Origin of the sequence: Microcoleus sp. Z1_B2 (assembly GCF_036700325.1) — a bacterium.
Lineage (GTDB): Bacteria > Cyanobacteriota > Cyanobacteriia > Cyanobacteriales > Microcoleaceae > Microcoleus.
On the sequence record NZ_JAUBOQ010000021.1, the window covers coordinates 1 to 57,671 of the forward strand.

Here is a 57,671-nt window from a genome sequence, read left to right on the forward strand (position 1 = left end):
ACTGCCGCAAGGATAGATAGTTTTAAGGTATGTCGCAGAACCAAGAATCCCCTCGCCTTCAGGCAGGGGAGTGTCAATAAACATCAAGGGGGTACGATACCCGGATTTGGTATTAATAGCTATCTTGGTTTATGTAAATGCAATAGTCGATCGCATGGGAGCATCTCAGTTTTGTAAAAAGCATTTTTTTTATTGTAGTGCGAGCGGGGACGCTCGCACTGTAAATGCAAAACTGAGATGCTCCCGATCGCATTTACCAGCCTACTTACTTCGCCCGCACCACCAACACCGAACAAGGAGCCTCAGCCACAACCTCCGCACTCACCGAACCCTCCAAAATCCGCTTTAAACCAGTCAAACCCCGACAGCCGATCGCAATTAAATCCGCCTTATAGATATGAGCCAAACGGACAATTTCTTCTGCAGGTTGTCCCGATACAATTTCCAATTCACTCTGGCAAGGCAACTTTTCCTGATAAGATTGCAGCAACTTCTCTACCTCTCGGTAAGCAATCTCATCTCCCTGAGCGTGAGGTCGATCGACAACCGCGTCAAAATCCGACCTACCAGAACTCACAACATGAACTAGAATCACCTTGGCCGTCGATTCTAGCTGAAATTGTCCTACAACTTGCAAAACCCGTTCTGCAAGCTCTGAATTGTCGATCGCTACCAAAACAGTATTCAATACCATGCACCTTTAAATTTCCGATATTTAGACTTTAAATTTTTCGATGATTCTCGCCTACTGTCCACAATTTCGCGCTTCCCACCAACATAATTATTACCTACCCATAAACCCGGTTTCTTAACATAATTGCGTCTTTTCAGCAAGATTCTTGAAGAAACCGGGTTTCTTAAACCCGCAGTGCGTAAGTAAGTAGGTGCAAATAAACTGGGTCGATTGTCACAGAATGTAAAGCTACCATAATCGCAAGAGAATTGCTTCCTTTCATTGCATTTCAATCGCTTTTGACTACCTATGTATTTTGCCGATCGCCCATCTCAAATTTACCATCTAAAACTCACCCTTTCCCTCATTTTCAGTCCGCAGCCGCACCGAATCAGCGTGAGAAGGAAGCCCCTCTGCTTCGGCCAAAACATTAATCGCCCTACTCACCTTCTTAAGTGCAGCCGGCGAATATTGAATCAAACTCGAATGCTTCATAAAAGTTTCGACACCCAGCGGCGACGCATAGCGCGGAGCCCCAGAAGTCGGCAAAGTGTGATTCGGGCCAGCCAAATAATCACCTACAGCTTCCGGCGTCGAGCATCCCAAGAAAATCGCCCCAGCGTGGCGAATTTGGTCGAGCAAAGCCCAAGGATCTGCAACTTGCAATTCCAAGTGTTCGGGCGCAAACTCGTTAGAGAGTTCCGCCGCCGCTTTGAGCGAGTCAACTACCACGACTAAACCATAGTTGACGATCGCCTTTTCTGTTAAAGTTCGGCGCGGGTGATTTGCCAACTGTCTGTCTACCTCAGCCACCACCTTCCTAGCCAGCACCGAATCCGCCGTCAGCAAAATTGCCGACGCCATCGAATCGTGCTCAGCTTGAGCCAACATATCCGCAGCCACGTGTACAGGATTCGCCGAACCATCCGCAATAATCAACACCTCCGACGGGCCAGCCAGAGAATCGATCCCCACAGTCCCGTAAACCAGTTTTTTAGCCAGGGTGACGTAAATATTCCCCGGCCCAGTAATTAAATCCACCTTCGGAATAGTTTCCGTACCGTAGGCTAAAGCTGCGATCGCCTGCGCCCCGCCTACCCGATAAATCTCATCAACTCCCGCTTCCTGAGCCGCTACCAGCACCGCAGGATTCATTTTCTTCTCCTGTCCGGGGGGAGTACACATCACCAGTCTCGGCACCTTGGCGACCTTCGCAGGAACCGCATTCATGATCACCGAGCTTGGATAGGACGCCTGACCGCCAGGAATGTAGATTCCCGCTCGATCGACCGGCGTGTAGCGCTTGCCCAAAACAATCTCGTCATCACCAAACTGCACCCAAGACTTGGGTACGCGCTGTCGGTGAAACGCCTCTACCTGTTTGCAAGCTGTGCGGATTGCATTTAATAATTCTTTAGACACCTGCTGATAAGCAGCATCCAATTCGGCGCCACTCACCCGTAAATCTTCCACATTTAGGGTCATGCGGTCAAATTCAGCAGTGTAGTGCAGCACAGCCTGATCGCCTCTGCGCCTTACAGCTTGCAGCACCTCCCGCACGGTGGCTTCTTTGTGAACGACAAGTTCGTCATGGGTGCGATCGCAGATCCGTCGCAGTTCAGCTTGTGCCTCAACCCACTGAGTAATGATTCGCAGCATGGAGATTAGGAATGCCGTCTATAACTTCACTAACATTTGCTTGACAATTTGGGATTTTTGTGGCTATCTCCTAGAGAAGTAGGTCACCACCAGTCCACAAGCTTAAACCGCGAGAGTCGCGGCATTTTCCAAGGCTTCAGTGCAGCATTTAAATCTCTGTCGAGGATTTTGCAACACTGAGGACAAGTCACAACCTTCTCTCTTGAATTGCCCGCCAGAGAACCGGTTGCGGAGGGAGAGGGTGGGAACGCAGAGGGGAGAGTGTCCGACCCCGATAATATCCGAGAGGGAGAGTGTTCGAGGGGGAGAATTTTGATTCTGCCTTCTACCTTCTACCTTCAGATCCGGCTGTCTTCTACCTTCTACCTTCAGCTTTTTACCTTCTACCTTCGGTAAGTGCTTCTTGCCGAAGCCCAAATAACCCGTATTCTTTCTTATAGCTTAACTTGGATTTTTCAGAGAATTGGATTTTCAGCAAAATAGGTGCTATATTAGTTTTTCCAACACCTGATAATTTTTTTATAAAAAAACGCCAAATTATTGTATACTTGAAAATTGCGCGCAAGAAACCGTGACTTTAACTCGTGACGGTGGAAACACCGCAAAACGCCTCTGTAAAACCCGTGTCATACCTTTGGGTATTGTCAGGGGTAAAGAACAGGCAGTTAACTACCAGCCGGGAAGTCCCTCGGTATATTTAGAGGGGATTAATCAGAGCGCTGCGCCCCGTACCCCGTTGGGAATTACTCCTTGGGATGAAAGGCTCGTCGGGTGTAGGTACCGAAACCGACAATTATTCTTTTATACCCCAAGATGATCGGGAAATACTCTGATACTATATTAGCAAGTGGGGGTGGAACTACCTCACTATAAAAAGCCTTTGAAAAAAAGGAAAAAGAAGCTTGCGCTCTAACTGTACTCAGTTGACCGTCAGGCTTGTTCACATGAGTCAATAAAAAATTATTGCGCGGGCGTCGCCAAAAAGTAGCCACAGACTCAGCTCAATCTGAGCGCATGGAAAGTGGCTGTCTTACTCCGCCATTAAAAATCAAGCTTTTTGCGGATCGATCCCGAAAAGGTTGTCCTTGAAAATCCCCGTGTCTTTAGACTAGGGCGTATCCATGAATACCTACTTCCAGCAACTGAACTATGGCAAATATTAAGTCCGCCGTCAAACGAGTCAAAATCGCCGAACGTAACCGCTTGTACAACAAATCTTACAAGTCAGCGGTCAAAACTTTGATGAAGAAGTATTTCGCTGCGGTAGACAAGTACGCCGCAGCTCCGAGCCCGGAATTAATGCAAGAAGTCCAGCAGCGAATGTCTGAGGCATACAGCAAAATTGACAAAGCTGTCAAAAAAGGTGTACTCCACCGCAACAACGGCGCTCGCAAAAAGTCCCGCTTGGCAAGAACCCTCAAGCCACACGAAGCATCCTCGGTAGCATCTTAAGGAAGCAGAAAGTTCGGCAACGAAGCAGTGTACAAGATTGAAGGGATGGATGTTGAGGGAAGAAGTCAATCGATTTTCGATTTTCGATTTTCGATTTTCGATTGAAGCATTGACTTGCGCGAGATAAATACGTTCGGCAAGTTTCATCGGATACAGGTTTTTTATTTCTGGACGGATGAATCACGTGGCGGGTATCCTGGATGCGGGAATTGTCAAGCGTGAAGCAGGAAGAAGGAAGAAAGAAGACGGAAGATTTTTCCCACACACTCTCTCCCACTCCCACTCCCCGACTCTCTCACTCCCCCCTCGCCCTATCCCACCAAGACTCTCCCGTATCACCTCTAATCTGCTTCCCCCATGCAGCTCATCGACACTCACGTTCATATCAACTTTGAAATCTACAAATCTGAGTTAGAAGCCATTCGAGAACGCTGGCGCGAAGCTGGTGTAGTTCGGCTGGTTCATTCTTGTGTAGAGCCAGAAGAGTTTGCCGGCATTCAAGCAATCGCCAATCAGTTTGCAGAAGTCTCGTTTGCGGTTGGACTTCACCCCCTAGATGCGGACAAGTGGAAAGACGAGACTGCGAGCCAGATTAGGGAATTAGCAAGTTCGGACTCTAGGGTAGTAGCGATCGGCGAAACCGGACTGGACTTTTATAAAGCTGACGATCGAGAACACCAGTTTAAAGTGTTTGAGGCACAGCTTGCAATCGCCCAGGAACTTGACAAACCAGTCATTATCCACTGTCGCGACGCCGCCGCCCCAATGGCCGAAATGCTGAGGAACTTTTGGCAAACACGCGGGCCCGTGCGCGGGGTCATGCACTGCTGGGGAGGCACACCCGAAGAAACCCAGTGGTTTTTAGACCTAGGTTTCTACATTAGTTTTAGCGGAACAGTCACCTTTAAAAAAGCCTTGCAAATACAAGAATCAGCTTGTATGGTAAATAGCGATCGCATCCTAGTCGAGACAGATTGCCCTTTTCTCGCCCCCGTACCCCAGCGGGGAAAACGCAACGAACCAGCCTATGTCTACTACGTAGCCGAGCAAGTTGCTAAATTGAGAGGAGTTTCTCTCTTAACTTTGTCCCAGCAGACAACCGAAAATGCCTGTCAGCTATTCGGCTTTTCTGTTTAGTTATAGCAGAGCACAGAAAGGAGAAAAACAGGTTGATTTAGGAGCCAGCGATCGGGATAATCCCATTTCTATCCTGCCAGAAAAACCGGATTCATCCTTTATTGGAGATTCTTTTGGCGTTGCCTGTTGCGATCGGATTTGCGTCCTATAATAAAAAGAACCGACCGATCGGGCGTTGGCTTAGTATCCGATCCTGCGAGGTCGCCCAGGAACTACCAACACAACGCGAGTACGCTAAACTTCGGGATCGGTCAAAACTTCAGGCAATACCTCAAACTTACACACTCAAACTTACACATCAGAAGAAACTTGGAACCTCAGCAATTTGGCAATAGCTGTCAAGTCAATTTTAGGAGTCAAAAGTGTAGGGAATTCACCCCGGGATACCACGAGATCAGAGCTAAAAGCATCTCGATCGAAACTAAAATCCGCACAAAAATACTGCGAGCCCCAAGCAATAATAACCGTTGCAGCAGTTGGCAGGCGATCGAAAACATCATATAAATTCTCTCACACAATCCATCAAAAAAACGCAACAAGGTAAAAAAAACCCAGCCTTGGCGCCATGTAAAAAGCTAGAGCCACTGCGGAAAAAGGACACCCATGACCACTAAAGATTACACAGAATTCGCCTTCACCTTGCCCGACCTGATCGAAATCCAGCGGGCAAGTTTTCGCTGGTTTCTAGAAGCCGGGCTGATCGAAGAACTCGACAGCTTCTCCCCGATTACAGACTACACGGGCAAGCTGGAACTCCACTTCATGGGCAAAGACTTCAAACTCAAGCGCCCCAAATATGATGTGGACGAAGCCAAGCGCCGGGACAGCACCTACTCGGTGCAAATGTACGTCCCCACCCGCCTGATTAACAAAGAAACAGGGGAAATCAAAGAACAAGAAGTCTTCATCGGCGACTTGCCCCTGATGACCGAGCGCGGCACTTTCATCATCAACGGCGCAGAACGGGTCATCGTCAACCAAATCGTGCGTTCCCCCGGCGTGTACTACAAATCGGAAACCGACAAAAACGGTCGCCGTTCCTACAACGCCTCGCTCATCCCTAACCGGGGCGCGTGGCTCAAGTTCGAGACAGACAAAAACGATTTAGTCTGGGTCAGAATCGACAAAACCCGCAAACTATCGGCTCAGGTGCTGCTCAAAGCCCTCGGACTTACAGACGGCGAAATCTACGACTCCCTGCGGCACCCGGAATACTTCCAAAAGACGATCGAGAAAGAAGGACAATTCGGCGAAGAAGAAGCTTTGATGGAGCTCTACCGCAAACTCCGTCCCGGTGAACCCCCCACCGTAGCGGGCGGCGAACAGCTCCTCAACTCGCGCTTTTTCGACCCCAAACGCTACGATTTGGGCCGAGTCGGCCGTTACAAACTCAACAAAAAATTGCGCTTGACAGTCCCCGATACCACGCGGGTGCTGACATCCCAAGATATTTTGACAGCGATCGACTACTTAATTAACCTCGAATTCGACATCGGCTCCACCGACGACATCGACCACTTAGGCAACCGTCGCGTCCGCAGTGTCGGAGAACTGCTGCAAAACCAAGTCCGAGTCGGCCTCAACCGCTTAGAACGGATCATCCGCGAAAGAATGACAGTCTCGGATGCCGACTCCCTCAGCCCAGCTTCTCTGGTCAACCCCAAACCGCTGGTAGCAGCAATCAAGGAATTCTTCGGTTCCTCCCAGCTATCGCAGTTTATGGATCAAACCAACCCTCTGGCAGAACTGACTCACAAACGTCGGCTTTCCGCCTTGGGCCCAGGAGGTCTGACTCGCGAACGCGCCGGGTTTGCAGTACGTGACATTCACCCGTCCCACTACGGCCGGATTTGCCCGATCGAAACACCAGAAGGCCCCAACGCCGGTCTGATCGGTTCCTTAGCAACCCACGCCCGCGTCAACCCCTACGGCTTCATCGAAACTCCTTTTTATCCAGTAGAAAAAGGACGGGTGCTGCGCGACAAAGCCCCTGTTTACATGACAGCCGACGAAGAAGACGATTTGCGCGTCGCCCCCGGAGACATCAGCCTCGACGAAAACAACAACCTCTTGGGCGAAACCGTAGCCGTCCGCTACCGCCAAGAGTTTACTACCACCACTCCCATGCAGGTGGACTACATGGCGATTTCGCCCGTGCAAATCGTCTCCGTCGCGACATCGCTGATTCCGTTCTTGGAACACGACGACGCCAACCGAGCTCTGATGGGATCGAATATGCAGCGGCAAGCTGTGCCGCTACTGAAACCAGAACGGCCCCTCGTCGGTACGGGCTTGGAAGCTCAGGCGGCGCGAGATTCGGGGATGGTTGTGGTTTCCCGGATCGACGGCGAGGTGATATACATCGACGCTACCCGGATTATTGTCAAACCCCTGGCTGTAGATGCCGAATCGAATTCCAGCGAAGAACATTTCCTGATTAAGGAATACGACGATCTCAAAGTCAAACAGCCCTCGGTTTGGAAGCAAAAATATGCTGGCTGCATCGAACACGAACTGCAAAAATATCAGCGTTCTAACCAGGATACTTGTTTAAACCAGCGTCCGCTGATTTATGAGGGCGATCGCGTCGTAGCAGGTCAAGTGCTCGCCGATGGTTCCTCTACCGAAGGGGCAGAACTCGCTCTGGGCCACAACATCCTCGTAGCTTATATGCCTTGGGAAGGCTACAACTACGAAGACGCGATGCTAATTAGCGAGCGTTTGGTGTACGAAGATGTCTACACTTCGATCCACATTGAAAAATACGAAATCGAAGCCCGTCAAACTAAACTCGGCCCCGAAGAAATCACTCGTGAAATTCCTAACGTCGGCGAAGACGCGCTGCGCCAGCTAGACGAACAAGGAATTATCCGCAAAGGTGCTTGGGTAGAAGCCAGCGACATCCTAGTCGGCAAAGTCACCCCCAAAGGCGAATCCGACCAACCGCCGGAAGAAAAACTGCTGAGGGCAATCTTCGGCGAAAAAGCCCGCGACGTGCGCGACAATTCCCTCCGCGTCCCTAACGGCGAAAAAGGCCGCGTGGTGGACGTGCGGGTGTTTACCCGCGAACAGGGCGATGAACTGCCCCCCGGCGCCAACATGGTCGTCCGCGTCTACGTGGCTCAAAAGCGGAAGATTCAAGTCGGCGACAAAATGGCCGGCCGCCACGGAAATAAGGGTATTGTGTCCCGGATTCTGCCGATGGAGGATATGCCTTATTTGCCCGACGGGACTCCGGTTGACATAGTGCTCAATCCCTTGGGCGTACCGTCGCGGATGAACGTAGGTCAGATTTTTGAGTGCTTGCTGGGATGGGCGGGCGAAAATCTGTCGATGCGGTTCAAGATGGTGCCTTTTGATGAAATGCACGGGGCTGAAAAGTCGCGGGAAACCGTACACGGTAAGCTACAGGAGGCACGGGAAAAAACCGGTAAGCCTTGGGTGTTTAATGAAAAGCACCCCGGCAAGACTATTGTCTACGATGGCAGAACTGGGGAACCGTTCGATCGCCCGATCACAGTCGGCATCGCTTATATGCTGAAGCTGGTTCACTTGGTAGACGATAAGATCCACGCCCGTAGCACAGGCCCTTACTCGCTGGTAACGCAGCAGCCTTTGGGCGGCAAAGCGCAGCAGGGGGGTCAGCGGTTCGGAGAAATGGAAGTCTGGGCTCTGGAAGCGTTCGGCGCCGCTTATACTTTGCAAGAGTTGCTGACTGTCAAGTCGGACGATATGCAGGGGCGGAATGAAGCGCTGAATGCGATCGTCAAAGGCAAAGCTATCCCGCGCCCCGGTACGCCGGAATCTTTCAAGGTGCTGATGCGGGAGTTGCAGTCTTTGTGCTTGGATATTGCTGTGCACAAGGTGAATACGTCCGACGAGGGCAGCGAGCACGTTGAGGTGGATTTGATGGCAGATGCTGGGGGCAAGCGATCGCCCTCCCGGCCTACTTACGAATCGCTTTCTCGTGACGAACTTGACGAGGATTAGGGATTTTAGATTTTAGATTTTAGATTTTAGATTGAAGAATTGTTTGACAGCATTCAATCTTACATCTCACATCTAAAATCGAGAAGTCCCAATTAAAATGCCTCAGCAGTGGTACGAACACTGGTGAGGCGAATCAACGCTCTTAAGAGGAGAGACGCTGACATGACTATTGTAACAGTTGTCCCAGGAATAGAAGGAGAATTTGACCGGGCGACAGGCTGTATTAACTGGCAAGGGAGCAAGTTTGGCAACGGTTACGGGCGCAAGTGGCTCGATGGCAAAACGGTATTAGTCCACCGATTAGTCCTCGAATCAAAAATAGCAGGATTCCTTGGTTCCGGTTATTTTGCTTGCCACACCTGCGACAATCGAAGCTGCATCAACCCAGCACATCTCGTAGCGGGAACTGCGGCTGAAAATACCGGGCAGATGATGGGGCGCGATCGCAAAACTCCCAGACGCAAAAGTATTCCCGGTATTGGCATATTGTCGATCGCACAACTACGGGAAATTCAGACTAAATATTTATCTGGAACCATCAAGAACCACCTAGCAAAAGAGTATGGAGTACAACATGAAACTATTATTAAGATACTTCAGACAAATATTCCCGATAACTTCACTACAGTTTCACCCAATTTTTTAGGAGAAATTCAAGACAGCGGCTGCATCATTTTCTCAGGTGGAAAGGATGGTCAAGGTTATGGCAGATACTGGAAAAATGGGAAATTAAAATCAGTTACCCGTGCTGTTTTAGCCGAGAAATTAGGATATGAACTTCCGACTTCGATGGATGCTTGTCATACCTGCGACAATCCCAGTTGCATCAATCCAGAACACCTTTGGGCTGGTACTCGCACTCAAAATTTGTTAGATGCTTCTAAGAAAGGACGCACTCAAGGCAAAAGTCATCCTCTTTCCAATGCCAAATTAGATTGGGAAAAGGTGCGAGAAATTCGACAAAAGCTAGCAGCAGGAGAGAGGATGAAGGATGTAGCACAGGAATACAGTGTCGGCCGCAAAACCATACACGATATTAAATATCACGTCACTTGGAAAGAAGCAGGTCAACAGGTTCCACTTCCTCGCATGGGTGGACATCTCGATCGCAAATTTACTTTTGCTCAAGCTCTTGAAATCAGAGAACGAATTCAAGCCGGAGAATCCATTGCTAAAATTGCTCAGGAATTTGAGGTGTCCAGAAATGTCATTTCTGATATCAAAAGGAATGTCACATATAGAGGAGAATAAAATTGATTTAAGCCGCAAAACAAGCAAACAAAAAAGATAAATTACCACAAATAATCGACTGTAAATCATCAATTGGAGTCAAAATGGCTAAGATAGAACAACGCTTTGATTACGTCAAGATAGGGTTAGCTTCACCAGAAAGAATTCGACAGTGGGGAGAGAGAACTTTACCCAACGGTCAGATAACCGGCGAGGTGACAAAACCCGAAACAATTAATTATAGGACATTAAAACCTGAAATGGATGGCTTGTTTTGCGAGCGCATTTTTGGGCCTGCCAAAGATTGGGAATGTCATTGTGGGAAGTACAAACGAGTTCGCCATAGAGGCATTGTTTGCGAAAGATGCGGTGTTGAAGTCACTGAATCTCGCGTCCGCCGCCATCGCATGGGCTTTATCAAATTAGCAGCTCCAGTCGCTCACGTTTGGTATCTCAAAGGCATCCCGAGTTACATGGCAATTCTGTTAGATATGCCGCTGCGAGATGTCGAACAAATCGTGTATTTCAATGCCTACGTTGTCCTCAATGCAGGTAATGCAGAGAAGCTGCAATACAAGCAATTGCTTACAGAAGATGCTTGGCTGGAAATAGAAGACGAACTTTACAGCGAAGATTCCACACTCACAGGTGTAGAAGTAGGGATTGGTGCTGAAGCTTTGCAAGTTTTGCTGCAAAATATTCCGCTAGAAAGTGAAGCGGAAAAGTTGCGGGAAGATATTGCTAATGCTAAAGGTCAAAAACGGGCGAAGTTAATTAAACGCTTGCGAGTGATTGACAACTTCATCGCTACGGGTTCTCAACCCGATTGGATGGTGCTCAATGTGATTCCGGTGATTCCCCCGGACTTGCGGCCGATGGTGCAGTTAGACGGCGGGCGTTTTGCAACGAGTGACCTCAACGACCTTTATCGGAGAGTCATCAACCGCAATAACCGCTTGGCGAGACTGCAAGAAATTCTGGCGCCGGAGATTATCATCCGCAACGAAAAGCGGATGCTACAAGAAGCTGTGGATGCGCTGATTGACAACGGTCGCCGGGGCCGGACTGTGGTGGGCGCAAACAACCGCCCGCTGAAGTCGCTGTCGGACATCATTGAAGGGAAACAAGGGCGCTTCCGGCAAAACTTGCTCGGGAAACGAGTTGATTACTCCGGGCGTTCGGTGATTGTGGTGGGGCCGAAACTGAAGATTCATCAGTGCGGTTTGCCGAGGGAAATGGCGATCGAACTTTTCCAGCCTTTCGTCATCCACCGCTTGATCCGCCAAGGATTGGTCAACAACATCAAAGCTGCCAAAAAACTGATCCAGCGCAACGATCCCAGCGTTTGGGACGTGCTTCAGGAGGTGATTGAAGGACACCCGGTCATGCTAAACCGGGCGCCGACCCTCCACCGTTTGGGGATTCAAGCCTTTGAGCCGATTTTGGTGGACGGGAGGGCAATTCAGCTTCACCCGCTAGTCTGTCCGGCTTTTAACGCTGACTTTGACGGCGACCAAATGGCCGTGCACGTGCCTTTGTCTTTGGAATCTCAGGCGGAAGCGCGCTTGCTGATGCTGGCTTCTAACAACATCATGTCGCCGGCAACCGGAAGACCGATCGTTACTCCTTCTCAAGATATGGTGCTCGGTTGCTATTACTTAACAGCCGAAAATCCTGACGCTCAAAAAGGAGCCGGTCACTATTTCTCCAACCTTACCGACGCGGTTGTAGCTTACGAACAAGGAGTCGTTGACTTGCACTCCTATGTGTGGGTGAGGTTTCAAGGCGCTATCGAAAACATAGAACCTGAAGGAGAACCACTGAAGGTAGAACGCTCTACCGACGGTATCGTGACGAAAGAATACAAGTTCCGCCGAGTTCGGGAAGACGGAGACGGCAAGGTGCTCAATCAGTTCATTCGCACTACTCCGGGCCGGATTATTTATCACCAAACTATTGAGTCGGTGATAAATAATTAGGAGGTAATGGGTAAGGGGTGGTGGGTAATTACTAATAAGTAATCGCTAATAAATAATGGTGATTTAAGTTAGGAAATTTACCCATTACTGCTTACTAATTACTAATCAATACGGTTGGGTTAATGTTGGGTGGGTGAAATGTTGGGTGGGTGAAATGTTGGGTGGGTGAAATGTCGGGTTTCGTTCCTCAACCCAACCTACTTACTACTGCCCTCTGCCTCGCAGCAAGAGAGCCTCCTGCGTCAATATTCCAATTACCAATTACTACTACTACTACTACTACTCAGAAAAATGACAGAAAATAAGGAAATTGTTTTTCGCAATCGAGTTGTTGACAAAGGTCAGCTCAAAAAATTAATCTCTTGGTCTTTCATGCACTACGGAACGGCCCGTACAGCGCAAATGGCAGATAAACTCAAAGACTTGGGTTTCCGCTTTGCGACACGGGCCGGAGTTTCGATTAGCGTAGATGACTTGCAGGTGCCACCGTCGAAACGATCGCTCCTAGATGCAGCCGAAGAAGAAATCCGCATCACCGAACAAAAATACACCAGAGGCGAAATCACCGAAGTAGAACGGTTCCAAAAAGTAATCGACACCTGGAACAGCACCTCAGAAGACCTCAAAGACGAAGTAGTCAAAAACTTCCGAGCCACAGACCCCCTAAACTCCGTCTACATGATGGCCTTCTCCGGGGCGCGGGGAAACATTTCTCAAGTGCGGCAGCTAGTCGGAATGCGCGGATTGATGGCAGACCCGCAGGGGGAAATTATTGACTTGCCAATTAAAACCAACTTCCGCGAAGGACTCACCGTCACCGAATACATTATTTCTTCCTACGGCGCGCGCAAAGGCTTGGTAGATACAGCCTTGCGGACAGCAGACTCTGGCTATCTTACTCGCCGTTTGGTGGATGTGTCCCAGGATGTAATTGTGCGCGAAGTAGACTGCGGCACCCAGCGGGGAATTCGAGTCCGGCCGATGACGGACGGAGCAACAGTGCTGATTCCCCTCAAGGACAGGCTGCTAGGGCGCGTGTTGGCGAGGGATGCGGTGCACCCCAAAACGGGGGAAATCGTGACTTACGGCAGCGAAAAAGCCGTCCGAAATCAGCCAATTACCGATGAGTTGGCAACGGAAATTGGTAAAGCTGGGGTGGCAGAAGTGTATTTACGATCGCCCCTGACTTGTGAATCGACTCGATCGGTTTGTCAGCACTGCTACGGCTGGAGTCTGGCCCACTTGAAAATGGTGGACATGGGAGAAGCGATCGGGATTATTGCAGCTCAGTCGATCGGCGAACCGGGAACCCAGCTCACCATGCGTACCTTCCACACCGGCGGCGTATTCACCGGAGAAGTCGCCAAACAAGAACGCGCCCCCTTCCCCGGCGTAGTGAAATTCAAGAACCTGCGTACTCGCTCCTTCCGCACCAGACACGGCGAAGAAGCACTGGTAGCCGAAAACAACGGCAAACTCGTATTTGAAGGCGACGGATTTGAAGAAGGAAAATCCGGTGCCAAAAATCAAAAACTGAAAATCGAATTGGCGATCGTCCAGGGTTCTACTCTGATGGTCAAAGACGGACAGCGCGCCATTCCCGGTCAAGTTTTGGCAGAAGTGCCGATCGTCGGTCGCGCCGCCCGCAAAACTACGGAAAAAGTGACTACAGACGTAGCTTCCGACTTAGCCGGAGAAGCCAAATTTGCTGATTTGGTGCCAGAAGAAAAAACCGACCGCCAAGGGAACACAACCCGCACAGCCAGCAAAGGCGGGCTGATTTGGATTCTCTCAGGAGAAGTCTACAACTTACCCCCCGGCGCCGAACCAGCAGTGAAAAATGGCGATCGCATTCCAGCAGAAAGCGTGATTGCCGAAACTAAACTCGTCTCCGAACACGGTGGCGTAGTCCGCATCGCTGACCCCAGAGAAATCGAAATTATCACCGCCCAAGTCCTGCTCGACCAAGCAGTCGTGCGGGCCGAAAGTGCAGGCGGCCGCGACCACTACACGATCGAAACATCTTCTAAGCAGCGGTTTTCCCTCAAGACAGCCCCAGGAAGCAAAGTCATCAACGGAGAAGTCGTCGCCGAACTGCTCGACGACAGCTACCGCACAGCTACAGGAGGCATCGTCAAGTACGGCGGAGTCGAAGTCCACAAGCGCGGCAAAGCTAAACTTGGCTACGAAGTCGTGAAGGGGGGGACTCTGCTCTGGATACCGGAAGAGTGCCACGAGGTCAATAAGGATATTTCTCTACTGCTGGTGGAAGATGGCCAGTACGTAGAGGCCGGTACAGAAGTCGTTAAGGATATTTTCTGCCAAACCAGCGGGGCAGTGGAAATCACTCAGAAAAATGACATCCTCCGGGAAATTGTGATCAAGCCGGGGACGCTCCATGTAGTTGACCGCCCGCCGCTAACTTTCGGGGAAGGTCAAATCGTCAACGCCGGTCAAGAGATTTCCCCAGGCTTGATTGCCGAAGAGTTGGGCTATGCCGAGTATATCGAAACTCCCGAAGGCCCGGCTTTGCTGCTGCGGCCGGTGGTGGAGTTCCCGGTGCCGGATAAGCCACCAGTGCCTTCTCAGACGGCGCTGAATGAGTCGATCTCTTTGAAAGCAGTGCAGCGACTCCCTTATAAGGATGGGGAGCGCGTCAAATCTGTCGAGGGATTGGAACTGCTGCGGACTCAGCTTATTTTGGAAATTGGTTCGGGAGCTCCGCAACTGGCGGCGGATATCGAGCTGCTGCCGGATGAGGACGATGCTATGGCTTTTGGAGCCGACGGTTCGGGCCCGGCTTGGGGTTCGCCTGAAGACGTTAGTGCGTCGCAAGAGTTGGCCATGGCTGTGGCTGATGGGGGCGATCGAGTTTCCAAGACTTTCCGCTTGCAGCTAGTCATTTTGGAATCGCTAGTAATTCGGCGGGATGTGTCTGCTGATCCGACTCAGGGCAGCACTCACACGCGGCTGTTGGTGGAGGATGGGCAGTCGATCGCGCCCGGGGCAGTAGTCGCCCGCACAGAGATTCTCTGCAAAGAAGCGGGTATCGTGCGGGGCATCCGTGAGGGCCAGGGCGAACCAGTGCGCCGACTGTTGGTGATGCGAGATGCGGATTCTATTTCCATCTCTGTCGCCAGCACGCCGGATGTAAGTCCGGGTCAACTGCTGGTAGCTGGTACCGAAATAGCTCCAGGCGTCGTTCTCGAAGAATCCGGCCAAGTTGTGAAGGTTGTCCCTGCCTCAGAGACAGAACCGGCCAAACTCTTGCTCAGAATAGCTCGTCCTTACCGAGTTTCCGCCGGTGCCGTGCTGCACGTAGACGACGGCGACTTGGTGCAGCGGGGTGACAACTTGGTGATTCTGGTGTTTGAGCGGGCAAAGACTGGGGATATCATCCAAGGTTTGCCACGGATTGAGGAACTTCTGGAAGGACGGAAGCCCAAGGAAGCCTGTATTTTAGCCAAGCGGCCGGGGACGGCTCGCGTGGTTACGGATGACGACGTTGTGGAACTTGCGGTGATTGAGGATGATGGCCGGATTGAGGAGTATCCTTTGTTGCCCGGTCAAAACCCGATCGTTTCCGACGGACAGCGCGTAGGCGTCGCCGAAGCTTTGACCGATGGGCCTGCTAACCCCCACGAAATTCTGGAGGTGTTCTTCCACGTGCTTAAGGAGCGGCAGTCTACTTTTGAGGCGGCTTTGGAGAGTTTCCAACAGGTGCAGACGTTTTTGGTGAATGAGGTGCAGTCGGTTTATCAGTCTCAGGGCGTGGATATTTCCGACAAGCACATCGAGGTAATCGTCCGCCAGATGACCAACAAAGTCAGGATGGAGGATGGTGGCGATACTACCATGCTCCCCGGCGAGTTGGTGGAGTTGCGGCAGGTTGAGCAGGTGAATGAGGCGATGTCAATTACTGGTGGAGCACCGGCGGATTATACTCCGGTGTTGCTGGGGATTACTAAGGCTTCGCTGAATACTGATAGCTTTATTTCCGCTGCTTCGTTCCAGGAGACTACGCGGGTGTTGACTGAGGCTGCGATCGAGGGTAAATCCGACTGGCTGCGGGGCCTGAAGGAAAATGTGATTATCGGCCGCCTGATTCCTGCGGGTACTGGGTTCAATGCCTATGAGGATGCTGGGGTGCAGGATGCGGGTTTTGATGGTGCTGTTTTTGATGACGATATCCACGATTTGCAGGAGGATGTGGTGCTTGACGATCGCACTGCGCGTCGTGCTTATACGATCGAGAGCGGTTATGAGATTGGGCGTCCGTCCGATCTTGAGCCTGATGAGGATTTTGAGGAAGTTGAGGTTGATGAGGACGATTTTGTCGCTGAGACTGAGGATGATGCTTTGGGCTCGGATGTTGATGATGAGGATGATATTGGTTTTGATTTTGATGAGGATGAGGATTAATCGCAGTTTTGAGGCTGCATGAAGTGAGTGAATGGTGTTGCGATCGCTGAGGATAATTTGGTTCCACGGGCGCCGCACACTTCGATTTCATGACTTGAAAAATCTCAAATTATCCTCACTAATTAACAGTCCGAACTCATAGCATTGTGCGATGAGACATCCAAAGGAAGAAGGAAGAAGAAAGATTCAGAGTTTAAACAAACTTTGTAAATAAGAGAGTTTTAATTGTTTGTTGGTTTAAACAAACAATTCTTTCTTCCTTCTTCCTTTTTCCTTTTTCCTTCTTATTCCTTTTTCATGTATGGTTCACTCAATCAGGTAGCAAAGCCTTGATTTGATTCACAAACTCTTGATGGTCTACCACAGGCTTAGAGATGTAACCGTCGGCACCGCTTTGATCTAGAAATGTTTCTTTATCACCAGCCATCGCGTGAGCAGTCACCAAAATAATCGGCAGCGAGGCTGTTTGCGGGTCAGCTTTGAGCAGTTGAGTAATCTTAATGCCGTCAACAGATTTGCCCTGGTACACGCTGCGGGAAAGAGACACATCCATTAAAATCAAATCAGCTTCGCCGTTGGCAGCAATCTGCATCACCTCTTCAACATTTTCCGTGTGTTTCACGGCTAAGCCCCCCCGCTTAGTCAGAATTTTGGAAAAAACCCGAGCATTAACCAAATCGTCCTCTACAATCAGAACGGTTTTCATAAATAAATATGGGAAGTATAGAAACTTTGTGACTTTAGTCCAAAGAGGAACACGACACGGGGACTACATTCCCCGTCAAAAATGCAGAGTTTTTAGCGCCATCAGCCGGGAACCCTGCAAAACCCGTATGTATATCCTTGAGCCACTAGCTGTCAGAGGGTTTACAGATGCCTAGAAGCATCCAGTACCATCATTTAGACTACTATACACAGACAGTTTAGTTCTTTTTTATAACTAGACCTGCTACTGGTGACAGTCTCAAGATTCTCAGGTAGCAGGTTTCTAGTACAATCCTGGACGCATGGACGACGCCTCGCAACCAGGTTTTTGCTAGTTTTGGCGGGCTATAACGAACTATTGCTATGAAAAAACCCGGTTTGTGACTACCCGTGAGTCCTGCACTTATAGTACCCTCTCTTTCGGTCAAGCCTCCAGCTTCTACCATTTTAGATTTTAGATTTTAGATTTTAGATTTTAGATTTTAGATTTTAGATTTTAGATTTTAGATTTTAGATTTTAGATGGGAACTGATTGACTGGATATCAGTTTGGATCACGGATATACAGTTTCACTATTTTTTGAACTGGTATTAGATTCGGGAATGTGTGATAATTATTTTCCTTCTTCCTGATTAGAATCAAGCCATGTTTATTCACATACTCCCGTCGCCACCGCATTCAAAGTAGCGAATCTAGCGGGGATTGTTGGAGATTTTTAATTCTCAGTTTTAACCCCTCAAAACGGCTGAAAATATCGACGCTTCCGTTCATCTAGTGGATGTCAGACTAGGAGATAGCGCCAGGAGAGCTTTTGACTGATGAATTATATTAATATGGCATTTTTGACACTCTCAGCGAGTCACGACCACGCTCTATGGTTGAATAAGCCCAAAAATGGGAGTTCACTCATCAGAAAAAATGGGTAGAAACCCCGTGCTTCTAGCACGGCTTTATATTTTTGATTTACTACCGCCTTGGGATTGGTTAACGGGAGTGTACTTTTGTATTGCACTTTCAACGGGACAATTACCGCTTCCAATCTTCCAATCCTGTACGCATAGTATTTTGCACGGGTTGTACCTCCCATGAATGGGGTAATGTTAGCTTCGACAATGTTTCGAGAGCTTGTTAGACCTGCAACACTGTTCCTGTTACCTTAGAACTGTTTAATTGCTTCGGACAGAGCAGGGGACTAGCTACGCATCCACAGGGTGTCGTGACTCTCAAAACGTAGGCAATTAAGCCTTAGTCTGGTCAGTACGGCTTGCCAGATTTCTCTTGCAAGCCCCGTGTCTTTAGACCGGGGTTACTGACAGTCCAGTCGCCTCTACACGATCGGAACAAGTACCAGTCCCAGAGATATTCCAATTCTGCTTACTTTTCTTTTTTAATACTTTCGGAGTCCATCACGCTTCCAAAATACGGTAGGTAAGCTCGATCGTCTACCATTGCTGCTTGATCCACGCTACGGCTGTACCGAGACGAGCTCAATCTGGGGTTTCTCCTGAAGAGAATATTTCTTCGTGTAGATGGTTATTCCTAATTGCAATTAAATTCTATCATAGATTGACGGGGACTCAAGTCCCTCGTGACCGAAAGCATCGAGGATACCCGCCACGTGATTCATCCGTCCAGAAATAAAAAACCTGTATCCGATCAAGGAGCCCCCGAATTTATCTCGCGCAAGTCAATGCTTCAATTCTTTAATCTAAAATCTAAAATCGCGCAATCGATTGACGCTTTCCTAGGAAGAGCTAAAGCCTCACTAGGTTCTGAGTTTATGGCCTTCCGTGTACTCCTGTGAATCAACCTTCTCACGGCAGAAGGTAAATAGACAGGTAGGCGCAAATGAAGGCAACATAGAGGTTAGGGTAAGAGTGGAGAGTAAGAGGCAAGTGTTGCCCGTCTTCGGGACTCTGATTCTGCTTTCACAAGTTAAGTTTATTTTTATTCTTCAACTGGCCGCTTTGGTCGAACTTTCGGTTCGTCTGGGGCAAAGGCTTTTCAATCGAGACAGGAAACCTCGGCATTATTGACAGAGGCTGTTTTCACTCAGGAATTAACGGACACAAGGACTCATGGCTAAACAACTCAACCTACTTTCCGGGCAAGTAATTTCTACGCCTCTGCACGCCGAGATGCAGCAATCGTACCTCGAATATGCCATGAGTGTGATCGTCGGGCGAGCTTTGCCTGATGTCCGCGACGGTTTAAAACCAGTTCACCGTCGAATTTTATATGCGATGCACGAACTCGGTCTGACGCCAGACCGACCTTACCGTAAGTGTGCCCGGGTAGTTGGAGATGTTTTGGGAAAATATCACCCCCACGGCGACCAATCGGTTTACGACGCTCTGGTACGCATGGTTCAGGAGTTTTCGAGTCGCTATCCTTTACTGGCGGGTCACGGCAATTTCGGTTCGGTGGACAATGATCCGGCGGCTGCTATGCGGTATACGGAAACGAGGCTGGCACCGATCGCCCACGAAGCTATGCTAACCCAAGTCGGCGATGCAACTGTTGATTTTACTGGTAATTTTGACAATTCCCAGCAGGAACCGACGGCGCTGCCTGCTCAGTTGCCGTTTCTGTTACTCAACGGCTGTACGGGCATTGCTGTGGGGATGGCAACTAATATCCCGCCGCACAATTTGGGGGAGGTGGTAGACGGTTTAATTGCTTTGATTGAAAACCCGGAACTATCCGATGAGAAGTTGATAGAACTGATTCCAGGCCCGGATTTTCCAACCGGGGGGGAAATCGTCGCTACAGAGGGCATTGTTGACGCCTACACTAAGGGTCGAGGCAGCATTGCGGTCAGGGGTGTGGCCGGGGTGGAAGAGGTGCCTGGTAATCGCAAGGTGCGTACTAAAACGGCGATCGTGGTGACGGAGTTTCCGTTTCAGGTAAATAAGGCGGCTTGGATTGAAAAGGTGGCGGAGTTGGTTAATGCTGGCCGCCTCGACGGTATTTCTGATTTGCGTGACGAGAGCGATCGCGAAGGGATTCGAGTGGTGATTGAACTCAAGCGGGAATTTACTCCAGAAGCGGTTCTCGCTCGCCTTTACCAACAAACTGACCTGCAAACAAATTTTGGGGCGATTTTGCTGGCAATTGTCAACGGTCAACCGCGACAGTTGACGCTGAGACAATTGTTGCAGGAATTTCTGGATTTCCGGGAAGTGACTCTTACCCGCCGCTACAATTACGAGTTGCAGGCTGCGGAACGCCGGTGTCACATTGTCGAAGGCTTAATGTTGGCTTTGACAAATCTCGATACAGCGATCGACATTCTCAGAAATTCTCCTGACGGCTCTACTGCTAAGCAAACTTTCCAAGTTCGCCTAAATTTGAGCGAAAGTCAAGCTGATGCGATTTTGGCGATGCCGATGCGTAGGCTGACTGGTTTGGAAAGGCAAAATTTGCAGTCTGAGTTTGATGAGTTGATGGCTAATATTCAAGAATTGCAGCGGTTGTTGAGCGACAGGCGCGAGCTTTTGAAGGCTTTAAAGAAGGAATTTCGATCGCTCAAACGCAAGTACGCTGACCCCCGCCGCACTAAATTCGCCAATGGAACTGCACGCGCAGCAAACGCCGAATCACAATTTGCTGGTAAGAAAAATTCTGGGGTGAAGCAGTTGTCGCCGGCAACGATTCAGCCGAACTTATTGCCCGTTCTAGAGCCAGAGGAAACTATTGTTGAATTTTCGCACAAGCAGTACGTGCGACGCTTGCCTGCTGGGGAAAAGCCACGCTCGAAAAGTCGCGAAAAATCGGTTTCAGCTTTAGAAAAAAATGAAGATTTTATTGTGACGGCAAATCTGACGAAAACCGATCGCACTTTGGTCGTCTTAACTCCTAACGGCAAAGCTTACCCGCTGAAAGTGGCGGATATTCCTAGTAGTAGCGCCAAAGACCGGGGAAGGCCGATCGTTAGTTTGTTGTCGCCGAGTGCTACTAAAGACAGTGCCGATCGCGCTTTGTCGGAAATCACAGTTGCACACTTTATTTTGCCGGAAAATTCGGAGGCGGCGGATTTAGTAACTCTGACTCAGCAAGGAAAAATTAAGCGCTTGGCGATGCAGGAATTTGCTGATTTGACTAATCGTGGCGTTACTGTTGTTAAACTCAAGGAGGACGATCGGCTGCGCTGTGCGAGTCTGGCTAAAGTCGGCGAGCAAGTGGCGATCGCAACTTCAGGAGGCCGAGTCCTCCGGTTTGAGATTGATGATGAACAACTGCCGCCAATGGGCCGCGCGGCCCAGGGTTCTCAAGTAACCAGGTTGCGGAAGCAGGAACAGTTGGTGGGCTGCATCACTCTCGACCCGAACGACAGTCTGGTGCTATTTTCCGAGTTGGGTTGGGCAAAACGAATGCCGGCAGGTTCTGTCAGACTTACTAACCGGGGCGAAATTGGCACTCAAGCTTTTCGCTTCTCAGAGCCTAAAGATGCTTTAGTTGGCTTGCTGCAGGCTGTTCCGGGTACGGATGTCAAACTTTTTACTAATTCTGGCCGCCTGCTGCGATCGACTATTGATGCTATAGCTTTTTGGGGGAAAGATGCTGCGGGCGATCGAGTTTTTGACCTGAATCCAGGTGAAAAAATTATCAAAGTTATCAGCAGTCAGTAGTCATTAGTCATGGGTCATTGGTAATGGGGAATTATTCTTCTTGCAGGACTTCTTAAGCCTTGTTCCCAGGCTATGCCTGGGAATACATACTCGGAGGCTCTGCCTCCAATTCCCCAATCTAAAATCTAAAATCTAAAATCTAAAATTGTTTAATGGCGCAAGTTGTATTAGAAAATATCTACAAAAGCTTTCCTCTCCGCCAAGGAGAACAGGAAAAAGAAGCAAACACCGTCGCAGAAAGTGTCTCGCATCTAGCCGAGCGCCCTGCGTCTAACAGCGTTTTGCGGCGCATTAACCTGACGGTCGAAGACGGGGAGTTCATGGTGCTGGTGGGCCCTTCTGGCTGCGGAAAAAGCACTTTGCTGCGATCGATCGCCGGTTTGGAAGTTTTGACGGCCGGCAATATTTGGGTTGGCGATCGACTCCTTAACGATTTGCCTCCTAAAGACCGAGATATCGCTATGGTATTTCAAAATTATGCTCTCTATCCTCACTTAACAGTTTACGATAATCTCGCCTTTGGATTGCGCCGCTCGGAAAGGGAGAAGGAAGAAGGAAGTTCGGCAACGGATTCTGTAACGGATGTAACGGATGTAACTGATAGAAGGAAGAAGGAACAAGGAACAAGGGAAAAGGGAGCAGCTAGAAGGAAGCAGCTAGAAGGGAGCAGAGAGAAGGGAGAAGAGACAGAAAAAGAAAAAGGAAGCAGGGAGAAGGCAGAAAAAATCAGGAATCAGGTAAAAGAGCTTATTAATTATTTAGCTTCTAATACTTTAAACAACGAGCGAATATATGCTTTATGGGAGGATTTTTTGGTAGGAGCTACTCGCAAGTTGCCTCCAGGTTTGCGCTATTTGTCGGAACGGGAAAAGGCTGTAGGGAAACGAGTGCGGGAGGTAGCTGAATTATTGCAAATAGAATCTCTTTTAAATCGCTTGCCGAAACAACTTTCGGGAGGGCAAAAGCAGCGGGTAGCTTTGGGTAGGGCGATGGCTAGGAATCCTGAAGTTTTTTTGATGGACGAACCGCTATCGAATCTGGATGCAAAATTGAGGGCCCAAACGAGATCGCAAATTGTGCAGTTGCAGCGACAGTTGGGAACTACAACTATTTATGTAACTCACGACCAAACTGAGGCGATGACTATGGGCGATCGCATTGCTATTATGAAGGTCGGCCAGATTCAGCAAGTAGCTCAACCTCTAGAGCTTTACAACAAGCCGGCTAATCTGTTTGTGGCTGAGTTTATCGGTTCTCCGCCGATGAATTTTTTGTCTGTGGAATTTAGTGCTCCGCTGTTGATTTCTCACCCGCAATTTCGCTTTACTTTACCCGATATTTGGGCAAAAAGTCTACAACAATATGACGGGCGAAGGCTGATTTTGGGCATTCGGCCGGAACATCTGAGCATTAACCCTCCGGCTACCAAAAATCTTTCGGTACAAGTGGAAATTGTAGAGGCTTTGGGACACGAAACTTATTTGGGGGTTTGTTTGACGGATGCTCCGGCGGTGAGGATGCAAGTGCGGGTTCCTCCTGAGCGATCGATCCGAGTTGGCGAAGAGCTTTGGTTGGCTATCGCCCATGACAAGATTCACTTGTTCGACCCTGATACCGAGTTGGCTATTTTTCCTAGTTAGGCAAAATCCTCAAGGTCGATCGACCGTTGTGACCGATATCACCAATCACAAGCTTGCATTTTTATCAAGGAATGTTATATTTATTTACATAAGCCTTACAAAAGTTAACGAAGGGAGTTCGCACTATGCAAGAACAAAAACGCAATGCTTGGAACTGGGGCTTCACCGAAGGCGCCGAAAATTGGAACGGTCGTTTGGCGATGATTGGTTTCTCTGTCGCTGTCATCATCGAATTGGTTTCCGGTCAAGGTCTGCTTCACTTTTGGGGCGTGATGTAATTTTCTAGTTAAGACTTTTTTGACAATGCAAAGCTTGGGAGTTCCGTTACGGACTCCCAAAATTTTGACAGCGCGATTTGGGCCACAAATAGGCAATTGCTCCCGGCAGTTAGCAGCACAAAATTTAACAGCTATAGCTCAAACCGGGTCGGGGGGTTCCCCCCCCCAAAAGAGTGATAATCACTCTTTCGGGTGATGCTAGCAAATTACTCTAGCGGATATATTCTTTCAAGATGCTGTTCCGGTTGGGATGGCGCAACTTCCGCAAAGCTTTAGCCTCGATTTGGCGAATCCGCTCGCGGGTGACGTTAAAGATTTGACCAATTTCCTCCAAGGTCTTCATCCGTCCGTCATCTAAGCCGTAACGCAGCCGCAGTACATCCCGTTCGCGGGGGCTGAGAGTATCCAAAACGCTTTCCAAGTCTTCCCTGAGCAGGTTTTTGGAGACTTGATCTTCTGGTGTTTCCCCGTCAGATTCAATAAAGTCTCCCAGACGTGAGTCTTCCTCTTTGCCGATCGGAGTTTCTAGAGAGATTGGCAATTGTGCGGACTTAGCAATGAACCGCAACTTCTCGATCGTCATTTCCATGCGGGTAGCAATTTCTTCTTCCGTAGGCTTGCGACCCATTTCCTGAGACAGGAGTTTAGTAGTTTTCTTGATCCGCGAAATGGTTTCGTAAAGGTGAACAGGTAGGCGGATAGTGCGCGATTGGTCGGCAATTGCTCGGGTGATAGCCTGACGTATCCACCAAGTTGCGTAGGTAGAAAACTTGTAGCCTTTTTCGTGATCGAATTTTTCAGCGGCCCGGATCAGACCCAAAGAGCCTTCCTGAATCAAATCTTGGAAAGACAAACCGCGATTCATGTATTTTTTGGCGATCGACACCACCAAACGCAGGTTTGATTGCACCATTTTTTCCTTGGCCCGACGGCCGACGTGAAGTCGGTGACGGAATGCAGGAAGTGCCATATCTACAGCATTCGCCCATTCGCTGTCTTTGGGTTCGCGGTTATACTCTTCGAGCAGTTGTTCTCGAACTCGCTCTAATTCCAGCAAATCTGCAATCTTGCGCGCTAGTTCAATCTCTTCGTCAGCTCGCAGCAGTCGAATCCGACCGATTTCTTGCAGGTAAAGACGAATAGAGTCTTCAGTATAATGCTTTTTCTTTGCCTGTGCCCGACGGCGGGCTTTGGCGCCTTTGCCAGCTTTAGTGTCGTCCTCAGATTGAGAGTCTAAGAATTCTTCTCGATCATCTTCTTCGTCGATAAAGAGTTCCAACTCGCTCTCAGGTAGAACGCTTTCGGCGCCCCGAAGCAACTCGAGTGTTTCCATTTCCGGTGTAATTGTGGTTGCGAGTACGGTGTTAGCCTGGATCATGCCGTCTTCCTCATGCTCCTGAATTAAAGAATAAATAACAGTGGAATAGTGTCTGTTTGTAGTTTAGACAAGTTAGCCAGTATTGACATTCCCGCAGGAAAAAATAGTGGGATTTTCGGTTTGCTAGCTGAATCTGTTACCGAAACTGCACCTGTTTTATGAGTCACGGTTCGAGTTCTGGTTTGAAGCAGGCAGCGCATTCAATCGATCGCAAATTTTAACATCGCGACCTTGAATTGAGCTAGCGGCTTTTTCTTTCGGAACGAGTTACCACATCACCTGCGATACCTTGCCCACAGAAGCAAACCATGAAGTGCGATCGATCGCACTTCCAAAAATACTGGCTTTTTTACTCGGTACTTCGAGCTTTTACCCGTACAAGTTTTCCCGCACGGAACCCTCTAACTTTTGTATTGGAGGTATCGAACTTTTGATTCGCCTTGCTTTCACTCTGGTTGTCAGACATGACAGTTGCACGGCAAATTTTCGCCACCTTGGATGTCGGTCTGCTGCCTCAAATGCAACAGCAGAGGGTTGAAGCACCAAAAGGGGAGAATCGGATCTTGCCAAGACCTTCCCGATTGTAGCCTTTCTCACAAAAAATGGAAGTTGTTTTCCATTGTTTGTCAAGAACTAGGAAAACTCTGTCAGCTTAGCTTGACAATACTAACTCATGTCCAGCTCTGCTAAATCCTGAGAACGGCCCGCAAAAACTTTGGCACGATCGAACGGCGCTGTTTTCTGCGTATATCTGGGTGAACGGCTGCGGCGTAGTTGGCCAGACAGTTAGCAGACAATTTTTGAGTTGCCCAAATTGGAACCAATACCATCCGTGTAGATACACCCATCATTACCCTGTTTCCCTGAATTGAATCATACGCAATCTGCGATTGAATAAAGCTCGTAGCTTTAGTTTTAAGCCGGCCACTCTGGATTAGAGACCGACTCTGACCCCCTATGAAGCGTTGCGGGTTGAGTAGTGCAACAGGGGCTTTCATTGTTAAGTTAGCTCAAATCTCAGAAATTGGCTTTAATTTTGACGTTAAATCACATTAAGTTCTTAACGTCACATTCTTATTTAAGCAGTTCGACACGAGTTTGTCGCGTCCGTGGCAAAAACCACCCGGATAAATTCTACTGAGAGTTAACCCGCCGCGCAACTCTCGGCTGTGGACTTCTCTAAAATTTTTGGCTTTCGGTTCGCACTTACGCGATCGCACTGTCTCACAAACAATACAATTCGACATCTCCCGGAAGTATAACTTCACGATTCCTTTAAATACATTGTGACAGTGTGAAGATTCAATAAACTCCTTCCATCAATTTTAGGTAGGATTCCCGAATTGTCTTGATAATTTCAAGCAGACGGAAAAAAATCCCCAGCGGACGTTGATGCAACTACCTGCAGATGATAACTCCGCCAGGGAAGGAAAATTTACCCAGTTAGCGATGTGCTTGCTATTGTTGGAGAAGGCATAAGCTGCAGGATGCGCTTAAAGAAATGGAACGGTAGGACGTTGGTGCGATGCTCAAAGTTTTGTTATTATTTACAGCGTGTCATCAGAAAGCGCTGATCTAGGTTTGATCTCTAAATCATTCCTGGCTCCTAGCTCAGCAATGACGAGAGCGAAAATTGTCTATAAAGTTGATTATACCTGCTTACTATTGATGATTTCTAATAAACCTTGATAAAAGACTTTGAAGCTTTTAGAGAGATTTGATTCAGGATTCATATATTTAGAAATTTCGCTAGAGGCTTTATATTTTTCTAGTCCTCCCTGATGGTATCCAGCGTTCCGTAATACTCTTTCTAAAGCCTCCCAGGTGCCTCCTTTGATAGCATCAGGCTCTCGATATTTTTTTTGAGTAGCTAAATTGGGAGAGGCTTTAGGGTAAGCTTGGCGAATTGCTTCAACATCGCCGAAAAACCACGCTTCTAATTCTTCAACTACAATTCGATTTAAGACTTGGAATGATTTATCTTTTTGACAGGAAGATTTAGTGATTAATCCCGATGATATTGCCATTATTTCTAGTTGTTGTTTTAATTTGAGACAATCTTCTCGATCTTCATCTATTAAAATAACAATTTTCCAATCAGGCGGAAGCCATGCTTGATAACCTTTCAAACGGTTAGGCAATTTAGCCAGTAAATCTGTTTTCCCTCGAAAAGCATGAATTTTATAGGTAACAGTCGATGGCAATATTTTGGGTAAAATCTGGGTTAAAGCTGATTCTAGTGATGCTTCTTCCACTAAAAACTCAAGATGCAAAATCCTCACCTACTCTTAATTTTAAAGTTAAAATCTTTGCGGTGCACCCGCATTTTTAAGCGGATTTCCCACATCAAAGAAATCTTCCATCCACAGCGAACCCAGTAAGGCACCGTGTTCCATAAATTGTTTTACTCCCTGCATATCTGCGGTTCTTTTTGCTTGAGTAAAACCTTTCTCATCTCGATATAATACCCATAATTCCTCTGGTTTCAAACTATCCACAAAAAAGGGAGAATGCGTTGTCACCATTAATTGAGTATTCGCAGAAGCAGAACGACATTCTTCTGCAAGCTGAGGTAATAATCTCGGATGTAAATGATTTTCTGGTTCTTCTATCCCCACTAACTGCGGGGGATTAGGGTCAAATAATACTATCAAATAAGCTAAGAGCTTTAAGGTACCATCGGAGGCAAATTTTGCCAGAATTGGATGAGAAAAAGGAGCATCTTTAATTTCCAACAAAAGTCTGCCATCCTGCATGATTGATGCTTCGACTTTTTCGAGGCGTGGAATACGAACGGAAAGGGTTTTTAATATTTCTTCTAACCGTTGGGGATGTTGTTCCTTGAGGTATTGGATAACATTTGGTAAATTATCCCCCGTGGCGGACAATCTTTCCTGTGCACCTGCTTCGGTAAGGCTGCGGGTATGATCTGCGGTTAAATATGATAAATACCAGCCTGTAATAAAACGTCTTAATGCACTAACACGGGGATGTTTGGCAAATTGTCCTAATGTATTTACTGCTAAAAATTCAGAGGATTCTAGTTTTTCGGTTATCCTTTCACCTTCTTCATCAGGACTTTCACCACTAATGACTTGTCCTTCCCCTTTTTTGAAGTCTAAAAAACGAAAGGGTTTTCCTTTTCCCGATTGTCCGCGTCGCCAATGCAACCATTCTTCAGCAATGAAGGGACGATTATTTTCTTCATCTATAGCGAGATGATAGGTAATTAAAGGCGATGCGGATGTCTCTCGATATTTTAATTCAATGATAATGCAGCCTTCGCTGTCTCTGGTGCGTAATTCTCGAAATCTGCCCCGTCTATCCCAGGCTTTTCTTAGGCTTTCGGTAAAACATTCGGATAGGAAAGCGAAAACATCGAAAATAGTTGACTTTCCGCTACCGTTTGGGCCTAAGAAGACTGTTAAGGGGGTGAGATTTTTGAGTTCGAGATTGTTCAAAGCACGGTAATTTTGGACTTTGAGATATTCAATACGGGGAATATTTTTCATCATTTCACCTCCTCAATTATAATCTGGGTTTTTTTCCTCCTAATTTCTCCTTTAACGAACCGCGAAGACGCGTTAGGCGAAGCCGCGCGTAAGCGCTAGGGCGCGAAGGAAGAAAAGAGAAGAAGAAAAAACTCAAGTCCTGACTGTGAACTTAATTTAAGCGCGAGACTGATTACTGCTGATTCCGCAGGCGAGGGTTAACAAACTCGTTTAATCCTTCCCCCACCAAAGATAGTCCCACTACCATTAAAGTCATCGCCAAACCGGGAAACAAAGCTGTCCACCAAATACCAGTAGGTAGCGCATCTAAAGCTAAACGCAAGTCGTGTCCCCATTCGGGAGTTGCTTCGGGAAGTCCTAATCCGAGAAATCCCAAACCTCCTAATGTTAAAATTGCATCGGCCGCGTTGAGCGCAAACAGCACCGGTACGCTCTGAATCACATTCAGAAACAGGTAGCGCGAAAGCACTGTCCAAGTGTCAGCACCCATTGCTCGCGCGGCTTCGACAAATAATTCGGTTTTGACGCTGACGGTGTGATTCCTCACGACGCGGTAGTATTGAGGGATGTAGGAAATGCTCAGGGCGATCGCAGCATTCAAAACTCCTTTTCCCACTACAAACGCTAGCGTCAGAGAAAGTAGCAGCCCCGGCAAAGTATAAATTGTATCCATTAAAAATAACAACACTCGATCGAGCTTGCCACCCAAATAACCGCTAACCAAACCCAGCGGCACACCGATAAACAAACTCAAAGCAGTGGCTAAAATTACCACTTGCCAAGCCGCGCGAGAAGCAAACAGCGTGCGCGAAAACACATCGTAGCCACTGCGGCTAGTACCAAACCAATAATTCGCCGACGGCGGTTCGTGGATGGGGTTACTCAAAGCCTCGGTAGGATTTTGCAGCCATCCCCAAGCTTGCATAGCTGGAGACAAGGTTGCTACCAATATAAACACGGCAGTTATTGTCAAACCTGCCCACATCATTTTCATGGACAGGCTTGACGGTGAGGCACTGTTGAGAAATCGCGGCAGTCGGAGGCGGCTTTGAGCCATAATGACGATCGACCTATATAAGACTTTTCGATTTTAGTAGCACTCAGGCGCAAAAACCCGGAACAGTCAATCGATTTTCGATTTTCGATTTTCGATTTTCGATTGAGCCCACGGATAAATGCTCTTTCTTGAGGATTTTCGATTTTCGATTTGGGATTGATTCCACGGATAAATCACGTGGCGAGTACCACCTTTGAAATTCCTGGTCAAAAATCCTCTTTCTCATTCGCCAAACACTCGCGACAAACCGGGTTTTTTCGCGCGATGGGGCTACAAAAAAATCGGTTTCTCCCCTGCACGAGACTGGCGCGCAGGGGAGAAACCGGGTTTTTGGCAGGTGGGACACAAGTTGAGTTTAGGAAAAATCTCTCTTGGCACACCTCCAATCTAAAATCGATCGAATTCCTACAAATTACTGGCAATTAACTCGCGGTACTGGCTTTTCGGCTTAACTCCTTTGAGCTCAGCCACCAAATCTTTGTCTTTGAAATACTGAATCGTCGGCGTACCCATCACGCCAGCATTTTCAGCAATTTCAGGATCTTCTTCGATGTCAATTTCCACGTAGTGGATTTTGCCATCGAACTCATCTACTACTTTGCTCAAAATCGGCTTGAGGCTGTGGCAAGGCCCACAACTCGGAGAGGCATATTTGACCACAATCAGTCGATCGCTATCGTGGAACAACTTCCGCAAAGCATAACCTCCTTCGTGGCGCGTCTCTTGGATATCAAAGTTCTCGCTGGTTTTGCGTACTTTTGGAGTTTCTGGCGCTGCTAGGGGTTGCTCGGATTCCTCAGTTTGATGGAATTCCTGCGTTAAACCGTTAACTGACAGCCAACGTTCTGCCAGCATCGCACCCATACAGCCGCTGCCGGCTGCGGTGATTGCTTGGCGAAACTCGTGGTCTTGCACGTCGCCGACGGCGTAAACTCCCTCGACGCTGGTTTCTACCGAACCGTGTTTGGTGGCGATATAGCCTACTTCGTCGAGTTCTAGCTGACCTTGGAACAGTTGAGTGTTGGGAGTGTGACCGATCGCGTAAAACAATCCTTTCACCAGCAAATCGCTTTCGGCGCCGGTCACGATATTTCTAATTCTCACCCCGTCCATTTTGCCCCCTGGCTCTCCCAAGATATCCACTGCTTCGGTGTTCCAGTGCACGGTAATTTTGGGATTGCTCAGCACTCGGTCTTGCATGGCTTTGCTGGCGCGCATTCGATCGCGCCGCACCAGCATATGTACATGAGAGCCGTATTTTGTCAAATAAATAGATTCTTCCGCTGCGGTGTCGCCCGCGCCGATGACAGCTAAGTCTACTCCTTTAAAAATTGGGGTAGCGCCGTCGCAAATCGCACAGGCCGAAATGCCGTGACTCCAAAATATGTGTTCGCTAGGCAGCCCCAGCCTTTTCGCCGTCGCGCCTGTAGCGATTACTATCGTGTGGGTTTTGATTTCTCTGTCTTCCGATCGCACTGTAAACGGACGCTTGGTCAAATCCACCGAAATTACATCTTCTGTGTATAATTCGGCACCCCAGCGCACTGCTTGAGCTTTCATCCGATCCATCAGTTGCGGCCCGGTGATGCCTTCGGGAAAGCCGGGAAAGTTTTCGACTTCTGTGGTGGTCATCAGTTGACCGCCGGGGATGCCTCCCATTTGGTAGCCTTCAAAGACTACGGGTTTCAGGTTTGCTCTCCCGGCGTAGATGGCTGCTGTGTAGCCTGCTGGGCCTGAGCCGATAATTACTAGGTTTTCTACGGTTTCGTTGGTCATAGCTATTTAATTAAACTCATAACGACTTCGTTTTACTGATTCTAGCAGAGTTCGATCGAGTTTGGTGGGATGCCATTGTGCGATCGAGCATCTGTATCTATATCTTGAGGGTCGATCGGTCTTCGGGGCAACTCCAGCTACTTTGATAAGCAAAAACAATCTAAAAGTCGATTTAGTTTTAAATGTTCGATCTATTTTAAGGGCTGAAATCTTAAGAAAATCTAAAGACGACCAAAATTATTGACTTCATTCTCAATTATTTTACCTATTTACTTGTTTTGAGGCTTGTGGTACGATTTTCATAATCCAGGGGCATTATGACTAATTTTACTTTTTGACGCTGCAAGCTTTTAAAATCGTAAAATTAACGAATTCGCAAATGTAATAAGTACAATTATTTATGCAAAATCCGCATTTGATGGTTTAAGAATTGTAACGCAGATTTTGCCATTTTTGACAAAATACAGTATTTGTGGTATGCAAGGTGCGATCGGGGGAAATTAGAAGGAAATTTTTAACCGCTTCGGAAGCACAGGCGGGACGCCCGTGCCACGATAAACATAGAATTTTATAATTGTGTCTGAATGGATAAAATCAAGATATTGTTTGTGTGCAGTCAGAATAAGTGGAGAAGTTTGACTGCCGAGAAGATATACCAGAAGGTTAGTGGCTACAGCGTGCGATCGGCGGGAACGGAAAAAGGTGCAAGAATTAGAGTAACTGAGGGTTTGCTGGGCTGGGCGGATTTGATATTTGTGATGGAGAAGAAGCATGGCGATCGACTTCGCAGCAAATTTCCCGAAAGTCTCGAAGGCAAGAAAGTTATTTGCCTGCAAATCCCGGACAATTACGAATATATGGAACCGGAATTAGTCGAGCTTTTGCAGGCGAAACTCAATCCCTATATGGAAATTCCAGAGAACGAGATAAATTTTATGCAGCGAGTTTTGGAACCGGAAGTGATGGATTCCTTGGAAGAGGCGATCGAATACGATTCGATGGACTTTACTGAGGTTAATGCTGCTTTTGCTCAGAGTGCTGCGGCCTTGGGGCCGGTTTTTGGAAACGTTTTGGATGCGGGGACGGGTACGGCGAGAATTCCGATCGCACTTTCTCAACTCCGGCCAGCATGGAAATTGACTTGCATTGATTTGTCGCCAAATATGCTGAAAGTTGGGGCCCAAAATGTGGAAAAGGCGGGGGTGCGATCGCAAATTAGTCTCGAATTAATCGATGCTAAGGCCATGCCGTATCCAGACAGTTATTTTGACATGGTGATTTCCAACAGCATTATCCACCATTTGCCCGATCCGCTGCCGTTTTTGCAGGAAGTCAAGCGGGTGTTGAAGCCGCAGGGAGCAATTTTTTTGCGGGATTTGCTGCGGCCGGAAAAAGCGGAAATTAGGGATAATTTAGTCAATCTGTATGCGGGAGATTGCAACGCGCATCAGAAACAGTTATTCAGCGATTCGTTGCAAGCAGCATTTACGCTGGATGAAGTTGAGGAGATGATCCAAAATGCCGGGTTGGATGGGTTGAGGATTTATGAATCTTCAGACAGACACTGGACGGCAGAACGTGCTTGGTGCGAGTCTTTGTAGGCACGGGGCGATCGTCCGATATATCTCCTATTCATAAAATTCTTAGACTCGTGAGTGCCAAGTTTTCGGCTCTCGCTTGCTGTGAAATATCGCGAGAACTACAATTTGCTCCGGTTCAACACGGTAGTAAATTAAGTAGGGAAACTTTCGCACGACTATCCGCCTCATTTCTGGAAAAACAATTGGGTAGGCTTCTGGCGTCGCGCTAATGAGATCGAGTGATTCTTCTACACGATTGAGAAACTCTACTCCAAGTCCTGCACTTTGTTGCTCGTACCAATCAACAGCCTCATCAAACTCTTCCTGTGCAGCCGGACTTAGGACAATAGAAAGGCTCACTGTTGCAACCTCGCCATTGTTCTAGCTTTGACTTGTTGCCAAGAAATAACGGCACTGGGGTTTGTTTCGTGGTCTAGCAGGCGACGAGATAGTTCTATCCTTTGAGATTCGGTTAATTCAAGATGTTCGGGATCTGCACTTATGCTGTCCCATATCGCTTGCACTAAGCGAATTCTGTCATTAACGCTCAAACTAATAATTTCTGCAAGAGTACCAGTGAGATCCATAGCTGAAAAATGCGTTAAAGCTAAATACTTGTGCAAATTTTATCACAAAGATTGCTGGAAAGGAGCGCTCGCGCCTTTTTAGCTATGAGCCGTACCGTTGCGCGATCGGCTTCTTATTTAATTACTTTTTTCAGACCGGAAAAAATAGTATGGTTGAACCGCGAAGACGCGTTCGGCGAAGCCGTTCCCGAAAGGTAGGATACGAAGAAAGAATCAGGAAGAAAAAGCCAGAATCAGCGTTAGGGTAATGGAATTATGCGGCGCATGAGGTTTCCGCTAATGTCTTCATCCAACCACTCAAGTGCATCGGGTTCCCAGTAGGCAGTTGCTAGCGGCAACCAACCAAAAAAAGAGCCAAGTCCACCGCAAATGGAGCATCCGCCGTCTCCGCCTCGGACTGTATGTTTGTCGCTAATTACCTCGCCATCGTAAGGATTTTGAGCGATGTGGAGTCCGAAAAGGTTGGGCTGCAAGTGGAGTTTCCAGTCGGCTGCCTTGTCAGTTGGGTAGCAATCGCTAGGATTTAAGTCTCCCCAGCGAAATAGAGTGGTACTTCCGGCACCGCAGGCATACTCCCATTCGTCGAAAGTTAGCAAGCGGAGTCCTTCAGTCGCCAATTCAGTCGCGAGGTCTTCTGGCGTTTTGCTCGTAATTTCCCAAGCAGCAACCGCACCATCCTCAGCGCGATCGAATCCGTATCTCTCGTTACATATCATCCTCTGCCTGTCTGGAAACTCTTTTAATAAATTCTGGATTTTAAGTGACTCCGAACTAATTGCCTCAAGACCGATTTTTGTCGGTTGAATTTCTACAAGCATCGGCGAAAATGTCACCTTTCGAGGAGGTGTAGTGACGCTTTGGACGTAAGAGTATATATCTCGATCGATCTCATACACCTCGGCAGTATATTGAAATGATTCAATTTGCTCGTCTGTCGGGCGAAAGTTGCCGGCTTCGCATCCAATTTGGACTTCGCCTCCTGGCATCAGAGAAAATAAAGCTCCTCCATACTCAAAAATGGCAATAGAGAGTTCGGAGCCCCCATCAGGGTAAAATCGCAAACCTTTAAAAATTACTGACTGTGGCAGATGTGCTGCTAATTCCTGTGAGTAGCGATTTTTTTGTTCTTCGCTCAATTTTTGCCATTCCTGCAATTCCATAAGCCAAAAGTTCCTGAACTCAACCTCTTCTACTTATCTAATTTTATAGCATCTAAAATCACTCGATCGCGCCCTCGGTCTTTAGCTTGATAAAGCGAACGGTCTGCCGCTGCAATCAGGTTTTCGTGGGAAGTTTCGGGCCGAGGCAACGTACTCGCTACCCCCAAACTCAGCGTCACGAAAGAACACACCGCTGAATTAAGGTGTTCGATTTCTAGTTCTTTTACCCAAACTCGAATTTGCTCTGCAATCCAAACAGCTATTTCTGACGAAGTGCGGGGTAAAATTACCGCAAATTCTTCACCTCCGTAACGAGCTACCAGAGTCTCCCCCGAAACTGCGCCTGCTGAGTAATGTACAGCCTCAACAATAGTTTTGGCTACCTGCTGCAAGCAAGCATCTCCCGCCTGATGTCCATAAGTATCGTTGTATGTCTTAAAAAAGTCAACATCGCATAAAATCAAAGATATTTCTGCCGCAGCTTCTCCCAATTCTTGCCATTCTTTTTGTAAGTATTCGTTAAAACAGTGGCGGTTGGCAATCTGAGTTAAGCCATCTAAGTTAGCAAGGCGATACAATTCTGAATTAGCTGCTTTTAATTGAGAATTAGCTGCTTCTAGCTCGGATTGCGTGACTGATAAATTGTAATAAAGTTCGCTCATAGACCAAGTAGCTTCTTGGTGAATTTGGGATAAAGCTACCCAGAGTTGATGCACGTCTAAAAGTCGGTAAACTTGAGGTTCTAACTGCACAACAATCGGCTCGTAAAGCAGTTCCGGCGGTCGCTGCACGGATCGCTGAGCTGCCATGACAATTAAGGCTACTCCTGGTAAAATCAAACTATCGGTTTGAGCTATTTGATACAAGGCTATAATCGGTCTGCAAGCAAATATATCTACTCCGTAAGGGCGGCTCATGCGTTCCATAAATCGCCGACGCGATATCATCCCTAAAAATTCTCCATTTACGGTTAAGATAACTCCCGGAAGCAGCGGGTGAGATTGAAAAAACCGGGCTACTTCTTTGGCTAGATATGAGGAGTCAACCTGAAAATTGAATAGAGCCAGATCCTTAAGAGTAGACTCTAAAGATAAATTTTTGGGTGAGTTTTCTGGCGAGTTGGACGGCTCAATAAATTCAACAGACACAGCACAGATCCGAATAAATAAATAATAAAGAAGCTACAAAGCTAGTGTCAGATATTAACTTATACTAACATTTATTTATGAACAGTCACTGTATTCTTGACTACACTGTTTATTTCAAGGGATAAGCTGCTGCGTTAGCTTCTGCCTTGCCTGCATTGCATTACATTGATTCATCCTCACTCAATTAGAAAGCTATTGAGTTATTATTCATTTTTTTAATGTTGGCTTTTTGCGTCGTAATAAAAATATTTCAGCGCCATTCCTTAACTCATTCAATGCGATCGCACACTCAAGAAACCTGGTTTTTATTTAAACCTGGGTCAAAGCTGTAACGATGTTTAAATAAAAAGACGTGGTTTCTGTCGCTGTTCTCAACTGAAAACTCAAAACTCAAAACTGAAAACTCAAAACTCAAAACTTCCTCACCACCCCCAAGTTCCCGGCCCTCCCTTAAACGGGCCGACAATATCTTTGGTAATCCAGCCGCCGTAAAAATCCCCTGGTTGAGATTGCACTAATTCCCCGTCCACATAACAGGCATCCATCTTGCTCGGATAAAAAGCCACATAATCTTTAATAGCTGCAAAAACCTGATTAGGATTGGGATAAAACCAAGCAGCATTTACTACTTCTTTCGACTCTACCGTCACAGTGTAATAACCGGCTTGTCCCTTCCACTCGCACCAAGAACCTCGTAAAGTTTTGTGCAAATATTCCATTTTGATGTCATCGGGGCAGATATAGTAGGCAGGAGGGTGGCTTGTCTCCAATACCCGCTGAGGACGGCGCGTGTCGGCGATCGTCACTCCATTAAAAATTATCTGTACGTGTTTGGTCGATTCCTCAAGCCGAGGGGGACGCGGGTAATCCCAAACAGACTCTTGACCAGGGCCGGGCTCTATTCGATCGAAGTTCATTCGCACCATCTCCCCTGTAAAAAAACAATTAGCGACTTAGCATTACAATTTTAATGTACCCTTAATCGAGTCGCTGCTTCAGAGCAAACCAGCTTTTCTCAACTCTTCGTCATATGAGTATTCGCGGTATAGATGTTTCCGACTACCAGCCCAATGTCAATTGGCCAGCAGTTGCCCGGGATGGTATCACCTTCAGTTTTGTCAAATCGACCGAAGGTGCAACGTTCGTTGCCCAAACTTTCGCTCGCAATTGGGCGGCGATGAAAGCGGCGGGGATTCAACGCGGTGCTTACCACTTTTTTCAACCTGCAAGCAGCATTCAAGGACAAATAGATTTGTTCTTGAAAACTGTAAAACTCGAACCGGGGGATTTGCCACCAGTCTTGGATATCGAAACTACAGGCGGTTTGACTGCGACTCAATTGTGCGATCGAGCCGCAATTTGGCTAGAAGCAGTCGAAAAAGCCACCTTGATGCGGCCGATTATCTACACGTACCCCGGTTTCTGGGACAACTTGGGGACAAAACGGTTTGCCGATTATCCACTGTGGATTGCTCACTATACCACTGCTGAAGAACCTTGGGTTCCCGGCGGCTGGAAAACTTGGACTTTTTGGCAATACAGCGACAGCGGCAGCGTGTCGGGCGTATCGGGCAATGTAGACACCAATATTTATGAAAGCGTCCGAGAAGGCACCGTAAGTTATAAAGTTGCAGACATCCAAAGGGAATTAAGAATTAAAGGTTTCTATCAAGGCGCGATGGACGGTAAATTTGGAGCTACCACCACAGCGGCGCTCATCTCATTTCAGAAATCTCAAGGTCTCAATCCAGACGGTATTGCCAGCCTCAAAACCTGGGCCGCTTTGATGCGAAAATCTCCCAAAGTAATTGTCCCTCCTCCAGCCCCAACACCCACTCCGCCGCCGACACCCACTCCGACTCCCACTCCCATCTCAGACGTGCGGCTGACTCAGGTATTCTCGTCTTATCAAGCTAAGGCTAGCCAAGATACTGCCTTAATTTGGCTGCAAAGTCAAGTTTCTACCTCTGTTTTAGGGGAATTTGCTCAAAAATGGCGGGCAACTACCTTACCTCAAGACAGTAATTTGCGATTGATAGATGTGGGCAAATTTTATCGCGGTTTGGCACAACAAGACCAAGCTTTAGATTGGCTGCAAAAACAACTTTCTCCGGCTATTATTACTGAGTTTGCACAAAAATGGCGATCTCAACCTACGGGCACTAATTCTCCGATTCGGCTGATAGATGCGTGCAAATTTTATCGGGCCGCACCCCAGCAAAACCAGGCTTTAGATTGGCTGGAAGGGCGAATTTCGCCGGCCATTTTATCGGATTTTTTTCGCAGGTGGCAGAATGCGAGTCGATTATAGATTATAGATTTTAGATTGACTCTACAGATGAATCTTGTGATGTAAAATTTTAGATGGGAACTCTACTCTAAAGATGAGTGTGGGAACGATAGATTAGATTATAGATTTTAGATTGACTCTACAGATGAATCTTGGGATTTTAGAGTTTTTTAGATGGAAACTCTACTCTAAAGATGAGTCTGGGGGCGATCGATTTGAGATGTGAGCTTTTTAATTGGAGATTGACCGAAAGCATCCAGGATACAAGCCCCCGGATTTATTCCGAAAGCAGACTCAGGACCGGTGAAATAAAAAACCTGTAAGCTGTCGCGCATTTAAATTGTAGATTGAGGGCGGGCGGGACGCTAGGGCCCCTACTCCCCACAAGACTTTAAAAATTTTTGACATACCATTTAAATGCCGCAACAGCTTATCCGATGAAACTTGCCCCCCGAATTTATCCGTGGGGTCAATACTTCAATTCTAAAATCTAAAATCTAAAATCTAAAATCGATTGACTCCCCATCAAAATTCGTCAAATCCTCTCCCTCTGTGCCCGCATCCCCATCGGCATCGGAGTCTCGAACATAACAGACAATCTCTGGCTTAAGCTGTCGCGCATTTAAATTGTATATTCAGGGCGGGCGGGACGCTAGGGCCCCTACTCCCCACAAGACTTTAATTTTTTTTGACATACCCTTTAAATGCCGCAACAGCTTAGCTACAGCTTACTCGCATCTTTGACGCCAAGAGAATTATCTGATAAAGTTATAGCGACTATCAAGGTTTTTTAATCTTATTGGGAAAAATCCAGGGCCGTGCCGAGTTTGTAAGCTGCGCCGAAAATAGCGCCTGCACTCAAATTACCCGCGATCGAACATTTAAAACTGAGCGGGCTGCCTGTAACAATTATATCTATGGAAATCCCCTTTAACATCACCCAGTTGATGGTCATGACCGTCATCTGTGGCATCAGCGCTCAAGTTATCGCCGCTTATCTGAAAGTTCCGGCGATCGTCTTTTTGCTGTTGTTTGGCATTTTAGCCGGCCCAGACTGCTTGGGAGTGCTGCACCCGAATCTGCTGGGAAGCGGTTTGGAAGTTATGGTATCCCTTTGCGTAGCTTTAATTCTGTTTGAAGGCGGCTTGAATTTGGAATTGCGAGATTTAGGCAAACTTTCCGGCAGCATCCGCAATTTAGTTACCGTAGGCACTTTAATTACGCTCATAGGCGGCGGAATGGCCGCACACTGGTTGGGAGAATTTCCCTGGCCGATCGCATTTTTGTATGCTTCTCTAGTAGTCGTCACAGGCCCGACAGTAATCGGCCCTTTGCTCAAACAAGTATCCGTTGACAAAAAAGTTGCCGCCTTGCTAGAAGCAGAAGGCGTTTTAATCGATCCTGTCGGGGCAATTCTGGCAGTATTGGTGCTGAATATTATTTTGAACGGCAATGCTGATTTGCTGGTTTTGTTCCGAGATTTAATCGTGCGACTCTTCGTTGGCGCACTCGTCGGAGTTGCGGGAGGTTGGCTGCTGGGATTCATTCTCAAGCGATCGCAATTTCTCTCAGAAGACCTCAAAAACTTAGTAGTATTAGCTGGTTTGTGGGGATTTTTCGGCTTAGCAGAAGAAATCCGCAGCGAATCGGGACTGATGGCAACAGTGGTATCCGGCATCGTCCTCAGAGCCGCTGCTGTGCCGGAAGAAAGGCTGCTGAGGAGGTTTAAAGGTCAACTCACAGTCCTGGCTATTTCCATGCTGTTCGTGCTGCTGGCGGCCGATTTATCCCTCGCTAGTGTGGTCGCCCTCGGTTGGGGAAGTTTGTTTACAGTTTTAGCTTTAATGTGGGTAGTGCGCCCGATCAACGTTTGGCTGTGTACTTGGAACAGCGGACTGAATTGGCGGCAGAAATTATTTGTTTGTTGGGTAGCGCCGAGGGGAATTGTCTCAGCGTCGATCGCATCTTTATTTGCAATTTTGCTCACCCAGCGGGGAATCAACGGCGGCGACTCGATTAAAGCCTTAGTTTTCCTAACAATTATTATGACAGTTTTCGTCCAGGGACTAACAGCCGGACGGATGGCTCAACTTTTGGGAATTACCTCAAAATCCGCAACCGGTGCAGCAATTGTCGGGTCAAATCCTTTGAGCAGATTAATTGCTCGCTTGTTTCAAGAACGCGGAGAATCGGTGGCAATTATCGACACCAACCCGGAAGCTTGTGCACAAGCAGAACGAGAGGGTTTGCGGGTGTTTTTGAGCAGTGCTCTGGATCACAGCGTGTTAGAAGAAGCCGGACTGGAATCGATGGGAACTTTTTTGGCAATGACTAACAACGGCGAGGTAAACTTAGTGTTAGCTCAGCGAGCTGCTGAAGAGTTTGCACCCCCAAGGGTTTTGGCAATATTCCCCAAAGATCCGCAAGCAAATACGCCTGCTAATCAGAGTAAAATCAATCAAGCTTTTGTCTCCGATTTGTCGCTGAAGGATTGGAACGAATATTTGAGCGACGGCGAAGTGAAATTGGGGGAAACTGAGTTAAAAACAGAGGGATTGCAGTTTCAGATTGCTCACTTACAAGCTTTAGTTAAAGCCGGGGAGTTAGCGCCGCTGCTGCTGGAAAGGCAGGGATACTTGCAAGTAGTGTCGGCAACTCAGATTTGGCAAGCGGGCGATCGAATTATTTATTTGCTGTACGATCCGACACCGAAATTGTTGAAAAGATTGTCTGGTGCGTCGCAGTCTCGCTTGACTTTGGAAAAGCATCAGGTAGTTGAGGAAGTGCCGATTCCTTCTCCGGTTTTAGAGGAGGTTTTGGAGTCAGCAAAAATAGCCCCGGAGGATGAAATTTTGCAGCCACCAGTTTCGCGGTAAGGGTTAGTATCCCCGATCGTACTCTGTAATCTGCTTGTCGCGATCGTCCTTACTCTGCCTCCCCAATCAAAGTAAATGCCGCCCAATCTCGCGGCTGGGGATGAGTTTTCATCGTAGTTAACATTGCTTGCCGCAATGCCTGTGCTTTGTCGGGATTATTTTGCAAATTTTGATAAAACGACTGCATCAATTCCGATGTCGGCGCATCAGGAACCGCCCATAAAGAAACAATCACACTTGGCACTCCTGCCGAAATCAAAGCGCGCGACAAACCAATTACTCCATCCCCGGTAATCCTCCCTTCTCCGGTGTTGCAAGCACTCAAAACGACTAAGCTTGCTTGCAGTTTCATGTCAAAAATCTCTTCTGCGGTCAATAAGCCGTCATCGCTACCAGAAGGAGCCATAGCGATCGCACTTCCCAATCCGCGCACATCATCCAGCAATCCATGCGTTGCCAAGTGAATAATCGATGCTTGGGGCATTTTTTGAACGATCGCAGATTTTGTCCCTTGAGCACCTAAGATCGCTTGAGTGTTGAGCAGAGGCGCGATCGCTCTAGCTTCAGCTTCAGCCCCAGGTAGAGGAGACAATTGCTGTTTGGGTTCTCCCACAGAGAGAGACACACTCGGCATCGTGGGATTGCCCAAGACTAGAGCCCTGCCACTGTTGGATTGCTTCTGTACTAACTTTTGCCGTTGCTGTCGGGTTAAATCTAATACTTGAATCGAGGGGGCGGTGAGAATCGTGTGTTTTTCGATTAAGTAAGTGCCGTTTGCATCTTGGAGGGCGGGGAAGGGTACTTGAAAGAGCGATCGTTGAGGAATGAAAATGACGCGGGCATTGGGGTCTTTGGGTAGAAGCGTTTGAATTGGGTCAATCAGCAGTTGATGCAGTGTCGGTAAGTTGGGTTGGGGTTGGGTGGAGCCAAAACTGCTGCGACTGCGGACAGCCAGGAATTCTTGATTGCCAACGATTAAGCTTCTGAGGGAGGCGTTGTGTTTTTGCCAGAGGGGTTTAAGGTCTACCTCGCGGAACGTGATTTCGCCTGTGGGTTGAATCACCCAAATGTAAATCGCGGATTCACGCCCTTCTAGTCTGCCCTGAATCTGGAAGGCGTCGTAGATGATGGAATACTGCACCAAAGTGGCGTTCTGTGCTTTGGCGATTTGGCGGATTTGATCCCGGTTGGGAGCAGCGACGATGACCGAATTGGCATCACCAGAGGATAAGCGTTCTGTCAGGAGATCGACAAAGGCACGAGCACGTCCTCGTTCGGCAATTTCTAAGGCGGCGATCGGGTTATTCTGAGCCACCCTGACTTGTTGTAAAGCCCAATAGGTGCGAGCTTGTCCTTCAAAGATGGAGACTTTATTCGCGTCGTTGGAGCCGAGCATTTGCCGCATCGATTCCCAAACTTGAATGGCATTGACGAGCGTTTTTTCAGCTTCTGTGGGGTTGCCAGCTTTCAAGAACGCCAATCCAAGATTGTTGAGCGCCTTACCTTCCCCGTTGCGGTCTTTAATTTCGCGGGCGATGGCTAAACTCTGCTGTGCATAATCAATGGCTGTGACATAGTTGCCCAGATAGCTGTAAACGATTCCCAAATTGCCCAGTGCATTCCCTTCCCCGTTGCGGTCTTTAATTTCACGGGCGATGGCTAACTGTTGTTGCAAATACTCAATGGCTTTGGCATAGTCGCCCAGATAGAGGTAAGCATTTCCCAAATTGCCCAGTTCTGCACCTTCCCCTTGGCGGTCTTTAATTTCGCGGGCGATGACTAAACTCTGCTGTGAATACTCAATGCCTTTGGCATAGTTGCCCAAAGAGCTGTAAGCGATTCCCAAATTGCCTAGTGCATTCCCTTCACTGTGGTGGTCTTTAATTTCGCGGGCGATGACTAAAGTCTGCTGTGTATACTCAATGGCTTTCGCATAGTTGCCCAGATCGAGGTAAGCAATTCCCAAATTGCCGAGTGCAACACCCTCCCCTTGGCGGTTTTTAATTTCGCGGGCGATCGCTAAATGTTGCTGCCCATAATCAATGGCTTTGGCATAGTTGCCCAGAGAGTCGTAAACACGTCCCAAATGGCCCAGTGCTACACCCTCCTCTTGGCGGTCTTTAATTTCGCGGGCAATCGCTAAACTCTGCTGTGAATACTCAATGGCTTGGGTATACTTGCCCAGATAGTAGTAAGCGTATCCCAAACGACCTAGTGCCTTTGCCTCCCCTTGGCGGTTTTTCATTTCGCGGGCGATCGCTAAACTCTGCTGTGAATACTCAATGGCTTTGGCATAGTTGCTCAGATAGAGGTAAGCACCTCCCAAATTGCCCAGTGCCACACCTTCCCCTTGGCGGTGTTTAATTTCGCGTGCGATGGCTAAATATTGCTGTAAATACTCAATGGCTTTGGCATAGTCGCCCAGAGAGTCGTAAGCATGTCCCAAATGGCCTAGTGCTACAGCTTCACTCGTGCTGTCTTTTATTTCGCGGGCGATCGCTAACTGTTGCTGTGAATACTCAATGACTTTGGGATAGTTGCCCAGAGCGAGGTAAGCAAGTCCCAAATTGCCCAGTGCTATACCCTCCACTTGGCGGTTTTTAATTTCGCGGGCAAGCCCTAAATATTGCTGTGAATACTCAATGGCTTTGGCCGAGTCGCCCAGATTGAGGTAAGCAACTCCCACATTGAACAGTGCTGCACCTTCCCCTACGCGGTTTTTGAGGGCGCGATAAATTTGCAGTGCCTGTTGCCAGGAATTCAGCGCTGCTTGGAATTGGCTAGTGCGACGCTGTTGAATCCCCTGCTGTATTAGCCGATCGGCCTCTAGTTGACGAGCATCCGTAGTTTGAGCGATCGCTCCGAAGAGAGAGTCAGGAGTATTTAATAGGGACATAGTGGCAAGCAGGAACAGGGAAATGGAACCTAGGAAAACATTAGTGAGCCTAGAGTGGGTTGATTTGAGTCGCTTAAATGGGGAATACAGCATAGGATTCTAGAGTTGGAATTTAGAGAATTAGCCCGATCGCTCTTTCTGCTGTCGTCGTGCGATCGCCTCAATCTGCCACAGGCGATCGACCTTCCTAGAAGTTTACTCTGCCTCCCCAATCTCGCCGCCGGGATGAGGACTCAAATCTGAATTAGACGACAATTTTAGCGATCGGGCGATCGGTTTGAATCAAACCATTATCCACTGGCATAGTCAAATCCAACCTCAAAACCTGGCGTGTTTGGAGCGTTCATATCCAGAGCCGTCTGCTAAATATGCTCTATTAATGTCCGCTGGACTTAAGTGAGGATTTGCAATGCTATCCTGTTAACCCATTTCTATTAGCTGTTGTCGTCAAAATGTGCTCAACTTGAGCCGGAGTTAAAGTCGGATTGGCACTCAAAACTAAAGCCGCTACACCCGCTACCTGTGGCGTTGCAAAAGACGTACCAGTTCTGAGTTCATAATCCTCATCAGGAGTAGTAGAAACTATCTCTACTCCCGGAGCAACTAAGTAATCTAAAGGTCTGGAACCCGCCCGGTTAGAGCTATCAGCCATGCGGCCTCTTACATCAATGCTGCCCACTGCAATTCCCAAGCTATCGGCATTACGAGCTGGATAAGCTGGTTGGATGTCACCCGTATTTCCGGCTGCTATCACCACAACAGAGCCTTTGTTATTTGCATACTGAATTGCGTTATTTACTACGTTGGAAGGGACAAACTCATTTCCCAAGCTGAGGTTAATTACATTGGCTCCATTATCAGCAGCATAGCGGATTCCAGCAGCAATATTATTCACCGAGCCCCTACCAAAGGCGGGCAACACTCTGACAGGCATAATCTTAGCATTGGGCGCAACTCCTGTGATGCCAAAATCATTTCGTTCCGCCGCGATCGCACCTGCTATGTGAGTCCCGTGACCGTTGAAACTCATATCCATTGGGTTGTTGTCGCTTCCCACAAAATCCCAACCCCGAATATCATCAATATATCCGTTGCCATCGTCATCAATGCCGTTTCCAGCAATTTCACCAGGGTTCCGCCAAATATTGTCATCCAAGTCAGGATGGGTGTAGTCAACACCACTATCCACAACAGCTACAACAATCCCATTTCCTGTAATGTTCTGATTCCAAACTTCCGGTGCATTTATGACATCTAGCGCCCAATTATTCCCGCCCAAATTGGGGAGAGCAGGGAAAGGATTTGAACTGTTCAAGGTGCTGGAAACTGCTGCATTTGCATTCACCAAACCGTAGCCGTAATTACTATTAAAAGGGCCGCTAGGTGTGGGAATATTTAGTTCAGGAATAGAGGTGGCAGAAAGATTCAGGTTGTAATTAGTAGAGTTGCTTAAGAAGCTATAAACTTGGACATAGTATGTCCCTGCCTCCAGATTGGATACATTAATGACATCGGGGACAGTGCCACTCTCAAGAGAGTAGTCAATAATTTCCCCTAAATCAACTCTACCGTTGCCGTTTCTATCTTGAATTAACCGTACATCAGCATCCGCTCTCAAACCGTCTAGACGCAGGCTAAAATTGCTCCTAGTGTTGAGCTCGAATCGGTAGAAATCGTCCCGATCGCCTAGGCCCACAAAATCAGTTAAACTGATGCTACCATTCTGAACGCCAACAACATTACGAGCTGTCAAAAGAGTGTTACCTGGATCGGCGAAATTCAACTGGGAAGCAGAAATCATTCCTGTTAGCGGATCTGCGTTTGCGATCGCCGATTCTGACTGCGGTTTGAGTTGAGCATCGGCGACATCGCCAGTAACTCGATCGCTCGCAGGGAAACTGAAGCCTTCGCCTGCATTAGCTACAATAAAATCTGCTATCTGTGTCTGTTGGTCGAAGCTGGATGCTGTGGGATTAGTCAAGCTAGATTCAGCACTATAACCAGGAATATTCAATGGATCGATCGCTGAGTTGAGCAAGTCGCTGTTAGCCGGAAATGTTGATGGGGCGAGATCCTTTGGCTGTTGATTGAAATAAAGGCGATCGTTAGGATTGGTTGTGGTGATGTCTAACATAATTTTAAAACCCCGATATTTTGATTCATTCTTGAGTTAAATCTTAAGCCGCCCAGATGGGAAAATCATTCGTTCTACCCACAGACTTGATTAAGTATGAGTGCAAAATAGATTGCGGGAAAGTGCAAAGTATGTGAATATGTAGAGTAGATGGTTCACTTCCATCAGTTTTGAGATTGAGACGCGATCGCGAATAAAGATTCATTCCACAGTCCTTAGCGGGAATTAATTCCCTGTCTCATAGTGCAAGTCCTCTCAAAGAGGACTGAAGAAGATAACTCATTAGTCCTATTTCAGATATAAATGAATTCAACTATCAAATAGAAAGATCGATCTTCCTGAAAGCGAGCTAACAGTTCCGGTATGCGATCGGGCATATCTTCATCTTCCGCAAGATACAGCATATTCCAGGTTTGTGAAGTACACCTCAGAAACCGGGTTTCTTTACAGTTCTAGCCTTTAAACTGATTCTGTTCAAGAAACCCGGTTTCTCTGTACTACACATATATGGAATATGCTGTAAGTATCGCTAAACTCGGTACTTACCAAATGTTCGGTAATTCGGTAACACATTCGCAGTTTGCTGTCCAGCATCGGATCTGGCGGTACGGGGGGTTGACTTTTTTGTACAGATTCCGACTGCACGCTTTGCTGTGCCACTCTAATCGCGGACTCCCACAAATTTTTGTTGCGGACTCTTTCGTCCGGGTCGATAATTCCTGCATCTTTCAATACCTCTGTCAGCAATTTCCACAAATGATAAGCAACGTATCGCGCTAAGTAGCATATTTCATAGTTCCGCGCGATCGCATAATTATTCTTGATTTCTTGGTATGTCAAACCATCTAACACTCCTTGAATAATTGCTCGCTGTAAGCCGTTCAATGGTTCGCCTCTCTTTTTCTGTACCAGGTTATCTAGAATGTTTGTAGCTGATTCTGCATTCATAAAGTTACGCAGTAAGTTGACAGTTGACAGTTGACTTAAATTTTAAGCAACCCAGATGGGAAAATCATTCGTTCTACCCACAGACTTGATTAAGTATGAGGTGCAAAATAGATTGCGGGAAAGTGCAAAGTATGTGAATATGCAGAGTAGATGGTTCACTGCCATCGGTTTTGAGATTGAAGCGCGATCGCGAATAAAGATTCATTCCACAGTCCGCCAGGGAATGAATTCCCTGTCTCATAGTGCAAGTCCTCTCAAAGAGGACTGAAGAATATAACTCATCAGTCATCTTTCAGACAGGATTTACGCACTCAGACCAAAGAAACCGGGTTTTTTACCGAATCTGCGGGTCACAACGCGTCTTCTCGAAAAAACCCGGTTTCTGGGCCCCATGCGTAAGTCCTAGAGATATAAATGTCGCTTTTAGGCGAAGTCTAGACCCCCCTAAATACCCCTGGTTGTTGGGGAGTAGGGGTTGACTTTGAATGTTCTTGTTCCCCCTTCTTAGGTCGGGGAACTTTGACAACTTCTTGTCCCCCCCTTCTTAAGGGGGGCTAGGGGGGATCGGGATTTAATAGTTAAACAGCAGTCCCCGATCGCGATAAAAATATCGATATCCAATCCACTATTAATAAAAACTTACTCTGCCTCCCCAATTAAAGTAAATGCCGCCCAATTTCGCGGCTGGGGATGAGTTTTCATTGTGGCTAACATTGCTTGCCGCAAGGCCTGTGCTTTGTCGGGATTATTTTGCAAATTTTGATAAAACGACTGCATCAATTCCGATGTCGGCGCATCAGGAACCGCCCATAAAGAAACAATCACACTCGGCACTCCTGCCGAAATCAAAGCGCGCGACAAACCAATTACTCCATCCCCGGTAATTCTGCCGAATCCAGTGTTGCAAGCACTCAAAACGACTAAGCTTGCTTGCAGTTTCATGTCGAAAATCTCTTCTGCGGTCAATAAGCCGTCATCGCTACCAGAAGGAGCCATAGCGATCGCACTTCCCAATCCATTTACATCATCGAGCAATCCATGCGTTGCTAAGTGAATAATCGATGCTTGGGGCATTTTTTGGACGATCGCAGCTTTTGTCCCTTGTGCGCCTGTGATGGCTTGAGTATTGAGCAGAGGCGCGATCGCGATCGCTTCAGCTTCGGCTCCAGGTAGAGGAGACAATTGCTGTTTGGGCTCTCCGGGAGACAAAGATACCTGTGGCATCGTGGGATTACCGAGCACCAGAGCATTTCCGCGACCGTTGGCTGGCTGATTGCCTAACTTCTGTCGTTGTTGTCGGGTTAAATCCAATACTTGAATCGAGGGGGCGGTGAGAATGGTGTGTTTTTCGATTAAGTAAGTACCGTTGGCATCTTGCAGGGCGGGAAAAGGCACCTGGAACAGGGAACCTTGGGGAATGAAGATGACGTGGGCATTGGGATCTTTTGGGAGGAGGCTGGCAATGGGCTCGATTAGCAGTTGATGCAGCGTCGGTAAGTTGGGTTGGGGTTGGGCAGAACCAAAACTGCTGCGACTGCGGACAGCGAGAAATTCTTGATTGCCAATAATTAAGCTGGCTAGAGAGGCGTTGTGTTTTTGCCACAGGGGTTGGAGGTCAACTTCGCGGAACGTGATTTCGCCCGTCGGTTGAATCACCCAAATGTAAATCGCGGATTCACGCCCTAGTTGTTTGCCCTCAATCTGGAAGGTGTCGTAGATGATGGAATACTGCACCAAAGTGGCGTTCTGTGCTTTCGCGATTTGGCGGATTTGATCCTGGTTGGGAGCAGTGGCGATGACCGAATTGGCATCACCAGTTGATAAGCGTTGTGTCAGTAGATCGACAAAGGCACGGGCACGTCCCCGTTCGGCAATTTCTAAAGCGGCGATCGGGTTATTCTGAGCCACCCGAACTTTTTCTAACATCCTATAAGTGCTAGCTTGTCCTTCAAAGATGGAGACTTTATTCGCATCGTTGGAGCCTAGCATTTGACGCATCGATTCCCAAACTTGAATGGCATTGACGAGCATTTTTTCAGCTTCTGTTGGGTTGCCAGCTTTTAAGAACGTCGCTCCAAGGTTGTCGAGCGCCGTACCTTCTCCAAGGCGGTCTTTAAGGTCGCGGGCGATGGCTAAGCGCTGCCGTGTATACTCAATGGCTTGGGGATAGTTGCCTAGAGAGCGGTAAGCAAATCCTAAATTGCCCAGTGCCCTACCCTCTCCAAGGCGGTCTTTAGTTTCGCGGGCGATGGCTAAGCACTGCTGTGCATACTTGAGGGCTTGGGCATAGTTGCCCAGAGAGCGGTAAGCGATTCCCAAATTGCCCATTGCTGCACCTTCCCCTCGGCGGTCTTTAATGGAGCGGGCGATGGCTAAACTCTGCTCCATATACTCGATGGCTGTGACATAGTTGCCCAGAGAGAGGTAAGCGGCTCCCAAATTGCCCAGTGCAGCACCTTCCCCTTGGCGGTCTTTAATGGAGCGGGCGATAGCTAAATGTTGCTGTGTATACTCAATGGCTTGGGGATAGTTGCCCAGAGAGCTGTAAGCGATTCCCAAATTCCTCAGTGCAGCACCTTCTCCAAGGCGGTCTTTAAGGTCGCGGGCGATGGCTAACCACTGCTGTGAATACTCAATTGCTTTAGCATAGTTGCCCAGAAAGCGGTAAGCAACTCCCAAATTGCCCAGTGCTGAACCTTCCCCGTAGCGGTCTTTAATGGAGCGGGCGATAGCTAAAGTCTGCTGTGAATACTCAATGGCTTTGGCATAGTTGCCCAGAGAGAGGTAAGCTGCTCCCAAATTGCCCAGTGCCCTACCTTCCCCGTAGCGGTGTTTAATTTCACGGGCGATGGCTAACCACTGCTGCAAATACTCAATGGCTTTGGCATAGTCGCCCAGATAGTGGTAAGAGGTTCCCAAAATACGCAGTGCATTACCCTCCCTTTGGCGGTCTTTAAGGTCGCGGGCGATGGCTAACCACTGCTGTGAATACTCAATGGCTTTGGCCGAGTTGTTCAGAGAGTGGTAAGCGAGTCCCAAATTGCCCAGTGCATTCGCTTCCCCAAGACGGTCTTTAAGTTCGCGGGAGATCGCTAAATTCTGCTCCATATACTCGATGGCTTTGGCATTGTTGCCCAGAAAGCGGTAAGCGACTCCCAAATTGCCCAGTGCTGCACTTTCCCCGTAGCGGTTTTTGATGGCGCGATAAATTTGCAGTGCCTGCTGGAACGAATTCAACGCTGCTGGGAATTGGCTAGTCTCAAGCTGTTGAATTCCTTGCTCCACAAGCCGATCGCCCTCTGCTTCACTAACCTCGATCGCCCCAGCAACAACCGGGAGTTGAGATTGCTGAGGAATGTAAAAGGCAACCAACAAAAAGCAAAAGGCGAGGGGAAAAAGGAAGCCCGATCGCACTTTAAGATCGCTGGATTTAAGCAGTTTTAGCGAGAAAGATTTCATAGGATTTAGTCTGTGGATTGCGAGGGTTAGCGCCGTCATTGTCGCTGTTGTTCGATCGCCCTAATTTGTCGCAATCGATCGCTCCAATCTTTCAAAGGTTCGGCTTCCGAACTAGCAAGAGAATCTAGCAATTCCAGCACAGCCGCTTGGTTTTGAGAAGTCTCAGAGGCTTTCCGCGCTTCCGCGATCGCGTCATACCACAGCCCAGACTCCGCATACAGGTCGATCCGCTGTTGGGGAGTTTGCGCCGCTGCAAGTTGAGTCTGCAACGATGCAGCAGGCGCAACGACTTGGATTTCTGCCGCCGCCACGACATTCCTCGAAGGAACATTCGGATCGCACACCAACACCACTTGCCACTGATAGGATTGCCCGATCGACAGTTGGGGCCCATTTGAAGGCAAAGCAACGGACATTATTCCCGGCTGACTCTGGATCTCGGTTCTGTAAAGCAGTTGTCCCGATCGAGCAAACAGCCTCAATTGCAACGGACGAGAAGTGCGATCGGGTACAAACCAGGTAAAAGTCGGATGCCCAGAAATCGTCTGTCCCACATGGCTAAACGGCACTAAGGCAGTCAATCTCGCCGATGAATTAGCTTCGCAACTGCCCCCGCGAGTGGTATTCGTCCCCGTTTCTTTCGGTTTAGAAGGGTTTTCAGGAGGAGTGTATTGTGCCAGCGCTACAGGAGCGATCCAGAACGAAACACTCAGCATTAAACTCGCAAGGCCCGCAGAGTAAACGGTTCGACGCTTCAACTCGTGAGTCATCATCGCAATCCCCTCTGTAACTATTTCTACAGTAATCAACAATACACAAACACAATAGAGGACTACCCGCAAGCGTCCTTTGCGGGAAGGTGCAAAGATATTGGTGTCAGCAAGCCGTAGGGGCGGGTTCGCCAAGGGCCTTAAAGCTTGCAGACCGGTTAAATAAACCCGCCCTGCCCCATGAAAAATCCCCTTGCTGACATTGGTACAAGATGTCAGTTAGATATGACATCTTGCAGCACGATCGATTTGGGGGTTATTCGGAGTCGGGCGGGTTTATTTAACCTAGGATCGCGAATTAAATAACTTACAATTTTAATTGTTATTGTGGGATGGGCTCTTATAGCCCGTCCACTCATGACGGGCTATAAGAGCCCATCCCACTTTCAAGAGTGGAAGTTATTTAATTCTCATTCCCTATTTGCTACGTTTTTGACTGTTGGCGAACCCGTTCCTTGTATCTTAAAAGAGGTAGATTGCGATTTACTGTTGGGTGGGGGCGGGTTTATTTAGATTGTGGGTACTTGTTAGATATTGTTGGTGAACCCGCCCCTACGGCTAATTGAGAATGCTGCAATATCTCATCTCAATTAGCTCGGATTTGACAAGGGTGAACCCAACCAATTACCAGAACCACCGCCGTTTTGCTGACCAGGTTAACTCGCACACTGTCCCCTTCGGTTGATTCGGGTAGCGCCGAAATGCTCCGCCTAACTGTTTGGCTAAGTTCTTTGCAAGCTGGGTTCCTAATCCTGAAGGTTGAAGTTTAGGGTTTGGATCTTCGGTTATCTCCCTGTCTCGATCCATTTGGGCCAAGCTAAGCGTTTCTGACTGAGACGGTTTTCCCCTACCATTATCCGCCACCCGAATCACCTGCCGATCGCCTTCTTGAGTGCAAATTACGGTCAAGCGAGTGGCTTCGATCGCGTGTTTGCCGACATTGCAGAGCGCTTCTTCCAGAAAGCGGCAGAGTGCTCGCTTGTGTTCCAACCGCAGATGCGAGGTGTTCAAGGGATCGAACTGCACAATTTTGAATTTGAGCGTTTTGAGGTAAGGCAGTTCTTGTTCTAGCGTGTTGCAATAGACTTTGTAGAGCAATTCATGCAATGGAGCCTGCAGGGCTAATTCGATCGCACTTCCCATTCGCAAATGCGGTTCATCTGCGATCGCATCTCGTTGCACCGATCCGTAAACTGCCCGCAATTCTTGATTCAATCGTTGCAACTCCGGTAGAAATAACGGCGGTGTGGCTTGTTCTTGAGCAGTCCTCAAAATCCCAACCAATGTTTGTAACGGGCCGCTATGAATTGCATTAAAGGTCTGCTCGATCGCAAATTGACGTTCCTCCAAGCGCAGTCGGAGTTCCTGTTCGTGGCGATAAAATAACGCTGCCGTCAACCCAACCCCATTCAACACGAGTACGAGCAATACAGGTACGATTGGCACCCACCATCCCAAAAGAATGAACCAGTAACAGAGCGCGATCGGGGTAATACTAGCGATTAAGAGCCCGATCACAATTTTCCAGGGCGATCGCAGAAATTGTCCCAAACTCATCCCCAAGAGTCCCCAGACCGCAATCCAGAGCGTTTCCCAGCCCTCCCCCCAAACCTGAAGCAACGGTCGCCGATCGAGCACCGCGCTAATCATCTGGCTGGTTTCGTGGGCCTGCATTTCGACTCCGTAAATCCGTCCGGGATTGATACCTGCGATCGCACCTGAACTTGCCAAATCCTTCGCGCTAAAAGACATCATCCCAATCAGCACAATTTTGCCTCGAATCCAATCCGGGTTGACCTGTCCCGATTTGATTTGCGAGAGAGAAAGCAGGCGAAACGGCATTGTCCCGCTGCGAACATTCAGCAAAATTTGGTTCCCGCCTGCATCCGCCCCCACATATCCGCCAGAGTTTGACTGCACTCTGGTCAATTCAATGCTGCCAAAGCGCTTCGCCTCCCGATCGCGAATTCCATTACCTAACTTAATTCCTCGGGTTGCTAAATAGAGTTGTGCCAGCCGGATTGCGAAGGAAAAACGGTATTCCTGTCGATCGTTGTTAGTGCCCAATAAACTGCGACGCTGGTAGCCATCCGCATCGAGTACGAAATCTGCAAAGCCAACCTGTTCGGGTGGTAGCGCGGGCGGAGGTGCGACGGTAAAGCCACTGCGATCGGGCAGTGCAATCTCCACTCCGATCGTATTCTTGCTGCTGCGAAACACCGATGTCAGTTCAGCATTACCCGGTTCAACCGGAATATCGCGGACAATATCCAGCCCGATCGCGATCGGTTGATAGACCTGCAAGCGTTTGAGTAAATCGGCAATGTCGCGATCGGGAATCGGATAAGTTCTAGCGCGTTGAATATCCTCCTCAGTGATGCCGACAATTACAATCCGTTCATCCATTGGCTCAGGAGGACGCAGCCGCAGAAATCGATCGAACGCAACCAACTCCCAAAACTGAAGCGCACCGCTCAATCTAGCCATCATCACAGCGACAATCACCATCAACCCTGGAAGCGAGCCGCGCCGCCAAGTCGAGATATCTGCTTTCACTGCTTGTTCTCGATCGGGCTTCAATAATAGACATCTCCAATAATTCTTGTGGAACAGGCATCTTGCCTGTTCTGGACTTGGTATTCGGTCGAGGCCTAATCAATCAATCCTTGTTCCCTAGCTCGCACTTCCGTTTGAATCCGCAGATTTTTGTCATTTTCGGTATGCACATCTAGCACATCTCGAATCTTACTCCAGTAACACTGCACAGTGCGTTCAGAAACATTCATCCGTTTGGCGATCGCAGTATCCTGCAAGCTCTCGTGAAAAGCAAATTGCAACACCTGCATCCAGGCGGGTTTGAGTTGGAGCCCATTGCGGATCTCTCTGGGTGTAGAAATCCGCTCGTGCAGCGCCCAATCAACCATTGCTAGCAAGTCTTTGATCGGGTGGCTCTTATCGACAACTGTGAAGCCGCCCATGTGATTGTCGATCGACGGTTTCAGCCAAACTAAAGTCCGAACATGGGCACTCTGCACCACAATATTCAGACTCGGATACTTATCCATCAACGTTTTGAGAAGTTGAAGCCCTGAATTCGCTTGCGCCGTTTCGCCGATCGTCTCTGGCATCACCAGATCCACAATCACCAAATCCGGGGTTCTCTGCGCTATTTGCTCAATGGCAGCCTGAGCCGTCGAAGCCGTCAGAATCTCTGCCTCTGGATATTCTTGCTTCAGAATGTTAAGCGTGCCACCTAACACCATCGCATGGTCATCCACAACTAAAAAGGTTCGTTTTTCAGATTGAGCTAGAGTTTTGGGCATAGTGCATAAAATAAAAATAGTAAGGGATGCGGGAAAATCAGCATCTTGAGTTTAGGTAATCCGTCATCTTCTTACAATAGAGGAATTACCGGGTTTCCGTCCTGCATCTGTCCGCCAAATGTAGTTGTGGATGTCGGCAACGAGAATTGCGCTAAAGCGCAGTTCTGATGATTGTGTTGCAAAATCCGCACTTCATCGGAATTATTGATCTCTCTCTTCTCGAACTCTGCGTTCTGGAGCGTCCTCTGTGGTTAAATCATTCCCATGCCACCGGAAACGATCTTACGCACAGATAGCTCGATCGGAGATTTGATTATATTTCTATTATAATCCTGGTATCCTAGTAAGAATAAGGATAATTTCATGCCAGCAGAAGGTTCGTATCAAGCAAACACGTACAATCTGGAAATTGACGCAGAAATTCAACGGTTAAAAGCTCAAGTTCTCCTCAGTTGGGAAAAGGAAGCGCGCAATTTAAAGTGGTTCGGTTTAGCCGACGGGATGAATGTTTTAGAAGCAGGTAGCGGGCCTGGATTTTTCACCGAAAAACTGTTAGAATTGCTGCCAAACAGTTCGGTAACAGCGGTAGAAATTGACCCGGTACTGCACGAAAAAGCAGTAGCATATTTGCAGGATAAAGGGGGCGATCGAGTAAATCGCATCCAAGCATCGGTTGCGGATACTGGTTTGGCGGCTAACACTTTCGATTTTGCGATCGCCCGTTTGCTGTTCGTTCACCTCCCAGAGCCCGTCGCAGCAGCTAAAGAAATATTCCGCATCTTGAAGCCTGGGGGAAAACTGGTGATTATTGATAGCGACGCGGATCTGTTTTGGCTGACAAATCCACCGTTGTCAGTCGAGATTGTCAGGGAGAAATTCAAGCAGGTAATCGCATCGCGGGGCGGCAATTTATGCGTCGGGCGAAATCTGTGCCGCATTCTCAAAGAAGCTGGGTTTGTTAGCGTTGATTTAGAAGCCGTTGTCAGCCACAGCGATATAATAGGAATTGAAGCGTTCCAACCTTTACTTGACTCCGGGCCCATTTTGCAAATGGTCAAACAAGGGTTGATTTCAGAGTCGGAAATAGAAAGCTATCTGGTTTCGCGGGATGAGTTTGTAGCTGCGGGCGATCGATCTATGATGAGTTTTTGGTTGATGGCTTGCGGGGAAAAAACTCAATAAAATTAAGACACATATTTCACACAATATTAATGTCCCGTCGCAGCACAATCTCTAGCACTCTCGCTACATTCCCAGCTAACAAATCAAATCCGCGCTTCAGCGTCGGGCGTAAAATCGAGTCAATAGTCAACAATCACAGACGGTGCCACTATAATTTATCTAATTCATCTGCGTTAAGCTGTTCTCCATTTAAATTGTGTGTCAAAAATCACTCAAATTATTGTGGGATGGGCACGCGAACCCGTCCCGAATATGCAATTTAAACGCGCAACAGTTTAATCTGTGTTTATCTGCCCTCATCTGCGGTGAAAAAAAGAGAAATTTTTAACCGCAGATGACAATGGATTGACGCAGATTCACGCAGATTAAGAGAAGAGAGATAGGAATAATTCCGATTCTAAAAGATTTAATATCAAAGTTATAAATTTTCATATTTCTGAGCTTAGTAACTTTACACATACCAGTCTAACAAATCCTTGGAGCCGATCGCGCAAAGGTTTTTTGTGAGAGCCAATGGTTGACTGTCACATTTTAGCTTAACCAATCAAGTCGTTAGGGAAGCTCTCGTAGACGATCGCACTTTTTACCAACTCCTCAGCATTCAACCCACTTGCCGAATTCCATTAAGAAACTCTGTCCTAGCCTCAATCCTTGAAGGCATTAAAACGCAGCGTACCAGCAATTCTAAATCCAATTCCGGCAGCAACTCACTTCTTGAAACTTGCTCATAATTATCATCCCGCAACCCATACACAGCCAACTGATTATTTTCCCAAAACCAGACTTCCGGAATGCGAAGTCGCAGATACTTAGCGAGTTTATTTGTGCTACCGCTAGTAATCGTTACTTCCACGGCTAAATCGGGATGCTCTTTTCTTGAACCTATATAATAAGACTCGTCTGGTTCAAAGGATACATCTCTTGCCCGGTCTCTGCGAGTTGCGCTTCCTACAGGAATATATTCAATTCCCCTTTCACAAAAGTAGAGTTGTAGCAAAAAATTAAGAAGACAACTGATTGTCTCATGTGCTTCACCCAGTGTCATAAACTCGATCCACCCATCAAGATAAGTTATCCGCAAACCAGAAGAATCTGCCATTAAAGATTCGAGCGCCTCAAATTGCTCCCAAGTATAATAACCAGGGAGAACCAATCGCTGTTCCGCAAGCGTAACTATTTCTTCTAAAACTTTTGCTGTCATGATTGTATAGTTGGAAGTTAGGAAAAAGTAGAAATTCTCCCGGCTAAAAACTGGGAGATTCTCGCATTATAACTTAACCAATCAGGTCGATCGCACTTTTTACCAACTCCTCAGCATTCAACCCACTTGCCGAATTCCATTAATAAACTCTGTCCTTGCCTCAATTATTGAAGGCATTAAAACGCAGCGTACCAACAATGCTAAATCCAACTCCGGCAAAAACTCACTTCTTGAAACTTGCTCGTAATCATCCTCGCGCAGCCGATAGACAGCAAGCCGATTATTTTCCCAAAACCAAACTTCAGCAATGCGAAGTCGCAGATATTTAGCGAGTTTATTTGTGCTACCGCTAGTAATCGTTACTTCCACGGCTAAATCGGGATGCTCTTTTCTTGAACCTATATAATAAGACTCGTCTGGTTCAAATGATACATCTCTTGCCCGGTCTCTGCGAGTTGCACTCCCTACAGGAAAGAATTCAATTCCGAGTTCAAAAAAGTATGCTTCCAGTAATATAGCGATCGCTTTTTTAAAGCTTTCATGTGCTTCGCCCACTGTCATAAACTCGATCCACCCATCAAGATAAGTTATCCGCAAA

Annotated in this window: 42 protein-coding genes (1 of these 42 running past the window's edge); 18 read left to right on the top strand and 24 right to left on the bottom strand. The window is 47.8% G+C overall.

What is annotated here, in order from left to right:
- Positions 1–265 precede the first annotated feature (265 nt).
- The gene (locus tag QT984_RS14125; protein ID WP_333054823.1) at positions 266–694 is read right to left on the bottom strand and encodes a universal stress protein; all 429 of its coding nucleotides are present in this window, start codon (positions 692–694) and stop codon (positions 266–268) included.
- A 324-nt stretch (positions 695–1,018) separates the two neighbouring features.
- On the bottom strand, positions 1,019–2,332 hold the full coding sequence (gene hisD / locus QT984_RS14130) for a histidinol dehydrogenase (RefSeq protein WP_333054821.1): 1,314 nt from the start codon (positions 2,330–2,332) through the stop codon (positions 1,019–1,021).
- A 1,149-nt stretch (positions 2,333–3,481) separates the two neighbouring features.
- Between hisD and rpsT the strand changes: the two genes are divergently transcribed.
- The 7 genes from rpsT to QT984_RS14165 all read left to right on the top strand — a co-directional run bounded on the left by rpsT (position 3,482) and on the right by QT984_RS14165 (position 16,542).
- Positions 3,482–3,784, top strand: a complete 303-nt coding sequence (gene rpsT, locus QT984_RS14135; protein WP_333041544.1) for a 30S ribosomal protein S20 — start codon at positions 3,482–3,484, stop codon at positions 3,782–3,784.
- A 357-nt stretch (positions 3,785–4,141) separates the two neighbouring features.
- Positions 4,142–4,921: a TatD family hydrolase gene (locus tag QT984_RS14140; RefSeq protein ID WP_333054820.1), complete on the top strand. Its 780-nt coding sequence runs from the start codon at positions 4,142–4,144 to the stop codon at positions 4,919–4,921.
- The gene (locus QT984_RS14145) at positions 4,890–5,072 is read left to right on the top strand and encodes a hypothetical protein (RefSeq protein ID WP_333054818.1); all 183 of its coding nucleotides are present in this window, start codon (positions 4,890–4,892) and stop codon (positions 5,070–5,072) included. Before QT984_RS14140 ends, QT984_RS14145 begins: the two co-directional genes overlap by 32 nt.
- Before the next feature lie 452 nt (positions 5,073–5,524).
- Entirely contained in the window at positions 5,525–8,911 is a 3,387-nt protein-coding gene (gene rpoB / locus QT984_RS14150) for a DNA-directed RNA polymerase subunit beta (protein WP_333054817.1), read from the top strand.
- A 162-nt stretch (positions 8,912–9,073) separates the two neighbouring features.
- Positions 9,074–10,162, top strand: coding sequence for an HNH endonuclease (locus QT984_RS14155; RefSeq protein ID WP_333054816.1), 1,089 nt, complete (start codon positions 9,074–9,076; stop codon positions 10,160–10,162).
- A gap of 83 nt (positions 10,163–10,245) precedes the next feature.
- Positions 10,246–12,120 carry a DNA-directed RNA polymerase subunit gamma gene (locus QT984_RS14160; protein ID WP_333054814.1) on the top strand — a complete coding sequence of 625 codons (1,875 nt, stop codon included), beginning with the start codon at positions 10,246–10,248 and terminating at the stop codon, positions 12,118–12,120.
- 291 nt (positions 12,121–12,411) lie between these two features.
- The gene (locus QT984_RS14165; RefSeq protein WP_333054813.1) at positions 12,412–16,542 is read left to right on the top strand and encodes a DNA-directed RNA polymerase subunit beta''; all 4,131 of its coding nucleotides are present in this window, start codon (positions 12,412–12,414) and stop codon (positions 16,540–16,542) included.
- 310 nt (positions 16,543–16,852) lie between these two features.
- On the opposite strand, the gene QT984_RS14170 is transcribed toward QT984_RS14165, so the two are convergent.
- A complete protein-coding gene (locus tag QT984_RS14170; RefSeq protein ID WP_006632892.1) occupies positions 16,853–17,248 on the bottom strand; it encodes a response regulator in 396 nt (131 codons plus the stop codon).
- A 2,077-nt stretch (positions 17,249–19,325) separates the two neighbouring features.
- On the opposite strand from QT984_RS14170, the gene QT984_RS14175 reads away from it, so the two are divergent.
- The 3 genes from QT984_RS14175 (at position 19,326) to QT984_RS14185 (ending at position 23,796) form a co-directional block, all read left to right on the top strand.
- Entirely contained in the window at positions 19,326–21,878 is a 2,553-nt protein-coding gene (locus QT984_RS14175) for a DNA topoisomerase (ATP-hydrolyzing) (protein WP_333054812.1), read from the top strand.
- A gap of 152 nt (positions 21,879–22,030) precedes the next feature.
- The gene (locus QT984_RS14180; protein ID WP_333208267.1) at positions 22,031–23,518 is read left to right on the top strand and encodes an ATP-binding cassette domain-containing protein; all 1,488 of its coding nucleotides are present in this window, start codon (positions 22,031–22,033) and stop codon (positions 23,516–23,518) included.
- 125 nt (positions 23,519–23,643) lie between these two features.
- Positions 23,644–23,796, top strand: coding sequence for a chlorophyll A-B binding protein (locus tag QT984_RS14185; protein ID WP_333054810.1), 153 nt, complete (start codon positions 23,644–23,646; stop codon positions 23,794–23,796).
- A gap of 211 nt (positions 23,797–24,007) precedes the next feature.
- Here QT984_RS14185 and rpoD read toward each other — a convergent pair whose 3' ends face one another.
- Positions 24,008–25,174 (bottom strand): RNA polymerase sigma factor RpoD, encoded by a 1,167-nt coding sequence (rpoD, locus tag QT984_RS14190; RefSeq protein WP_333054809.1) that lies wholly within the window; start codon positions 25,172–25,174, stop codon positions 24,008–24,010.
- Positions 25,175–25,463: 289 nt separating this feature from the next.
- Here rpoD and QT984_RS14195 point away from each other — a divergent pair, with 289 nt between their 5' ends.
- A complete protein-coding gene (locus tag QT984_RS14195) occupies positions 25,464–25,712 on the top strand; it encodes a hypothetical protein (protein WP_333054807.1) in 249 nt (82 codons plus the stop codon).
- A 148-nt stretch (positions 25,713–25,860) separates the two neighbouring features.
- On the opposite strand, the gene QT984_RS14200 is transcribed toward QT984_RS14195, so the two are convergent.
- The 5 genes from QT984_RS14200 to trxB form a co-directional block, all read right to left on the bottom strand.
- Complete coding sequence (locus QT984_RS14200) at positions 25,861–26,025, bottom strand: hypothetical protein (RefSeq protein ID WP_333054806.1); 165 nt, start codon at positions 26,023–26,025, stop codon at positions 25,861–25,863.
- Positions 26,026–26,823: 798 nt separating this feature from the next.
- Positions 26,824–27,429, bottom strand: coding sequence for a DUF4276 family protein (locus QT984_RS14205; protein WP_333054805.1), 606 nt, complete (start codon positions 27,427–27,429; stop codon positions 26,824–26,826).
- Positions 27,430–27,474: 45 nt separating this feature from the next.
- A complete protein-coding gene (locus tag QT984_RS14210) occupies positions 27,475–28,689 on the bottom strand; it encodes an AAA family ATPase (protein ID WP_333054803.1) in 1,215 nt (404 codons plus the stop codon).
- Between the two features lie 169 nt (positions 28,690–28,858).
- Positions 28,859–29,743: an ABC transporter permease gene (locus QT984_RS14215; RefSeq protein ID WP_333054802.1), complete on the bottom strand. Its 885-nt coding sequence runs from the start codon at positions 29,741–29,743 to the stop codon at positions 28,859–28,861.
- Positions 29,744–30,148: 405 nt separating this feature from the next.
- Positions 30,149–31,519: a thioredoxin-disulfide reductase gene (trxB, locus tag QT984_RS14220; RefSeq protein WP_333374243.1), complete on the bottom strand. Its 1,371-nt coding sequence runs from the start codon at positions 31,517–31,519 to the stop codon at positions 30,149–30,151.
- Positions 31,520–32,103: 584 nt separating this feature from the next.
- Here trxB and QT984_RS14225 point away from each other — a divergent pair.
- Positions 32,104–33,120 carry a methyltransferase domain-containing protein gene (locus QT984_RS14225; RefSeq protein WP_333374245.1) on the top strand — a complete coding sequence of 339 codons (1,017 nt, stop codon included), beginning with the start codon at positions 32,104–32,106 and terminating at the stop codon, positions 33,118–33,120.
- Positions 33,121–33,162: 42 nt separating this feature from the next.
- On the opposite strand, the gene QT984_RS14230 is transcribed toward QT984_RS14225, so the two are convergent.
- Both QT984_RS14230 and QT984_RS14235 read right to left on the bottom strand, forming a co-directional pair.
- Positions 33,163–33,459, bottom strand: a complete 297-nt coding sequence (locus QT984_RS14230; protein WP_333234124.1) for a type II toxin-antitoxin system RelE/ParE family toxin — start codon at positions 33,457–33,459, stop codon at positions 33,163–33,165.
- Positions 33,456–33,686 carry an addiction module protein gene (locus tag QT984_RS14235; protein ID WP_333234125.1) on the bottom strand — a complete coding sequence of 77 codons (231 nt, stop codon included), beginning with the start codon at positions 33,684–33,686 and terminating at the stop codon, positions 33,456–33,458. The genes QT984_RS14230 and QT984_RS14235 overlap by 4 nt, the downstream gene beginning before the upstream one ends.
- Before the next feature lie 30 nt (positions 33,687–33,716).
- On the opposite strand from QT984_RS14235, the gene QT984_RS14240 reads away from it, so the two are divergent.
- Positions 33,717–33,884 (top strand): hypothetical protein, encoded by a 168-nt coding sequence (locus QT984_RS14240; protein ID WP_333180976.1) that lies wholly within the window; start codon positions 33,717–33,719, stop codon positions 33,882–33,884.
- A 41-nt stretch (positions 33,885–33,925) separates the two neighbouring features.
- Here the strand turns inward: QT984_RS14240 and QT984_RS14245 are convergent, their stop codons facing one another.
- The 3 genes from QT984_RS14245 to QT984_RS14255 all read right to left on the bottom strand — a co-directional run bounded on the left by QT984_RS14245 (position 33,926) and on the right by QT984_RS14255 (position 36,911).
- On the bottom strand, positions 33,926–34,846 hold the full coding sequence (locus QT984_RS14245) for a hypothetical protein (protein WP_333104996.1): 921 nt from the start codon (positions 34,844–34,846) through the stop codon (positions 33,926–33,928).
- Between the two features lie 29 nt (positions 34,847–34,875).
- Positions 34,876–35,994 (bottom strand): diguanylate cyclase, encoded by a 1,119-nt coding sequence (locus QT984_RS14250; RefSeq protein ID WP_333374248.1) that lies wholly within the window; start codon positions 35,992–35,994, stop codon positions 34,876–34,878.
- Between the two features lie 422 nt (positions 35,995–36,416).
- Positions 36,417–36,911 carry a DUF427 domain-containing protein gene (locus QT984_RS14255; RefSeq protein ID WP_333203908.1) on the bottom strand — a complete coding sequence of 165 codons (495 nt, stop codon included), beginning with the start codon at positions 36,909–36,911 and terminating at the stop codon, positions 36,417–36,419.
- Between the two features lie 113 nt (positions 36,912–37,024).
- On the opposite strand from QT984_RS14255, the gene QT984_RS14260 reads away from it, so the two are divergent.
- A complete protein-coding gene (locus tag QT984_RS14260) occupies positions 37,025–38,305 on the top strand; it encodes a GH25 family lysozyme (protein ID WP_333054789.1) in 1,281 nt (426 codons plus the stop codon).
- Positions 38,306–39,080: 775 nt separating this feature from the next.
- Here QT984_RS14260 and QT984_RS14265 read toward each other — a convergent pair.
- Positions 39,081–39,239 (bottom strand): hypothetical protein, encoded by a 159-nt coding sequence (locus QT984_RS14265; RefSeq protein ID WP_333234130.1) that lies wholly within the window; start codon positions 39,237–39,239, stop codon positions 39,081–39,083.
- On the opposite strand from QT984_RS14265, the gene QT984_RS14270 reads away from it, so the two are divergent.
- Positions 39,202–41,160, top strand: a complete 1,959-nt coding sequence (locus QT984_RS14270) for a cation:proton antiporter domain-containing protein (protein ID WP_333054787.1) — start codon at positions 39,202–39,204, stop codon at positions 41,158–41,160. The genes QT984_RS14265 and QT984_RS14270 overlap by 38 nt on opposite strands.
- 49 nt (positions 41,161–41,209) lie before the next feature.
- Here QT984_RS14270 and QT984_RS14275 read toward each other — a convergent pair whose 3' ends face one another.
- Positions 41,210–44,056: a CHAT domain-containing tetratricopeptide repeat protein gene (locus tag QT984_RS14275; RefSeq protein ID WP_333054786.1), complete on the bottom strand. Its 2,847-nt coding sequence runs from the start codon at positions 44,054–44,056 to the stop codon at positions 41,210–41,212.
- 105 nt (positions 44,057–44,161) lie between these two features.
- Between QT984_RS14275 and QT984_RS14280 the strand changes: the two genes are divergently transcribed.
- Positions 44,162–44,299 (top strand): hypothetical protein, encoded by a 138-nt coding sequence (locus QT984_RS14280; protein WP_333054785.1) that lies wholly within the window; start codon positions 44,162–44,164, stop codon positions 44,297–44,299.
- A gap of 169 nt (positions 44,300–44,468) precedes the next feature.
- Here QT984_RS14280 and QT984_RS14285 read toward each other — a convergent pair whose 3' ends face one another.
- Both QT984_RS14285 and QT984_RS14290 read right to left on the bottom strand, forming a co-directional pair.
- On the bottom strand, positions 44,469–46,190 hold the full coding sequence (locus QT984_RS14285; protein WP_333208257.1) for a S8 family serine peptidase: 1,722 nt from the start codon (positions 46,188–46,190) through the stop codon (positions 44,469–44,471).
- Positions 46,191–46,664: 474 nt separating this feature from the next.
- Positions 46,665–47,138, bottom strand: coding sequence for a hypothetical protein (locus QT984_RS14290; protein WP_333208256.1), 474 nt, complete (start codon positions 47,136–47,138; stop codon positions 46,665–46,667).
- A gap of 55 nt (positions 47,139–47,193) precedes the next feature.
- Here QT984_RS14290 and QT984_RS14295 point away from each other — a divergent pair, with 55 nt between their 5' ends.
- On the top strand, positions 47,194–47,406 hold the full coding sequence (locus QT984_RS14295; protein ID WP_333208255.1) for a hypothetical protein: 213 nt from the start codon (positions 47,194–47,196) through the stop codon (positions 47,404–47,406).
- Between the two features lie 371 nt (positions 47,407–47,777).
- On the opposite strand, the gene QT984_RS14300 is transcribed toward QT984_RS14295, so the two are convergent.
- The 4 genes from QT984_RS14300 to QT984_RS14315 all read right to left on the bottom strand — a co-directional run bounded on the left by QT984_RS14300 (position 47,778) and on the right by QT984_RS14315 (position 54,690).
- A complete protein-coding gene (locus QT984_RS14300) occupies positions 47,778–50,597 on the bottom strand; it encodes a CHAT domain-containing tetratricopeptide repeat protein (protein ID WP_333374250.1) in 2,820 nt (939 codons plus the stop codon).
- Between the two features lie 35 nt (positions 50,598–50,632).
- The gene (locus QT984_RS14305; RefSeq protein WP_333054781.1) at positions 50,633–51,502 is read right to left on the bottom strand and encodes a DUF928 domain-containing protein; all 870 of its coding nucleotides are present in this window, start codon (positions 51,500–51,502) and stop codon (positions 50,633–50,635) included.
- A gap of 489 nt (positions 51,503–51,991) precedes the next feature.
- Positions 51,992–53,923, bottom strand: a complete 1,932-nt coding sequence (locus QT984_RS14310; protein ID WP_333374252.1) for a CHASE2 domain-containing protein — start codon at positions 53,921–53,923, stop codon at positions 51,992–51,994.
- A gap of 95 nt (positions 53,924–54,018) precedes the next feature.
- Positions 54,019–54,690, bottom strand: a complete 672-nt coding sequence (locus QT984_RS14315) for a response regulator transcription factor (RefSeq protein WP_333374254.1) — start codon at positions 54,688–54,690, stop codon at positions 54,019–54,021.
- 363 nt (positions 54,691–55,053) lie between these two features.
- Between QT984_RS14315 and QT984_RS14320 the strand changes: the two genes are divergently transcribed.
- Positions 55,054–55,872, top strand: coding sequence for a class I SAM-dependent methyltransferase (locus tag QT984_RS14320; protein ID WP_333314240.1), 819 nt, complete (start codon positions 55,054–55,056; stop codon positions 55,870–55,872).
- A gap of 601 nt (positions 55,873–56,473) precedes the next feature.
- Here QT984_RS14320 and QT984_RS14325 read toward each other — a convergent pair.
- Both QT984_RS14325 and QT984_RS14330 read right to left on the bottom strand, forming a co-directional pair.
- Entirely contained in the window at positions 56,474–57,073 is a 600-nt protein-coding gene (locus tag QT984_RS14325) for a Uma2 family endonuclease (RefSeq protein ID WP_333208252.1), read from the bottom strand.
- 117 nt (positions 57,074–57,190) lie between these two features.
- Positions 57,191–57,671 carry the 3' portion of a Uma2 family endonuclease gene (locus QT984_RS14330; protein ID WP_333054776.1) on the bottom strand. 119 nt of this gene lie beyond the right edge of the window, so the window shows 481 of its 600 coding nt (coding positions 120–600); its start codon lies beyond the right edge, outside the window — the gene reads right to left on this strand; its stop codon occupies positions 57,191–57,193.

Coding starts and splice junctions, on each gene's coding strand:
- QT984_RS14125 (WP_333054823.1), bottom strand. CDS start 694: ATGGTATTGAATACTGTTTTGGTAGCGATCGACAATTCAGAGCTTGCA.
- hisD (WP_333054821.1), bottom strand. CDS start 2,332: ATGCTGCGAATCATTACTCAGTGGGTTGAGGCACAAGCTGAACTGCGA.
- rpsT (WP_333041544.1), top strand. CDS start 3,482: ATGGCAAATATTAAGTCCGCCGTCAAACGAGTCAAAATCGCCGAACGT.
- QT984_RS14140 (WP_333054820.1), top strand. CDS start 4,142: ATGCAGCTCATCGACACTCACGTTCATATCAACTTTGAAATCTACAAA.
- QT984_RS14145 (WP_333054818.1), top strand. CDS start 4,890: ATGCCTGTCAGCTATTCGGCTTTTCTGTTTAGTTATAGCAGAGCACAG.
- rpoB (WP_333054817.1), top strand. CDS start 5,525: ATGACCACTAAAGATTACACAGAATTCGCCTTCACCTTGCCCGACCTG.
- QT984_RS14155 (WP_333054816.1), top strand. CDS start 9,074: ATGACTATTGTAACAGTTGTCCCAGGAATAGAAGGAGAATTTGACCGG.
- QT984_RS14160 (WP_333054814.1), top strand. CDS start 10,246: ATGGCTAAGATAGAACAACGCTTTGATTACGTCAAGATAGGGTTAGCT.
- QT984_RS14165 (WP_333054813.1), top strand. CDS start 12,412: ATGACAGAAAATAAGGAAATTGTTTTTCGCAATCGAGTTGTTGACAAA.
- QT984_RS14170 (WP_006632892.1), bottom strand. CDS start 17,248: ATGAAAACCGTTCTGATTGTAGAGGACGATTTGGTTAATGCTCGGGTT.
- QT984_RS14175 (WP_333054812.1), top strand. CDS start 19,326: ATGGCTAAACAACTCAACCTACTTTCCGGGCAAGTAATTTCTACGCCT.
- QT984_RS14180 (WP_333208267.1), top strand. CDS start 22,031: ATGGCGCAAGTTGTATTAGAAAATATCTACAAAAGCTTTCCTCTCCGC.
- QT984_RS14185 (WP_333054810.1), top strand. CDS start 23,644: ATGCAAGAACAAAAACGCAATGCTTGGAACTGGGGCTTCACCGAAGGC.
- rpoD (WP_333054809.1), bottom strand. CDS start 25,174: ATGATCCAGGCTAACACCGTACTCGCAACCACAATTACACCGGAAATG.
- QT984_RS14200 (WP_333054806.1), bottom strand. CDS start 26,025: ATGATGGGTGTATCTACACGGATGGTATTGGTTCCAATTTGGGCAACT.
- QT984_RS14210 (WP_333054803.1), bottom strand. CDS start 28,689: ATGATGAAAAATATTCCCCGTATTGAATATCTCAAAGTCCAAAATTAC.
- QT984_RS14215 (WP_333054802.1), bottom strand. CDS start 29,743: ATGGCTCAAAGCCGCCTCCGACTGCCGCGATTTCTCAACAGTGCCTCA.
- trxB (WP_333374243.1), bottom strand. CDS start 31,519: ATGACCAACGAAACCGTAGAAAACCTAGTAATTATCGGCTCAGGCCCA.
- QT984_RS14225 (WP_333374245.1), top strand. CDS start 32,104: ATGGATAAAATCAAGATATTGTTTGTGTGCAGTCAGAATAAGTGGAGA.
- QT984_RS14235 (WP_333234125.1), bottom strand. CDS start 33,686: ATGGATCTCACTGGTACTCTTGCAGAAATTATTAGTTTGAGCGTTAAT.
- QT984_RS14245 (WP_333104996.1), bottom strand. CDS start 34,846: ATGGAATTGCAGGAATGGCAAAAATTGAGCGAAGAACAAAAAAATCGC.
- QT984_RS14255 (WP_333203908.1), bottom strand. CDS start 36,911: ATGAACTTCGATCGAATAGAGCCCGGCCCTGGTCAAGAGTCTGTTTGG.
- QT984_RS14260 (WP_333054789.1), top strand. CDS start 37,025: ATGAGTATTCGCGGTATAGATGTTTCCGACTACCAGCCCAATGTCAAT.
- QT984_RS14270 (WP_333054787.1), top strand. CDS start 39,202: ATGGAAATCCCCTTTAACATCACCCAGTTGATGGTCATGACCGTCATC.
- QT984_RS14265 (WP_333234130.1), bottom strand. CDS start 39,239: ATGACCATCAACTGGGTGATGTTAAAGGGGATTTCCATAGATATAATT.
- QT984_RS14275 (WP_333054786.1), bottom strand. CDS start 44,056: ATGTCCCTATTAAATACTCCTGACTCTCTCTTCGGAGCGATCGCTCAA.
- QT984_RS14285 (WP_333208257.1), bottom strand. CDS start 46,190: ATGTTAGACATCACCACAACCAATCCTAACGATCGCCTTTATTTCAAT.
- QT984_RS14290 (WP_333208256.1), bottom strand. CDS start 47,138: ATGAATGCAGAATCAGCTACAAACATTCTAGATAACCTGGTACAGAAA.
- QT984_RS14295 (WP_333208255.1), top strand. CDS start 47,194: ATGGGAAAATCATTCGTTCTACCCACAGACTTGATTAAGTATGAGGTG.
- QT984_RS14300 (WP_333374250.1), bottom strand. CDS start 50,597: ATGAAATCTTTCTCGCTAAAACTGCTTAAATCCAGCGATCTTAAAGTG.
- QT984_RS14315 (WP_333374254.1), bottom strand. CDS start 54,690: ATGCCCAAAACTCTAGCTCAATCTGAAAAACGAACCTTTTTAGTTGTG.
- QT984_RS14320 (WP_333314240.1), top strand. CDS start 55,054: ATGCCAGCAGAAGGTTCGTATCAAGCAAACACGTACAATCTGGAAATT.
- QT984_RS14325 (WP_333208252.1), bottom strand. CDS start 57,073: ATGACAGCAAAAGTTTTAGAAGAAATAGTTACGCTTGCGGAACAGCGA.